At 67.7% G+C, this 56,442-nt stretch carries 47 protein-coding genes, 2 rRNA genes and 1 riboswitch (2 of these 50 only partly in view); of the genes, 13 read left to right on the top strand and 36 right to left on the bottom strand.

Annotated elements, in window-relative coordinates; translation table 11 throughout:
- The 8 genes from RZE79_RS01205 to RZE79_RS01170 all read right to left on the bottom strand — a co-directional run.
- Nucleotides 1-432 carry the 5' portion of an ABC transporter ATP-binding protein gene (locus RZE79_RS01205; RefSeq protein ID WP_070063547.1) on the bottom strand. 303 nt of this gene lie to the left of the window's left edge, so 432 of the gene's 735 nt are visible here — the first part of the coding sequence; the start codon lies at nt 430-432; its stop codon lies beyond the left edge, outside the window.
- Entirely contained in the window at nt 429-1,220 is a 792-nt protein-coding gene (locus RZE79_RS01200; protein WP_319358619.1) for an ABC transporter ATP-binding protein, read from the bottom strand. The genes RZE79_RS01205 and RZE79_RS01200 overlap by 4 nt, the downstream gene beginning before the upstream one ends.
- Complete coding sequence (locus tag RZE79_RS01195) at nt 1,217-3,145, bottom strand: ABC transporter permease (RefSeq protein WP_319358618.1); 1,929 nt, start codon at nt 3,143-3,145, stop codon at nt 1,217-1,219. Before RZE79_RS01195 ends, RZE79_RS01200 begins: the two co-directional genes overlap by 4 nt.
- 80 nt (nt 3,146-3,225) lie before the next feature.
- Complete coding sequence (locus tag RZE79_RS01190; RefSeq protein WP_153281197.1) at nt 3,226-4,431, bottom strand: ABC transporter substrate-binding protein; 1,206 nt, start codon at nt 4,429-4,431, stop codon at nt 3,226-3,228.
- A gap of 61 nt (nt 4,432-4,492) precedes the next feature.
- Nucleotides 4,493-5,080 (bottom strand): amino acid synthesis family protein, encoded by a 588-nt coding sequence (locus tag RZE79_RS01185; RefSeq protein ID WP_319358617.1) that lies wholly within the window; start codon nt 5,078-5,080, stop codon nt 4,493-4,495.
- Nucleotides 5,081-5,234: 154 nt separating this feature from the next.
- Entirely contained in the window at nt 5,235-5,876 is a 642-nt protein-coding gene (locus tag RZE79_RS01180) for an amino acid synthesis family protein (protein WP_319358616.1), read from the bottom strand.
- Nucleotides 5,877-5,897: 21 nt separating this feature from the next.
- Nucleotides 5,898-6,800 carry a UPF0280 family protein gene (locus RZE79_RS01175; protein WP_319358614.1) on the bottom strand — a complete coding sequence of 301 codons (903 nt, stop codon included), beginning with the start codon at nt 6,798-6,800 and terminating at the stop codon, nt 5,898-5,900.
- A 161-nt stretch (nt 6,801-6,961) separates the two neighbouring features.
- On the bottom strand, nt 6,962-8,581 hold the full coding sequence (locus tag RZE79_RS01170; RefSeq protein ID WP_319358613.1) for a 6-hydroxynicotinate reductase: 1,620 nt from the start codon (nt 8,579-8,581) through the stop codon (nt 6,962-6,964).
- Between the two features lie 319 nt (nt 8,582-8,900).
- On the opposite strand from RZE79_RS01170, the gene RZE79_RS01165 reads away from it, so the two are divergent.
- The 3 genes from RZE79_RS01165 to RZE79_RS01155 are packed head-to-tail and all read left to right on the top strand — an operon-like array spanning nt 8,901 to nt 11,621.
- Nucleotides 8,901-9,674, top strand: coding sequence for a ferredoxin--NADP reductase (locus RZE79_RS01165; protein WP_319358612.1), 774 nt, complete (start codon nt 8,901-8,903; stop codon nt 9,672-9,674).
- A gap of 28 nt (nt 9,675-9,702) precedes the next feature.
- Nucleotides 9,703-10,476, top strand: coding sequence for a TetR family transcriptional regulator (locus RZE79_RS01160; RefSeq protein WP_319358610.1), 774 nt, complete (start codon nt 9,703-9,705; stop codon nt 10,474-10,476).
- A complete protein-coding gene (locus tag RZE79_RS01155) occupies nt 10,422-11,621 on the top strand; it encodes an amidohydrolase family protein (protein WP_319358608.1) in 1,200 nt (399 codons plus the stop codon). Before RZE79_RS01160 ends, RZE79_RS01155 begins: the two co-directional genes overlap by 55 nt.
- A 127-nt stretch (nt 11,622-11,748) precedes the next feature.
- Here RZE79_RS01155 and RZE79_RS01150 read toward each other — a convergent pair whose 3' ends face one another.
- The 4 genes from RZE79_RS01150 to metH form a co-directional block, all read right to left on the bottom strand.
- Nucleotides 11,749-12,138 carry a GtrA family protein gene (locus tag RZE79_RS01150; protein WP_153281204.1) on the bottom strand — a complete coding sequence of 130 codons (390 nt, stop codon included), beginning with the start codon at nt 12,136-12,138 and terminating at the stop codon, nt 11,749-11,751.
- On the bottom strand, nt 12,135-13,121 hold the full coding sequence (locus RZE79_RS01145; RefSeq protein WP_319358606.1) for a glycosyltransferase family 2 protein: 987 nt from the start codon (nt 13,119-13,121) through the stop codon (nt 12,135-12,137). Before RZE79_RS01145 ends, RZE79_RS01150 begins: the two co-directional genes overlap by 4 nt.
- Complete coding sequence (locus RZE79_RS01140; RefSeq protein WP_319358601.1) at nt 13,118-14,872, bottom strand: phospholipid carrier-dependent glycosyltransferase; 1,755 nt, start codon at nt 14,870-14,872, stop codon at nt 13,118-13,120. The genes RZE79_RS01145 and RZE79_RS01140 overlap by 4 nt, the downstream gene beginning before the upstream one ends.
- Nucleotides 14,873-14,971: 99 nt before the next feature.
- Complete coding sequence (gene metH, locus RZE79_RS01135) at nt 14,972-17,686, bottom strand: methionine synthase (protein WP_319358600.1); 2,715 nt, start codon at nt 17,684-17,686, stop codon at nt 14,972-14,974.
- Between the two features lie 70 nt (nt 17,687-17,756).
- Nucleotides 17,757-17,832, bottom strand: a riboswitch (S-adenosyl-L-homocysteine riboswitch).
- Nucleotides 17,833-17,965: 133 nt separating this feature from the next.
- Between metH and RZE79_RS01130 the strand changes: the two genes are divergently transcribed.
- Together RZE79_RS01130 and RZE79_RS01125 are read left to right on the top strand one after the other, a co-directional pair.
- Nucleotides 17,966-19,021 (top strand): triacylglycerol lipase, encoded by a 1,056-nt coding sequence (locus RZE79_RS01130; RefSeq protein WP_153281208.1) that lies wholly within the window; start codon nt 17,966-17,968, stop codon nt 19,019-19,021.
- A gap of 11 nt (nt 19,022-19,032) precedes the next feature.
- Nucleotides 19,033-19,944 (top strand): lipase secretion chaperone, encoded by a 912-nt coding sequence (locus tag RZE79_RS01125; RefSeq protein WP_319358599.1) that lies wholly within the window; start codon nt 19,033-19,035, stop codon nt 19,942-19,944.
- Between the two features lie 21 nt (nt 19,945-19,965).
- Here RZE79_RS01125 and RZE79_RS01120 read toward each other — a convergent pair whose 3' ends face one another.
- A complete protein-coding gene (locus RZE79_RS01120) occupies nt 19,966-20,403 on the bottom strand; it encodes a PACE efflux transporter (protein WP_099794538.1) in 438 nt (145 codons plus the stop codon).
- 109 nt (nt 20,404-20,512) lie between these two features.
- Between RZE79_RS01120 and RZE79_RS01115 the strand changes: the two genes are divergently transcribed.
- Nucleotides 20,513-21,433, top strand: coding sequence for a LysR family transcriptional regulator (locus tag RZE79_RS01115; RefSeq protein WP_319358597.1), 921 nt, complete (start codon nt 20,513-20,515; stop codon nt 21,431-21,433).
- Between the two features lie 6 nt (nt 21,434-21,439).
- Here the strand turns inward: RZE79_RS01115 and RZE79_RS01110 are convergent, their stop codons facing one another.
- The 16 genes from RZE79_RS01110 to RZE79_RS01035 all read right to left on the bottom strand — a co-directional run bounded on the left by RZE79_RS01110 (nt 21,440) and on the right by RZE79_RS01035 (nt 37,897).
- Entirely contained in the window at nt 21,440-22,219 is a 780-nt protein-coding gene (locus RZE79_RS01110; RefSeq protein ID WP_319358596.1) for an SH3 domain-containing protein, read from the bottom strand.
- A 79-nt stretch (nt 22,220-22,298) separates the two neighbouring features.
- On the bottom strand, nt 22,299-23,345 hold the full coding sequence (locus RZE79_RS01105) for a homocysteine S-methyltransferase family protein (protein WP_319358595.1): 1,047 nt from the start codon (nt 23,343-23,345) through the stop codon (nt 22,299-22,301).
- Between the two features lie 41 nt (nt 23,346-23,386).
- Nucleotides 23,387-24,214 (bottom strand): N-formylglutamate deformylase, encoded by an 828-nt coding sequence (hutG, locus tag RZE79_RS01100; RefSeq protein ID WP_319358594.1) that lies wholly within the window; start codon nt 24,212-24,214, stop codon nt 23,387-23,389.
- A 10-nt stretch (nt 24,215-24,224) separates the two neighbouring features.
- On the bottom strand, nt 24,225-25,676 hold the full coding sequence (locus tag RZE79_RS01095; protein ID WP_319358593.1) for a formimidoylglutamate deiminase: 1,452 nt from the start codon (nt 25,674-25,676) through the stop codon (nt 24,225-24,227).
- Complete coding sequence (hutI, locus tag RZE79_RS01090) at nt 25,673-26,959, bottom strand: imidazolonepropionase (protein WP_319358592.1); 1,287 nt, start codon at nt 26,957-26,959, stop codon at nt 25,673-25,675. Before hutI ends, RZE79_RS01095 begins: the two co-directional genes overlap by 4 nt.
- Nucleotides 26,960-26,983: 24 nt before the next feature.
- A complete protein-coding gene (locus tag RZE79_RS01085; protein ID WP_319358591.1) occupies nt 26,984-27,556 on the bottom strand; it encodes a HutD family protein in 573 nt (190 codons plus the stop codon).
- A 148-nt stretch (nt 27,557-27,704) separates the two neighbouring features.
- Entirely contained in the window at nt 27,705-28,373 is a 669-nt protein-coding gene (locus tag RZE79_RS01080; protein WP_153281216.1) for an amino acid ABC transporter permease, read from the bottom strand.
- A gap of 7 nt (nt 28,374-28,380) precedes the next feature.
- The gene (locus RZE79_RS01075; protein ID WP_319358590.1) at nt 28,381-29,133 is read right to left on the bottom strand and encodes a transporter substrate-binding domain-containing protein; all 753 of its coding nucleotides are present in this window, start codon (nt 29,131-29,133) and stop codon (nt 28,381-28,383) included.
- 53 nt (nt 29,134-29,186) lie between these two features.
- Nucleotides 29,187-29,921, bottom strand: coding sequence for an IclR family transcriptional regulator (locus RZE79_RS01070; protein WP_319358589.1), 735 nt, complete (start codon nt 29,919-29,921; stop codon nt 29,187-29,189).
- 135 nt (nt 29,922-30,056) lie between these two features.
- Nucleotides 30,057-30,896 carry a phytanoyl-CoA dioxygenase family protein gene (locus tag RZE79_RS01065; RefSeq protein WP_153281218.1) on the bottom strand — a complete coding sequence of 280 codons (840 nt, stop codon included), beginning with the start codon at nt 30,894-30,896 and terminating at the stop codon, nt 30,057-30,059.
- A gap of 74 nt (nt 30,897-30,970) precedes the next feature.
- Nucleotides 30,971-32,704: a urocanate hydratase gene (hutU, locus tag RZE79_RS01060; RefSeq protein ID WP_319358587.1), complete on the bottom strand. Its 1,734-nt coding sequence runs from the start codon at nt 32,702-32,704 to the stop codon at nt 30,971-30,973.
- Nucleotides 32,705-32,746: 42 nt separating this feature from the next.
- The gene (hutH, locus tag RZE79_RS01055) at nt 32,747-34,309 is read right to left on the bottom strand and encodes a histidine ammonia-lyase (RefSeq protein ID WP_319358586.1); all 1,563 of its coding nucleotides are present in this window, start codon (nt 34,307-34,309) and stop codon (nt 32,747-32,749) included.
- A gap of 66 nt (nt 34,310-34,375) precedes the next feature.
- Nucleotides 34,376-35,113, bottom strand: coding sequence for a histidine utilization repressor (gene hutC, locus RZE79_RS01050; RefSeq protein WP_101493555.1), 738 nt, complete (start codon nt 35,111-35,113; stop codon nt 34,376-34,378).
- Nucleotides 35,114-35,293: 180 nt separating this feature from the next.
- Complete coding sequence (locus RZE79_RS01045) at nt 35,294-36,088, bottom strand: ABC transporter ATP-binding protein (RefSeq protein ID WP_319358585.1); 795 nt, start codon at nt 36,086-36,088, stop codon at nt 35,294-35,296.
- Nucleotides 36,073-36,918: an ABC transporter permease gene (locus RZE79_RS01040; RefSeq protein WP_373696524.1), complete on the bottom strand. Its 846-nt coding sequence runs from the start codon at nt 36,916-36,918 to the stop codon at nt 36,073-36,075. Before RZE79_RS01040 ends, RZE79_RS01045 begins: the two co-directional genes overlap by 16 nt.
- Before the next feature lie 13 nt (nt 36,919-36,931).
- Nucleotides 36,932-37,897, bottom strand: a complete 966-nt coding sequence (locus RZE79_RS01035) for an ABC transporter substrate-binding protein (RefSeq protein ID WP_192194403.1) — start codon at nt 37,895-37,897, stop codon at nt 36,932-36,934.
- A 306-nt stretch (nt 37,898-38,203) separates the two neighbouring features.
- Between RZE79_RS01035 and recQ the strand changes: the two genes are divergently transcribed.
- On the top strand, nt 38,204-40,114 hold the full coding sequence (gene recQ, locus RZE79_RS01030; RefSeq protein WP_319358583.1) for a DNA helicase RecQ: 1,911 nt from the start codon (nt 38,204-38,206) through the stop codon (nt 40,112-40,114).
- A 10-nt stretch (nt 40,115-40,124) separates the two neighbouring features.
- On the opposite strand, the gene RZE79_RS01025 is transcribed toward recQ, so the two are convergent.
- Nucleotides 40,125-41,027, bottom strand: coding sequence for a LysR family transcriptional regulator (locus RZE79_RS01025; protein WP_319358582.1), 903 nt, complete (start codon nt 41,025-41,027; stop codon nt 40,125-40,127).
- 120 nt (nt 41,028-41,147) lie between these two features.
- Between RZE79_RS01025 and RZE79_RS01020 the strand changes: the two genes are divergently transcribed.
- The gene (locus tag RZE79_RS01020) at nt 41,148-42,380 is read left to right on the top strand and encodes an alpha-hydroxy acid oxidase (protein ID WP_319358581.1); all 1,233 of its coding nucleotides are present in this window, start codon (nt 41,148-41,150) and stop codon (nt 42,378-42,380) included.
- A 52-nt stretch (nt 42,381-42,432) separates the two neighbouring features.
- Entirely contained in the window at nt 42,433-43,401 is a 969-nt protein-coding gene (locus RZE79_RS01015) for a tripartite tricarboxylate transporter substrate binding protein BugE (protein ID WP_373696523.1), read from the top strand.
- Between the two features lie 16 nt (nt 43,402-43,417).
- On the opposite strand, the gene xylB is transcribed toward RZE79_RS01015, so the two are convergent.
- From xylB to RZE79_RS00995, 4 genes are all read right to left on the bottom strand, one after another.
- Entirely contained in the window at nt 43,418-44,887 is a 1,470-nt protein-coding gene (gene xylB, locus RZE79_RS01010) for a xylulokinase (protein ID WP_319358580.1), read from the bottom strand.
- Nucleotides 44,888-44,957: 70 nt separating this feature from the next.
- Nucleotides 44,958-46,133 (bottom strand): nucleoside hydrolase, encoded by a 1,176-nt coding sequence (locus tag RZE79_RS01005; RefSeq protein ID WP_319358579.1) that lies wholly within the window; start codon nt 46,131-46,133, stop codon nt 44,958-44,960.
- A gap of 190 nt (nt 46,134-46,323) precedes the next feature.
- Complete coding sequence (locus tag RZE79_RS01000; RefSeq protein WP_319358578.1) at nt 46,324-47,943, bottom strand: S41 family peptidase; 1,620 nt, start codon at nt 47,941-47,943, stop codon at nt 46,324-46,326.
- 79 nt (nt 47,944-48,022) lie between these two features.
- Nucleotides 48,023-50,347: an AAA family ATPase gene (locus RZE79_RS00995; protein ID WP_319358577.1), complete on the bottom strand. Its 2,325-nt coding sequence runs from the start codon at nt 50,345-50,347 to the stop codon at nt 48,023-48,025.
- A 116-nt stretch (nt 50,348-50,463) separates the two neighbouring features.
- On the opposite strand from RZE79_RS00995, the gene RZE79_RS00990 reads away from it, so the two are divergent.
- The 4 genes from RZE79_RS00990 to RZE79_RS00975 all read left to right on the top strand — a co-directional run bounded on the left by RZE79_RS00990 (nt 50,464) and on the right by RZE79_RS00975 (nt 54,411).
- Nucleotides 50,464-51,663 carry a threonine ammonia-lyase gene (locus RZE79_RS00990; protein ID WP_307696570.1) on the top strand — a complete coding sequence of 400 codons (1,200 nt, stop codon included), beginning with the start codon at nt 50,464-50,466 and terminating at the stop codon, nt 51,661-51,663.
- Between the two features lie 121 nt (nt 51,664-51,784).
- A complete protein-coding gene (locus RZE79_RS00985; protein WP_194274037.1) occupies nt 51,785-51,937 on the top strand; it encodes a hypothetical protein in 153 nt (50 codons plus the stop codon).
- 150 nt (nt 51,938-52,087) lie between these two features.
- Nucleotides 52,088-53,959 (top strand): phosphoenolpyruvate carboxykinase (GTP), encoded by a 1,872-nt coding sequence (locus RZE79_RS00980; RefSeq protein WP_319358576.1) that lies wholly within the window; start codon nt 52,088-52,090, stop codon nt 53,957-53,959.
- A gap of 47 nt (nt 53,960-54,006) precedes the next feature.
- Nucleotides 54,007-54,411 (top strand): hypothetical protein, encoded by a 405-nt coding sequence (locus tag RZE79_RS00975; RefSeq protein WP_319358575.1) that lies wholly within the window; start codon nt 54,007-54,009, stop codon nt 54,409-54,411.
- 163 nt (nt 54,412-54,574) lie between these two features.
- Here RZE79_RS00975 and rrf read toward each other — a convergent pair.
- Both rrf and RZE79_RS00965 read right to left on the bottom strand, forming a co-directional pair.
- Nucleotides 54,575-54,687 (bottom strand): 5S ribosomal RNA (gene rrf / locus RZE79_RS00970).
- Between the two features lie 128 nt (nt 54,688-54,815).
- Nucleotides 54,816-56,442, bottom strand: a 23S ribosomal RNA gene (locus RZE79_RS00965); it runs 1,249 nt beyond the window's last position.

Genomic DNA, 56,442 nt, shown 5'->3' with positions numbered 1-56,442 from the left:
GCGACCGCCGGGGCGGTTCGGCATTTCACCGAGGTTGGGGAACAGCTGGAACAGGCGCTCGGGCGTCCACAGCGGCGCCGCGGTGCCATCGGCCCACTGGCGCGCGGGCTGCTTGCCGACCTCGAGGTTCTCCATCACCGTGAGGTCGGTGAACACGCGCCGGTCTTCGGGCACGAAGCCCAGGCCCAGGCGCGCCGCGTGGTGCGGCTCGCTCTTCGAGATGTCGTGCCCGAGAAAGCGCACCGCGCCGCGCCGCTTGCTCAGCATGCCGATGAGCGTCTTGAGCGTGGTCGACTTGCCCGCGCCGTTGCGGCCCATGAGCGCGACGACTTCGCCGCGCCGCACTTCGAGGTCGACGTCGTAAAGGATCTGCGCGGCGCCATACCAGGCGCACAAGGCCTTGGCTTCCAACAACGGTTCATGCGTGCTCATGCGGCAACTCCCAATGCAGCGGCCTTTTCGGCGATCTTCTCGAAGGTCTTGCCGCTGCCGAAGTACACCTCCTGCACCTTCGGGTGGTCGCGGATCTCGAGCGGCTTGCCCTGCGCGATGAGGCGCCCGCGCGCCAGCACGATCATGCGGTCGGCGTACGCGAACACCACGTCCATGCTGTGCTCGGTGAACAGCACGGCCATGCCGCGTTGAATGACGAGGTCCTTGGTGAGCGCCATGAGCGAGTTGCGCTCCTGGGGCGCCATGCCGGCGGTGGGCTCGTCCATGAGCAGCAGCTTGGGCGAGTTGGCCATGGCGATGGCGAGTTCGACGCGCTTCACGTCGCCGTAGGCCAGCACGCTGCAGGGCCGGTCGGCCTGCGCCTTCATTCCGACCTGGTCGAGCAGCGCCAGTGCGTCGTCGCGCTTGTGGTCCGCTGCGCGGCGCCACATCGAGAACAGCTTGTGGTCGTGCGAGAGCAAGGCCATCTGCACGTTCTCGACGACGGTGAGCGAAGCGAAGGTTTCGGCGATCTGGAAGGTGCGGCCCACGCCCTTGCGCCAGATCTCGCGCGGCTTGCGGCCCACGAGTTCGTGGCCGTCGAGCGTGATCGAGCCCTGGTCGGCCTTGAGTTGGCCGTTGACCATGTTGAAGGTGGTCGACTTGCCGGCGCCGTTGGGGCCGATGAGCGCGAGCAGTTCGCCCGCAGGCAACTCGAAGCTGATGCCGTCCACGGCCTTCACGCCGCCGAAAGACTTGCCGAGGTTTTCTACTTTGAGGAGGCTCATGCCTTCACCTCCTTGAGCTTCGCATCTGCGTCTGTTTCATGCTTCGGTGTGCGCCAGCGATCGACGAGTTGCTTGATCGACCCGGCGATGCCTTGCGGGAACAGCAGCACCAGGATCAGGATGATGGCGCCGAGCATCGCGCGCCAGTAGTCGGTGTTGCGTGCCACGGTGTCGTGCAGCCAGGTGAAGGTGACGGCGCCGACCACCGGCCCCGCCAGCGTCTGGATGCCGCCCAGCAGCACCATCACGAGGCCGTCGACCGACTTGCCGACCGACAGGCTCTCGGGCGAGATGCTGCCCTTCGAGAACGCATAGAGCGCGCCGGCCAGGCCCGCCACGGTGCCGGCGATGACGAAGGCCGCCCACTGCATGCGCTTGACGTCGATGCCGATGGCGTCGGCGCGCAGCACCGAGTCGCGGCCCGCGCGCAGCGCATAGCCGAAGGGCGAGAACAGCACGCGGCGCAGCCACCACACGCCCGCGCCCACGAGCACCAGCGTGAGCCAGTAGTACACCTGCTTGTTCGACAGCCACTCCGACGGCCACACGCCGGTGAGGCCGTTGCTGCCGCCCGTGAAGCTGTCCCACTGGTAGGTGATGGCCCAGGTGATCTGCGCAAAGGCCAGCGTGAGCATCGCGAGGTACACGCCCGACAGCCGCACCGCGAACCAGCCGTAGACAAAGGCACCGAGCGCGGCCACCAGCGGCGCGACCACGAGCGCCAGTTCCATCGGCAGGTGCAGCGCGCGCACCAGCAGCGCCGCGCCGTAGGCCCCGAGGCCGAAGTACGCGGCGTGGCCGAAGGAGTGCATGCCGGCCGGCCCCATGATGAAGTGCAAGCTGGTGGCGAACAGCGCGGCGATCAGCAGGTCGATCATCAGCACCGTGGTGTAGGGCGAACCGGCCGTCAGCAGCGGCAGCGCGGCAAGCACCACGGCAAGCCCGGCGGCGGCCACGATGTAGGCGGTGCTGGGCCGGCGCAGCGGTTCTTCCTGCATGCCGACATAGCGGCTCGGCGCCTGCGGGCGGCCGAACAGGCCCCACGGGCGCCACACCAGCACGATGGCCATCACGAGAAAGTCGACCATCAGCGTGAGCTTGGAGAACGACACGTCGATGCCGAAGATCTGCACCACGCCCAGCCAGATGCACACGGCCTTGATCTCGGCGATGAGCAGTGCGGCCACGTAGGCGCCGGGCAGCGAGCCCATGCCGCCGACCACCACGACGACGAAGGCGGCGCCGATGGTGTTCAGGTCCATCTCCAGCGTGGCGGGTTCGCGCGGCAGTTGCAGCGCGCCGCCCAGGCCCGCGAGCAATGCGCCGAGCGCGAACACGGCGGTGAACAGCCAGGCCTGGTTGACGCCGAGTGCGCTGACCATTTCGCGGTCTTGCGTGGCGGCGCGCACCAGCGTGCCGAAGCGCGTGCGCGTGAGCAGCAGCCAGACGAGGCCGAGCACGAGCGGGCCGACGACGATCAGGAACAGGTCGTAGGACGGAAACTGGCGGCCGAGGATTTCGACCGAGCCCTTGAGGCCCGGCGCGCGCGGGCCGAGCAGTTCGTCAGGGCCCCAGAGCCACAGCACCGCGTCCTTGATGACGAGCACGAGCGCGAAGGTGGCCAGCAGCTGGAACAGCTCGGGCGCCTTGTAGATGCGGCGCAGGAGCAGCACCTCGATGAGCGCACCGAGCACGCCCACCGCGAGCGCGGCGATCAGCAGCGCAGGCCAGAAGCCCACGCTCGGGCCGAGCTTCTCGACGAGCGTGTACGCGGTGTAGATGCCCACCATGAAGAACGACCCATGGGCGAAATTGACGATGCGCGTCACGCCGAAGATCAACGACAAGCCGGCCGCCACCAAGAACAGCGAAGACGCGCCGGCCAACCCGTTGAGCAACTGAACAACGAAGCCTGAAAAGCTCATGAAAGACCCTGAGGAAACTGGAGACACCGCGCCCCGCCGTCATCGACCGACGGCAGGCGCGTTGCGGGAACCGCGCGCAATCAGTCGGCGGGGCGCATCTTCTTCACTTCGTCGTCGGTAGGCTGGAACTTGGCACCGTCGAGGTACACGTAGTCGACCATCACGCCCTTGCCGCCGTCGTTCTTGGTCTTGCCGACGTACGCGCCCATGGTGGACTGGTTGTCCTGCGCGCGGTAGCTGATCTTGCCGAAGGGCGTGTCGACCTGCAGGCCCTTGAAGGCTGCGACGAGCTTCTCGGTGTCGGTGCTGCCGGCCTTCTTCACGCCCGCCGCGATCGAGTAGATGGCGCTGTAGCCCACCACCGAACCCAGGCGCGGGTAGTCCTTGAACTTGGCCTGGTAGGCGTCGTTGAAGGCCTTGTGCTCGGCGGTCTTGATGCCGTACCAGGGGTAGCCGGTGACGATCCAGCCGTTGGGCGCTTCGTCCTTCAGCGGGTCGAGGTACTCGGGCTCGCCGGTCAGCACGCTCACCACCTCACGGTCCTTGAACAGGCCGCGCGTGTTGCCTTCGCGCACGAACTTGGAGAGGTCGGCGCCGAACAGCACGTTGAAGATGGCGTCGGGCTTGGCGTCGGCCAGGGCCTGCGCCACGCTGCCCGCATCGACCTTGCCCAGCGGCGGTGCCTGCTCGGCGACGAACTCGACGTCGGGCTGCGCGGCCTTCAGCAAGGTCTTGAAGGTGGCGACCGACGACTGGCCGTATTCGTAGTTGGGGTACACGATGGCCCAGCGCTTCTTCTTGAGCTTGGCCGCCTCGGGCACCAGCATCGCGACCTGCATGTAGGTCGAGGGGCGCAGGCGGTAGGTGTACTTGTTGCCGTTGCTCCAGACGATCTTGTCGGTCAGCGGCTCGGCGGCGAGGTAGAAGAATTTCTTCTGCTTGGCGAAGTCGGTGAGCGCCAGGCCGGTGTTCGACAGGAACGCGCCGGCCAGCACGTCGACCTTCTCGCGCGAGATGAGCTCTTCGGCCACGCGCACGGCGTCGCCAGGATTCGCGTTGTCGTCGCGGCTGATGAGCTCGAGCTTCTTGCCGTTGACGCCGCCCTTGGCGTTGATCTCGTCGACCGCGAGTTCCATGCCCTTCTTGTAGGGCTCGAGGAAGGCGGGCTGCGCCTTGTAGCTGTTGATTTCACCGATCTTGATCACGCCCTGCGCATGCGCGGGGACCAGGGCCGAAGCCAGCGTGACGACGGAAGCGGCGCAGAAGACATGGCGCAATGGATTCATCGGGAAGCTCCTAGAAGTTCGAACAGAAAACACGATGCGGTAACGACGATGCAATGACGGGTCAACGAAGACCGTCTTCGCCTTTTATTTCGCTGGCCTGCAGGCCGCCGACGCGCGGCAGCGGTCGGCCGCTGTCTGTGACGGCCACGGCAACGACGATCTCGTTGGCGCGCGGCGCGTCGGCCACGCGGGCCTCGATGGCGTCGAAGTGGCTGCGCACGAAGGCGGCGTCTTTGTGGCCCAGCGGCACGTCGATGGCGGTGCCCAGCGTGCCCTGCTTCTTGGCCGAGGGCACGAGCGCGGCGCCCTTCTCGACCGCCACGCGCAGCGGCGCGCCCAGCTTGGGATGCAGGATGGCGGCGGCATGTTCCAGCTCGCCGCGCTCGCCGACGATGGCGGCCTTGCCGTAGCTCTGCACCTGGCCGGGCTCGATGCCCAGCGCCTTCACGGCCTTCTGCCCGAGCAGCGCACCGAGCTCTTCGCCGATGGCGATGAGTTCGTCGAGGCTCTCGCTGTAGCGGCCGGCATAGGGGTTCTCGATGACGGCGATGGCGACGGCGCGGCGCGTGGGCGGCGTCACGTCTTGCCCCATTTCCTTGCGGGTTTCGTCCACTTGAATGACGAGCTTGCGGATGTTGGCGGTAGTCATTGGCTCACCCCCAGGCTGCGCGCACTTCGTGTCGCTTCGCCAACCCCCTCACCGGGGGCAACACCTGCGGCCCGGCAAAGCCGGTTCCGCGGTGTTCTCGAATTGATGACGCCTGAGTTTGGTTGCGAAGTTTTGATCATGGTCATAGTCCTTGTTAGCGCAGGCCGTCCCACTTGCTGATGTCCTTCGCGAGCAGGCCGCCGACGCGCGCATGCACGCGGTAGCCGGTGCTCATCGCGAGGATGAAGACGATCTCATCGGCCAGGGGCGCACCGGGCACGCGCACCTCGATGGCGTCGAACTGGCCGCGCACGTAGCTGGCGTTGATGTTGGTGAGCGGCACGTCGAGCGTGGCGCCGGGCGGGCCGACCTTCTTGGTCGAGGGCACGATCGACAGTGCGTTGCCGGGCTGGCCGGTTTTCTCTTCGGCCTTGCCTGCGGTGTAGGCGGCGCGGCTGCCCTTCCAGCCGAGCAGTTCGCGCATCGCGTAGCCGCCGGGCACATGCCACAGCGCGCCGTGCTCGAGCTCGCCATCGGCACCGACGATGGCGCCCTTGCCGTAGGTGGCGATCTGCTCGAGCGGCACGTCCATGGCGGCGTGCAGCTGGTGCGCCATGTCGACGCCCACGGGGTCGAGCAGCGCCATCATCGGCAGGATGTCGGGCTCGTAGCGGCCCGCGAAAGGATTGGTCAGCACCGCGCCGATGGCACCGCGCACCAGCGGGGTGTCGGCACGTGGGCCGAACTCGTGGTGGATGTGCTCGACATGGGTGAAGACGCGACGGATTTCGATCATGAAAAAGAACCTTGCTTTTCGTTAAGCAAATACTGAACCAACTGCATCGGGCAGCGCGACGTCCAGCGACTTCGAGCATAAGGGTTCCACCAGCCGCCACTGCCCCTGGCAAACGAGCAGAACGGCCCACACGAGCCCCCTTTTCTGCAGCACGTGAGCGCACGCCGCGCCCGCATCGAGTGCATGGTGCACCTGCGCGGGCGCCAGCGTCGGCACGTCGACGGTGACGAGGGTGTCGCCGAGGTCGCTGTCGTCCTTGCAGTCTCTCGCGGGCTTGCGCTGGATGAGCGCGTCGTCGACATCGACGGCGTTGGCGATCACGGTGGCGGCGGCATCGGCCTGCGCCGCGGTGGCGGCCAACACCGTCACGCTGTCGGCGATGCCCAGCGAGAAACTGCGCCCGCGCCAGCCGCTGGTGGCGACACCGCGCACGGGTTGGTCGGCATGCAGCTCGAACTGGCCGTCGGTGGTGAGCACGCGGCTGTCGCGCCAATCGAAGCGCGCGAGGTCGGCGAACACGCCCACGCGCGCCGAGTGGCCGGACGCAAGGTGCAGCGCGATGTCGCCGCCGTTGTTGATCCACGCGCGCTCGATGCCGGGCCGGTCGTAGAAGGCGATGAGTTCCTGCGCCACGCTGCCGGCCACGGCCGCCATGGGCGTGAGGAACAGCGGCGAGAACGCATCACAGGCGTCCCACATGCGCCGTGCGACGACGCCGCGCGGGCGCTGGCGCGCGGCCACAGGCTGGCGCAGCTGCGGCAGCTCGCGCACGAGTTCGTCGAGCACATGGCCGAAGCGCGCCCACGCTGCATCGTGCGCAGCCGCGACGGCGTACGGGTCGCCGTGCGCTTCGGCCAAGATGTCGATCGGGCCGTGGTTGAAATGCCAGCGGCTCGCGTCGAGCGCCGTGCGTTGGGCGCTCATGGCGCAGCCTCGGGGTTCATGCATTGCTCCCTCCCCTTCCGGGGGAGGGCCGGGGTGGGGGCACGCGGCGCATCCATCGGGCGTTCTGCCCGCCCCCATCCCAGCCTTCCCCCAGCGGGGGAAGGAGCAACAGCCACGGCGCACATCGACGTGGGCATCGCTCAGCCCAGCATCGGGGCATGGCCGAGCGGCCACGGATTGGCATCGTCGATGACGAGCCATTGGCGCGCCAGCGGTGCGCCGTCTTCCTGCCACGCACCGCGCGCGAGCGCCTGTTCGAGCGGGAAGATATGTTCGACGTGCCCGCCGAGCGCTTCGTAATCAGCGCGCCGCATGCTGAACTCGATGGGCGCGACGATGGCCGGCGTGGGCACGGTGCCGAAGCTGTGGTCGGGCATGCGCATGACGTCGGCCATCACGGTGATGCCACCACCGGGCCACACATAGGCCGGCGCGCCGCCGCAGGTGACGTTGACCAGCGCGCGCTTGATGGCGCGCGTGAGCAGCACGGGGTTCTCGGTGACACCCGCGCGCAGGCTGCCGCCGGCGCCGCCGAGGAACAGCACGGTGCACAGCGAAGGCTCGCAGTTCTCGCCGATGCGATCGACGATGCGGCGCACCTCGGGCGGCATCTCCTGCTCGATGGGCTTGAGTGCGTCATCGAGCACGTACCACTGCGCGTGTTCGCCGGTGGTCGAGGTCATGAGCAGGCGCAGGCCGGGGCGGGCCACGCCCTCTTCCCAACCTTCGATGATCGCGAGCGGATCGGCGATGTCGGTGCCGCCCCAGCCGTTGCCGGGGTTCGCCACCTGAAAGTAGCGCCCCGGCGTCGACTTGCGGCCCAGCATCTGGATGCCCGAGGGCGTCATGTCGAGGCAGCGGCCGGCCTGGTGTTCGGTGAGCACGCCGGTGATGTGGTCGTCGACCACCACCACCTCGTCGGCCACGCCGGCGAACTGGCGCGCGAAGATGCCCACGGCCGCCGAGCCGCAGCCCACGCGCATGCGCTGTTCTTCGACGCCGTTGACGATGGGCGCCTTGCCGGCCTGGATGACGAGGCTGGCGCCGCCGTCGATGGTGCACTCGACCGCCTGCTTGTTGCCCAGCAGCTGCATCAGCTCGGCCGTCATGCGGCCTTCCTTCTTGCTGCCGCCCGTGAGGTGGTGCACGCCGCCCAGCGACAGCATCTGCGAACCGTATTCGGCCGTGGTGACATGGCCCACGACCTCGCCCTTGTAGCGAACATTGGCCTGCTCGGCGCCCAGGAAGCGGTCGGTGTCGATCTTCACCTTGAAGCTGCAGTAGCTGAAGATGCCTTCGGTGACGACGGTGACCATGTCGACGCCCTGCGCCTTGGAGGCCACGATGAAGGGCGCGGGCTTGTAGTCGGGGTACGTGGTGGACGAGCCCACGCCGGTGACAAAGACTTCGTCGGCGTGCAGCAGGTCGCCGTTCCAGTCGGGCGTGGCATCGGCCTCGGCCACTTCGGCACCAGGGCGATCGAAGGGCACGAGCGCCGGCTGTTCGCTGGCGAGCGTGCGACGCAACAGCACCACCGGATCGACGCGCACCAGCACGCCCTGGCGGTTGGCGTAGCGGTCGCAGGCGCCGGTGCGGCCGTCGGAGATCTGGCACAGCACCGGGCAGGCGTTGCACTCGACCTTGGCGGTGCTCATCTTCTCGTTGCGCGGCGGCGCCTTGCCGAAGGCTGTGCTGCCGGCCTCGGCGATCTGCGGCATGTCCATGCCGGGCAATCCGTCTGTCTTGGTGTGTTCAGTCATCGGGGCGATCTCGTGGTGTGGTGCTGTCGGAGCGGGTCTTCAGGCCCCGGAGGTTTGCAACAAACGTGCCGTGCAAGTGCTTGTGCGCCGGCTGTCGTTTGTGTAGCATCCCCTACACTTTCATGTTGCGTTCACTACATCAAAGGTCAATGTAGCAAACAGGCCCGATGCTTGCAATGGTGTTTTCTCGCGGTGGTCATCGGGGTTTTTCCGACCAACGACAATGGAGGGTTGCTAGCCGGCCGATGGCGGACGCCCCAAAGGCGTGCATTTCGGCTCAGCCACCCTTTCCTGTCTTCAACCAACACTTGAGTTCTGTATGAGTGCATTCAGCGAAGAACGCGTCCTGAGCGTCCACCACTGGACCGACCGCCTGTTCACCTTCACCACCACGCGCGACCCGTCGCTGCGCTTCTCGAACGGTCATTTCACGATGATCGGACTGAAGGTCAACAACAAGCCCCTGCTGCGCGCGTACAGCATCGTGAGCCCCAACTACGAGGAGCACCTCGAGTTCCTGAGCATCAAGGTCGAAGACGGCCCGCTCACCTCGAAGCTGCAGCACATCCAGGTGGGCGACACCATCATCGTGGGCCGCAAGCCCACGGGCACGCTGCTCATCGACTACACGCTGCCGGCCAAGCGCCTGTACCTGTTCGGCACGGGCACCGGCCTGGCGCCCTTCATGAGCATCATCCGCGACCCCGAAACGTATGAGAAGTTCGAGCAGGTCATCCTGGTGCACGGCGTGCGCCAAGTCGACGAGCTGGCGTACCACGACCTCGTGACCGACCACCTGCCCAAGCACGAGATCCTGGGCGAGATGATCGCCAAGCAGCTGCTGTACTACCCGACCGTCACGCGCGAGGAGTTCCGCAACCAGGGCCGCGTCACCGACCTCATCGAAAGCAACAAGCTCACCGACGACCTCGGCCTGCCTCCGCTCAACGTCGAGGAAGACCGCGTGATGCTGTGCGGCAGCCCGGGCCTGCTGGTCGACCTGAAGCACATCCTGGAAAAGCGCGGCTTCAAGGAAGGCAACACCTCGACGCCGGGCGACTTCGTGGTCGAACGCGCGTTCGCCGAAAAGTAAGACAAGACAAAGAGGCGCTGCGCGCACGATGGCCGACTCCCGCTCCGTCAGCAAGCCCAAGCCCCAGCGCCGCACCGGCGTACGCGAGGCCGCGGCCCAGGCCACGCGCGACAGCATCCTCAAGGCGGCGACCAAGGTGTTCGCCAAGTACGGCTACGACGGCGGCAGCGTGGAGAAGATCTCCAAGGCCGCCAAGTCGTACGACCGGATGATCTATTACTACTTCGGCAGCAAAGAGGGCCTGTTCATCGCGGTGCTCGAGGGCATCTACCAGCGCATGGACGATGCCGAAGCCGCCATTGCACTCGACGCGAGCCGGCCCGTGGAAGCGCTCACCGAAGTCATCCGCTTCGTGCTCGGCTACTACCGCAAGAACCCCGAGTTCGTGACGCTCTTGAACACCGAGAACCTGCACAAGGGTCGGCACATTTCCAAGTCGCTGCGGGCGCGCGAGTACTCGTCGCGGGCGGTGGCCATCATTGCGGAAATCCTGGCCAGCGGCGGCGCCCAGGGCCTGTTCCGCACCGACCTCGTGGCGCGCGACATCTACCTGCTGATTGCGTCCACCGGCTATTTCTACACCTCGAACCGGCACACGCTCACGGCCTTCCTCGGCGAACCGATGGAGTCGCCCGAGGCGATCCGGCACTGGGAAGATTTCGTGATCGAGACCCTGCTGCGCACCGTGCGCGCGGACGACATCCAGGAACAAGACAACACCACCCCACCCCACGAGGACACCACGAAATGGCAGAAATCGCAGCCGGCGCAAAGTCGGGCAAGGTCGTCATCAAGAACATAGGGCTGCTGCTCTCGGGCGACATCGACAAGCCCATCCTCGACGCCGACACCCTCGTGGTGAACGACGGCCTGATCGTCGCGATCGGCAAGGAAAAAGACTGTGACCTCGAAGGCGCGCAGACCGTCATCGACGCGCGCAAGACCTGCGTCGCACCGGGCCTCATCGACAGCCACGTGCACCCGGTGTTCGGCGACTGGACGCCACGCCAGGGCCAGATCGGCTGGATCGATTCGACCATGCACGGCGGCGTGACCACGATGATTTCGGCGGGTGAAGTGCACCTGCCCGGTCGCCCGAAAGACATCGTCGGCCTGAAGGCCTTGGCCATCACCGCGCAACGCGCGTTCGACAACTTCCGTCCCGGCGGCGTGAAGGTTCTCGCCGGCGCGCCGGTCATCGAAAAGGGCATGGTCGAAAGCGACTTCAAGGAACTCGCCGAAGCCGGCGTGGGCCTGCTTGGCGAAGTGGGCCTGGGCTCGGTGAAGGCCGGCTACGAGGCCAAGGAAATGGTGGCCTGGGCGCGCAAGTACGGCATCCAGAGCACGATCCACACGGGCGGCCCGTCGATCCCGGGCTCGGGGCTGATCGACAAGGACGTGGTGCTCGAGGCCGACGCCGACATCATCGGCCACATCAACGGCGGCCACACCTCGCTGCCCGAGGCGCATGTGTGCGAGCTGTGCGAGAAGAGCACGCGCGCCATCGAGATCGTGCACAACGGCAACGAGAAGGTCGCCATCGCGGCGGCCAAGGCGGCCCTTGAATTGAAGTGCCCGCACCGCGTGATCCTCGGCACCGACGGGCCCGCGGGCTCGGGCGTGCAGCCGCTGGGCATCCTGCGCATGGTGGCGATGCTGTCGTCGATCGCGAACATTCCGGCCGAGCTGGTGTTCTGCTTCGCGACGGGCAACACGGCGAAGATCCGCAAGCTCAACTGCGGCCTGATCGAAGTGGGCCGCGCAGCCGACTTCGTCTTCATGGACCGCGCGCAGCATTCGCCTGCGCCGGGCCTGCTCGAGAGCGTGCAGCTGGGCGACATCCCGGGCGTGGGCATGGTGATGATCGACGGCTTGGTGCGCTGCGGCCGCAGCCGCAACACGCCGCCTGCGACGGAGATTCCGGTGGTGGTGTCGGGCGGGCACTGAGCGCCTCCGCCTGTCTTTCTCCTTCCCCCTCTGGGGGAAGGTCGGGATGGGGGCAGGCAGAGCGCTCGATGGATGCGCCGCGTGCCCCCACCCCAGCCCTCCCCCAGAGGGGGAGGGAGCGAGATTTTTACTTCGCGCGGAACACCAGGTAGCGCGCCGACAGAAAGTTCACGCCCAGCCCCGCGCAGCTCCCCAGCGCCACGCCGGCCGCAGGCGCCCACTGGCCCGTCGCCCAATGCAGCACGAGCACATAGGCGCCGTAATTGACGACCGCGCCGCCCAGCATCGTCACGAGATAACCCAGGTACTCGCGCAGCACCGAACCGTCGGAGCGCCGCGCGCTGAACGTGTAGCGGCGGTTCAGCGCCCAGGTGGCCGTCGCGGCCGCCAGGAAAGACAGCACCCGGGCCCCGTACCAACCCAGCAGCGGCGCCAGCAGGTACAGCACCACCACGTCGACCACGAACCCCGCCGCGCCGACCACGGCGAACGACAGGAACTCACGACCGATCTTCATCGGCTGCGCAGGCTCTCGCGCACGCAAGGCTGCGCCAGGTAGCGCAACCGCTTGGCCTCCTGCCGGCCCAGCGTGACGGTGTGCATCACCACGCCGCAGACGAAGGACAGCAGCGCCGCCAGCATCGCGCCGGTGGCGAGCACCGCCGTGGGCAGCCGCGGCACCAGGCCGGTGTGGGCGTAGGTCATGAACAGCGGCACGGCCAGCGCGAGCGCGCCGACGGCGAGCACGGCGGCGACGATCGAGAAGAACTGCAGCGGCCGCTCGCTCACGAAGAGCTTGCCGATGGTCTTCAGGATGCGCCAGCCGTCGCGGTAGGTCGAGAGCTTGCTGTGCGAGCCTTCGGGGCGCGTGCTGTAGGCCGTGCCTTCCTCGGCATAGGGCATGCGCAGTTCGAGCGCGTGCACGGTGAGTTCGGTTTCGATCTCGAAGCCCTGCGACAGCGCGGGGAACGACTTGGCATAGCGGCGCGAGAACACGCGGTAGCCCGAGAGCATGTCGGTGAGGCCGCCGCCGAAGAGCTGCGCCACGGTGCCCGTGAGCAGCCAGTTGCCGAAGCGGTGGCCGGCGCGGTAGGTGAGCGCGTCCTGGCCGTCGTCGACGCGGCTGCCGACCACCATGTCGAGGTTGCCCTCGACCAGCCGCGCGATGAGGCGCGGTGCAGCGGTGGTGTCGTAGGTGGCGTCGCCGTCGACCATCACGTAGATGTCGGCCTCGACGTCGGCGAACATGCGCCGCACCACGTTGCCCTTGCCGCGTGCGGCCACGTGCGTGACGATCGCGCCGGCGGCACGGGCCACGGCGGCCGTGTCGTCGGTGGAGTTGTTGTCGAAGACGTGGACCTCGACGCCGGGCAGCGCCGCGCGGAAGCCCTCGATCACCTGGGTGATGGCCAGGGCTTCGTTGAAGCAGGGGATGACGGCGGCAATGCGCGGCATGGCGGGGCTGCCGGCGCTGCGAGGGGAGACATCAGAATCGGTCATGGTGCAGCGGAAAGAATACGGTAGACGCGGCAGCCGTCTTTTTCATACTGCACGGCGAAGTATTTGTCGAAGTCGGTGCGCGCGCTGAACACGGGCACCACGCTGTCCGGCAGCACGACGGCGACGAACCCCAGGCCCCCAAGCTTGCGCGCCAGGTCGCCGCCGGAGAGCTTGCCGAAATCGGTGTAGCGCCATGGCCCGAGCGTGTCGCCCCAGATCGGGTTGGGACCGTAGTAGATCGCCTCGTTGAGCGCGATCTGGTAGACCCGCCCCTTGGCGTTCGTGCGCAGGTAGTCCATCACGGCGTAGCCCGGCACGTGCTTGCGCAGGAAGGCTTCGCGGCTTTCGGGCGTGGGCGAGACCATGGCCACCTTCCTGGCGGTCTGCCCGACCGACACGGCCGCGAGCACGGCCAGCAGCAGCACCACGACCCAGTCGCCCACACCGGCGCCGCTGCGCGGGCCGGCCGGTGCGGCGGCAACCTTCGCTCCGCGCAGGCGGCGCACGCCCGCCGCGATCCAGACCCCCAGTGCCTGCCAGCCCACGGCCGCTGTCAACGCCAGCAAGGGAAACGAAGCCGTCAGGTAGCGCGGGTAGCGCGAGGTCACGACCCACACGGCCACCGAGTACAGGCAGAACCAGCCCGCCGCGCGCACGGCGGCGGAGCGCTTCCACCACACGCTGAACGGCGCGAGGAACACGGACCAGATCAGTGCATTGGGCATCTCGGCGTGGACGCGCACGTCGGCCACCTGCTGCACGTAGTCGGCCGGGGTCCACTCGGTGAAGCCGAACACGCGCGCGCCGATCGGGTTGAAGGGGTCGCCCGTCATGATGGCGTTGCGCGCGTACCAGTAGATGCACGGGATCAGGAAGCACAGCAGCGCCGGCGCCCAGGCGCGCCACACGCGACGCTCGTGGCGCACCACGAACAGCGCCACCAGCGGCAGGAAGATCAGCGCCTGGTACTTGGAGCCCGCCGCCACGCCGAGGCAGAACGCCGCCAGCGACAGCCAGCGCGTGCCGTCGCGCAAAGGCTCCGATTCGCGCCACCACCACAGCGCCACGCAGGCGGTCAGCACGAACAGCGCCACGCCCATGTCGATCAGCGCGTTGGCGTAGTCGCCCAGGCCCAGCCAGATGGCCGCGCCGATGCAGGCGGTGAGCCGGTTGGCGTGCAGGATGCCCAGGCGGAAGATCATCACCACCGACAGCGCACCCGCCAGCGCGTTGAGGAAGTGCGGCAGCACGTCGTCGCCCACCTGCAGCGCGGCGGCGTACAGCAGGTTGTAGTTGTACGGGAACCAGGGGTAACGCAGCCACTCGTGGATGCCCAGCGAGCCCTGCTGCGCCACCTGCCGCGCATAGGGCAGGTGGTACATCAGCTCGTCGAAGGCGGCCGGCGGTGCGAGCGGCGCCACCAGCGCGGGCAGCGCGACCAGCGCCAGCGCGATGGCGGCGATGCGCTCGAAGCGGGTCCACGGCGGGGTGGTCGGTGCGGCCGCGCGCAGTGCGCGGATGTCGGCGCGCCAGCCGCGCCATTGCCACGCGGCGGCCACGACGCCCGCACCGACCAGGCCCAGCGTGGCCTCGCGGCGGAACAGCCCGAAGATGGCCAGCGCCTGGAAGGCACAGATGTACAGGCCAACGCCGAGTGCGGCCGCCATGGCGGCTTCGAGCCAGGCGTCGCGGCGCGACGGGGGACGCAGGTGCGCGAGCACCGCACGGCCGGCACCCCAGCAGGCGATCACGAAGATCGCGAACTGGGCGTAGTGCGCGGCGGCAAAGATCAGCTTCTGAATATCAACTCCCGTGGCCGGTCACGCCGGTGGGCCGGCCGACCGGCAGGTTCAAAGGTTCGGCGCCAGCAGGCGCTCGAGCTCCGATTCGCTCGTGCGGCGCCGCGCAGCCTGGTCCTGCAACTGGTCGTGCCCGATCTTGCCGACGTTGAAGTACGTCGCATCGGGATGCCCGAGGTAGAAGCCGCTCACGCTGGCGGCGGGCATCATAGCGAGGCTCTCCGTCAGGGTCATGCCAATGTCCGCGCAGTTCAGAAGGTCGAACATCGGGCCCTTCACGCTGTGGTCGGGGCAGGCCGGGTAGCCGGGCGCGGGGCGGATGCCGCGGTACTTCTCGGCAATCATGTCGTCGTTGCTCAGGCCTTCGCCGGGCGCGTAGCCCCACAGGTCGGTGCGCACGCGGTGGTGCATGGCCTCGGCAAAGGCCTCGGCCAGCCGGTCGGCCAGCGCCTTGAGCATGATGGCCGAGTAGTCGTCGAGGTCGTCCATGAAGAACTTCTCTTTCTTCTCGACGCCCAGGCCGGCCGTGACGGCGAACACGCCGACGTAGTCCTTCACACCGCTGTCCTTCGGTGCGACGAAGTCGGCCAGGCAGCGGCTCGGGCGCATCACGCCGTCGATCATCTGTTTCTCGGTCTGCTGGCGCATGCCGTACCAGGTGAGCGCAACCTCGCTGCGCGTCTCGTCGGTGTACAGCTCGATGTCGTCGTCGTTCACGGTGTTGGCGGGCCAGAAGCCGACCACGCCGCTGGCGCTGAGCCAGCGCCCTTCGATGAGGCGCTTGAGCATGCGCTGGCCGTCGGCGTACACGCGCACGGCCTCGGTGCCGACGACTTCGTCTTTCAGGATGGCGGGGAACGGGCCGGCCAGGTCCCAGGTCTGGAAGAACGGGCCCCAGTCGATGTACCTGGCCAGCTCGGTGAGGTCGAAGTTCTTGAACAGGCGCCGGCCGATGAACTTGGGCACGGGCGGCGTGTAGCTCGACCAGTCGACCGGTGTCTTGTTGGCGCGCGCCTTGGCCAGCGGCCACATCGGCACCTGCTTCTTGTTGGCGTGCTGCGTGCGCACCTTGGCGTAGTCGGCGTTGATCTCGTCGATGTACGCGGTGGCCTGGTCGGAGAGCAGGCTCTGCGCCACGCTCACGCTGCGCGAGGCGTCGGGCACGTAGACCACGGGGCCTTCGTAGTGCGGCGCAATCTTGACGGCGGTGTGCACGCGGCTGGTGGTGGCGCCGCCGATGAGCAGCGGGATCTTCTTGATGCGGAAGTGGTCGTCCTTCTGCATCTCGCCGGCCACGTACTGCATCTCTTCGAGGCTCGGCGTGATGAGGCCCGACAGGCCCACGATGTCCGCGCCCTCGACCTTCGCCCTGGCCAGGATTTCGTGGCACGGGACCATCACGCCCATGTTCACGACTTCGAAGTTGTTGCACTGGAGCACGACCGTGACGATGTTCTTGCCGATGTCGTGCACGTCGCCCTTCACGGTGGCGATGATGATCTTGCCCTTGGTGCGCACGTCGCGGCCCGCGGCCTCGTCCTGGCGCTTTTCTTCCTCGATGTACGGGATGAGGTGGGCCACGGCCGACTTCATCACGCGCGCCGACTTCACCACCTGCGGCAGGAACATCTTGCCCTGGCCGAACAGGTCGCCCACGATGTTCATGCCGTCCATGAGCGGACCTTCGATCACGTGCAGCGGACGCCCGCCCTTGGCGAGGATCTGCTGGTAGGCCTCTTCGGTGTCCTGGACGATGAAGTCGGTGATGCCGTGCACCATCGCGTGCGACAGGCGCTGGTTGACGTGCACGGGGTGCTCCGGCGTGCCGCGCCATTCGAGGCGCTTGCTCTCGTCCTTGGCACCGCTCTTGGCGGTCTCGGCCACTTCGACCAGGCGCTCGCCGGCGTCGGGGCGGCGGTTGAGCACCACGTCTTCGACGCGCTCGCGCAGCGCGGGCTCCAGGTCGTCGTACACGCCGACCATGCCGGCGTTGACGATGCCCATGTCCATGCCCGCCTGGATGGCGTGGTACAGGAACACGGTGTGGATCGCTTCGCGCATCGGGTCGTTGCCGCGGAAGCTGAAGCTCACGTTGCTCACGCCGCCCGACACCTTGGCGCCCGGCAGGTTCTCTTTGATCCAGCGCACGGCGTTGATGAAGTCGACGGCGTAGTTGTCGTGCTCCTCGATGCCGGTGGCAATGGCGAAGATGTTCGGGTCGAAGATGATGTCTTCGGGCGGAAAGCCCACCTCGTCGACCAGCACGCGGTAGGCGCGCTCGCAGATCTCGATCTTGCGTGCGTAGGTGTCGGCCTGGCCCTTCTCGTCGAAGGCCATGACCACGGCGGCGGCGCCGTAGCGCTTGACCAGCTTGGCCTCGTGCTTGAACTTGTCGACGCCCTCCTTCATGGAGATGGAGTTGACGATGCCCTTGCCCTGGATGCAGCGCAGGCCGGCCTCGATGACCTCCCACTTGGAGCTGTCGACCATCACAGGCACGCGCGCGATGTCGGGCTCGCTGGCAATGAGGTTCAGGAAGCGGACCATCGCGGCCTTGCTGTCCAGCATGGCCTCGTCCATGTTGATGTCGATCACCTGCGCGCCGTTCTCGACCTGCTGGCGCGCGACGGCCAGGGCGTCCTCGAACTGGCCGTTGAGGATCATCCGCGCGAAGGCCTTGGAGCCGGTGACGTTGGTGCGCTCGCCGATGTTGACGAACAGCGTCCCTGCGCCGATGGCGACCGGCTCGAGGCCGGACAGCTTCATGGGAGGGGGAGCGACGGGAGCGGAAACGGATGCGGGAATCTGGGACATGGCCTCACCTGCGGAAGAGTCGAACAGGCGAGCGTCGTTGTCGCCCCAAGCCTGACGATTCGCCTCTGTGGCGAACCGCTGCAACGCTCCTTGGGAAGTCGCGCATTTTAGGTCGATTCGATGGCGCCCTGGGAAAACCCCAGTTTTCATTCCTGCATGTGTCAACAGAATGCGCCCACCATTTCCGAACGAACGTTCGTGTTTTTAACCAGACGTAAGGGAGAGCGCCAGATGGTCAGGAAGTCGATTGCCCGGTTGCAGCGTGCAGCCACCCCGATGCGCGCCGTGGCCCTGAGCTGCGGTCTCCTGGCCGCCGCGGCCCTCACGGTTCACACGCCACCGGCCCGTGCCGCGGCCAGCGACACCGCGACGCGCGTCGAGGCCTTCGTGACCTCCGACACCGCGAAGACCCGCTACCCGATCGTGCTGGTCCACGGCCTGCTGGGCTTCGACAACCTGCTGGGCGTCGACTACTTCTACGACATCCCCGGCCAGCTGGCCGGCGCGGGCGCCAGGGTGTACGTGGCGCAGGTGTCGGGCACCAACACCTCCGAGATCCGCGGCGAGCAGCTGCTGCAGGAGCTCAAGACCATCCGCGCGCTCGAGCAGAACCCCACGCTCAAGTTCAACCTCATCGGCCATTCGCAGGGCTCGCCCACGGTGCGCTACGTCGCGGCGGTGGCGCCCGACATGGTGGCGTCGGTCACCTCGGTGGGCGGCGCCAACGGCGGCTCGAAGGTGGCCGACCTGCTCGCCAAACTGCCCGAAGGCGGCATCGCCCAGACGCTGGTGGTGAAGGCCATCGGCCTGCTGACGGGAATGATCGGTTTTCTCTCGGGCAAGGACCCGAGCCAGCTGCCCGAAGTGCCGCTGAACGCGCTGGCCTCGCTCACCACGGCAGGCGGCGCGGCCTTCGACGCCAAGTTTCCGCAGGGGCGCCCCGCCGCGGGCTCGTCGTGCGACGTGAAGAGCGGTGCGGCCGTGGCCAACGGCGTGCGCTACTACTCGTGGTCGGGCGTGTCGACCAGCTTCAACCTGTTCGACCCGAGCGACACGGCGCTGTCGACGCTGGGCGGCCTGTTCTTCTTCGGCGAGGCCAACGACGGCCTGCTCGCGGTCTGCACCACGCGACTGGGCACGCACCTGGGCGACTACCGCCAGAACCACCTCGACGAGGTGAACCAGGCCTTCGGCAACACCTACGGCAGCCAGTTCCCGTACTACGAGAAGAAGCCGCCGGCGCTGTTCAGGGAACAGGCCGCGCGACTCAAGAGCGCGGGGCTCTGAGGACGCTGCGCATGCGCGGTGTGGCGTTGACCCTCGGCGCGGTCGCGCTGGTGGCCGTGGGGACCGGATGGCTGGCGCTCGGACCGGAGGCAGTCGATGCGCCCCGGGCCGCCGCGCCCGCAGCGGCGACCGTGACCGCCGCGCCGCCACCGGCGCCGCGCCCGCCCTCCACCGCGGCGGCCCCCGACGCGCTCCTCACCCGCGACCTCATCACCCTCTTCGACCAAGTGCTCGCCGAAGCGCAGGCCGACAGCAAGGCCACGCTCATGGCCCGCGCGCCCGCCCTGCTCGCCAAGCACCTGCGCGAAGACTGGCGCGTGCGCGCGCTGGGCCTGCTGGAGCGCTACGTCGACATGCAGGAAGCCCTGCGCACGCTGCAGCCGCCCGCGCCCGGCGACCCGGCCTTCCTGCGCCGCAGCCTGGAGGCGCGCGAGGCGGTGCGCCGCCAGTTCTTCGCGCCCGAGGAAATCGAAGGCCTGTTCGGCGACCAGATCCGGCAGGACCAGTTCATGGCCGAGAAGATGGAACTGCTGTCCAACCCCGACCTCACGCCCGAGCAGCGCGCCGCGGCGCTGGCGCAGAGCGAGCAGGCCTGGCTGTCGCCCGCGCAGCGCGAGGTGCGCAAGGACGCGGTGGCCCACCTCGACGTGATGCGCCAGACCGAGGCGCTGCAGGCGCGCGGCGCCAGCCCCCAGGAGCGCTTTGCCGCGCGCAGCGAGGCCTACGGCTACGAGGTGGCGCGCGGCCTGGCCACGCTCGACCAGGAAACCCAGGAGTGGAACGCCCGGCTCGACCGCTACGCCAACGCGCCCGAGGCCGAGCGGGCCCAGCTGCGCGAGACGCTCTTCAACGAGAACGAGCGCCTGCGCCTGAGCGGTGCCCTGGCGATGCGCTCGTCCGCTGCGCCCAAGCCGGCGAGATGAATCCGCTAAGTAAGCGCAGGCTTACGCAGGCTGTGCTTCGCCCATGGCCGAGGCCGGCAGGCCGAACACCCGGTCGAAGGCCCAGTTGAAGACGAAGGTGTAGACCAGGAAAAACACCACCAGGCCCAGGTCCATCACCAGCGCCTGCCAGAGCGACACGCCCAGGCCCCAGGCCAGCATCGGCACCAGGAAGGCGATCAGGCCGCCCTCGAAGCCGATCGCGTGCGCGATGCGGCGCTTCAGGCTGCGCCCGCGCACCGCCTGGCGCGACTCCCAGCGCTCGAACAGGGCGTTGAACGTCAGGTTCCAGATCACCGCGATGACCGAGGCGCCCACGGCCAGCAGCCCTGAGTGGCCGAGCCCCGCGTCCGACATCAGGGCCAGGCCGGCGCTGGCCGCCACGATGGCGATGCCCTCGTAGAGGGAGATGTAAACGATCCGACGCTGAATGCCCTGCATGAATTTCTCTGTGTGGTTGACTGCGATGGGTGGACTTTATTTGTGATTTGCTGATATAAAAAGTTAACTTGTTTCAGTTTTATTGATAGATCAGACAGATCGGGGCGCCATGGCTTTCTCCAGCGACAACGTCGAGGTCTTCCTGGCTGTGATCGACCACGGCTCGTTTTCGGCCGCCGCGCGGGCGCTGCGCAAGGTGCCGTCGGCCGTGAGCATGGCCATCGCCAACCTCGAGGCCGAGCTGGCGCTGCCGCTGTTCGACCGCAGCGGCCGCGAGCCGCAGCCCACCGCCGCCGCGCGCTCGCTTGAGCCTCAGGCCCGGCTGCTCGCGGCCCAGTTGCGGCAGTTGCAGGTGCAGGCGCTGGCGCTCACGCAGGGGCTGGAAGACCGGCTCACGCTGGCCATTGCGCCCGAGCTGCTGGCCGCGCCCTGGAGCGGGCCCCTGGCCGCGCTGGCCGACGACTACCCGCTGCTGCAGGTCGAGGTGCTGGCCGCGCCGCAGGCCGATGCGCTGGCGCTGCTGCACAGCGGCCGGGCGCAGCTTGCGCTGGTGTTCGAGCGGCCCAGCCTCGACGGCCGCGAAGGCTTCCAGGAAGTCGGCAGCGACACCATGGTGGCCGTGATGGCGCCCGACCATCCCGTGCTGCGCGCCGCGGCCGGCGAGCGCCTGCGCGAGGAACACCTCACCAACACGCGGCAGATCGTGGTCGCCGGGCGCGACCTGGGCACCAGCGACCCGCGCTTCGTGTTCGCGCGGCACGTCTGGCGCACCGACAACGCGCTGGCCGCGCTGAGCCTGATCACCGCCGGACTGGGCTGGGGCTGGCTGCCGCGCAACTTCGCGCGGCCGCATGTGGCGGCCGGCGCGCTGGTCGAGATTCCGTTCGAAAACCTCAGCAACGGGCTCGACCTGTGGGTGGACGTGGTGTGGTCGCGCGAACGGCCGCTGGGCCTGGGCGCGCAGCGCTTTGTGGCGCTGATCGCGCGAGACCGGCAGGCGGCGGCCGGCATCGCGACGCCGGCCGTGTAAGGCAGGTCAGTTCTTGCCGTGGCCGTGCCCGCCTCCACCGCCGTGCCCACCGCCCCCGCCACCCTTGCCACCACCTCCGTGTGGACGCCCTCCTCCGCCACCGCCGCCCCCACCGGGCCGGCCCCCGCCCGGATGCGGATGCGACACGCCCGGCGGTGGTCCGGGCCGGAAGCCCGGCTGCGGACGCGGCGGGCGGAAGCCAGGGTCGACGGACGGGCGGTAGCCCGGTCCACCGGGTGGACGCACACCGGGTCCGTGCGGCGGACGGACCCCAGGCCCGTGCGGCGGACGCACGCCCTGCCCCGGCGGCCAGGGCCGCGGCTGCCAGGCCGGGCGCACGGGCGGCGGCGGGCGCCAGCCTGCAATCGGTGGCGGCGGTGGCCGCTGGCCCCACCAGCGCCGGTCGCCGTACCAGGGGCGGTCGCGGTAGTAGTCGGCCCAGTAGCTGCCGATCACGAAAGTCACGATGGGCACGCCGATGACCGCGCCGTAGGTGGCCAGCGGCACGCGCTGCTGCTGATAGGCGTAGTCGAGGTTCCTCGACCAGACCCAGCCGCGCCCGCCGTCGGGCAGCACCACGTCGCACCAGCCGTAGCCGCTGGTGCAGCCGACCACGTCGACCGGCTGGCCCGGCCCGAGCCGTGCCACCAGCGGGTAGTCGCCCGAGGGCCCGGCGCGCATGTTGACCGCGCCGCGCGTGAAGGCCTGCTGCGCCGCCGCCGCGAGCGGCAGCAGCAAGACGAACGCGCCCAAGGCAGCGCGGCGCAAGAAGGATGTGACGTTCATGGGGTGGCTCCTGTGCGCGCCAGCGTAGGCGCGGGGCGCGGAGCCGTCAATCAGCCGAAGGCGCGCGCGGCGCCTGGCGTCATGCAGCTTCTTTGTAGAAGCCGTTCGTGTTCAGCAGGCGGCCCTTGGCAGGCGCCACCGCCGCGCCGATCGCCGCGATGTGGTCCGGCGTGGTGCCGCAGCAGCCGCCCACGATGTTCACCAGCCCCTCGGCCGCGAACTCGTGCAGCAGGCGCGAGGTGACGTCGGGCGTCTCGTCGAAGCCGGTGTCGCTCATCGGGTTGGGCAGGCCGGCGTTCGGATAGCAGCTGATGAAAGTGTCGCCCGCCACGCGCGCCAGCTCCTGGATGTAGGGGCGCATCAGCGTCGCGCCCAGCGCGCAGTTCAGGCCGATGGCCAGCGGCTGCGCATGGCGCACGCTGTGCCAGAAGGCGGTGACGGTCTGGCCGCTGAGGATGCGGCCCGAGGCGTCGGTCACCGTGCCGCTGATGATCAGCGGCAGGCGGTGCCCGCTGTTGTCGAAGTACTCGTCCACCGCGAACAGCGCGGCCTTGGCGTTGAGCGTGTCGAAGATCGTCTCGACCAGGATCACGTCGGCGCCGCCTTCGACCAGCGCTTCGGTCTGCTCGTAGTACGCGGCGCGCAGCGATTCGAAATCGACATTGCGTGCGCCCGGGTCGTTCACGTCGGGGCTGATGCTCGCCGTCTTGGGTGTCGGGCCGAGGGCGCCGGCCACGAAGCGCGGCTTGTCGGGCGTGCTGTATTTGTCGCAGGCCGCGCGCGCCAGCTTGGCCGACTCGAGGTTCATCTCGCGCGCCAGGTGGGCCATCTTGTAGTCCTCCTGCGCGATGGTGGTGGCGCCGAAGGTGTTGGTCTCGATGAGGTCGGCGCCGGCCGCGAGGTAGGCCTCGTGGATGTCGGTGATGACGTCGGGCCGCGTGAGCGACAGCAGCTCGTTGTTGCCCTTCACGTCGCGCTCGAAGTCCTTGAAGCGCTCGCCGCGGTACTGTTCTTCGGTGAGCTTGAAGCGCTGGATCATCGTGCCCATCGCGCCGTCGAGGATGGCAATGCGTTGGGCGAGGATGCCAGGCAGGGCCTGGCCGCGGGTGTAGATGACGGGCTTCATAACCGCCGATTGTAGAAACCGGGGACCGGCCCTGATGCCCGTCAGCCCTTTCGCTGACCCTCGACGAAGGCCAGCACCGCTTCGAGCATCCGGCGCACGTGCGGCTTCACGCCCGCGGCCACGTCGGGCAGGTAGTCGAAGGGCAGCGCTTCCTGCATGTAGCTCGACTGCGTCATCTCCAGCTGCACCGCGTGCACGCCGCCGGCCGGGTTGCCGTACTGGCGCGTGATGTGGCCGCCCTTGAAGCGGCCGTTGAGCACGCCGGTGTAGCCGGGCGCCGATTCGGCGATGCCGCGCAGCGTGGCGGCCAGCGCGGGGTCGCAGCTCTTGCCGTCGGCGGTGCCCAGGTTCAGGTCGGGCAGCTTGCCTTCGAAGAAGCGCGGCAGCACGGAACGGATCGAGTGCGCGTCCCACAGCGCGACGGTGCCGTGCGCGACCGTGAGGCGGTCGAGCTCGGCCTGCAGCTGCTGGTGGTAGGGGCGCCAGACGGCGTCGCGGCGTTCGGCGATCTCGGCGTCGGACGGGTGCTCGCCGGTGTTCGCGTAGACCGGCGTGTCGTCGAAGGTGTCGACCGGGCACAGGCCGGTGACGCTCTGGCCCGGGTACAGGCTGGCGCCGTCCGGCGGACGGTTCAGGTCGACCACGTAGCGCGAGTGCGTGGCCACGAGCACCGAGGCGCCGAGTGCATCGGCGAAGTCGTAGAGCTGTTCGAGGTGCCAGTCGGTGTCGGGCACGTGGCGTGCCTCGTCGGTGAAGCGGGCGGCCAGCGCGGGCGGCACGTGCGTGCCGACGTGCGGCATCGAGATCAGCAGCGGGCGCGTGCCCTGGTGAAAGCGGAACGCCGGTTCGGTGGTGGTGAAGAGAGCCATGGGTGAATTCTCAGTCTTGCAGAAGGTGGGTGCGTGCCGCCACGAAGCCCGACGCCGCGCTGTCGTGCAGCGCGTGGCGGCCGGCCGTGACGCGCGCGCGGCCCGCCACCCAGACCGCGTCGACGGCCGAGGTGCGGTGGCTCGCGAACACATGGGCCGAGAGCATGTCGGGGGCCGACAGGCCCTGCAGCGCGAGGTGCGTGGCATCGAGCACGACGAAGTCGGCCTGCTGCCCCGCGGCCAGCCCGCCGACTGTGCGGCCCGCCGCCTGCGCCCCGCCCTGCACGGCTTCGAGCGTGAGCGCGGTGGCCACGTGCGGCTGCGCCGCGCTCGCGCCGACGTTGCGCTGGCGCCGGCCCAGGCGCTGGCTGTATTCGAGCATCAGCAGTTCTTCGGCCGCGTTGACGCTGGCGTGGCTGTCGGAGCCCACGCCCCAGGCGCCGCCGTGGCTGCGCCAGCGCGCGAAGTCGAAGATGCCGTCGCCGAGGTTGGCCTCGGTGGTCGGGCACAGGCCCGCGACCGCGCCGCTGCGTGCGGCGTACTCGTACTCGGCGTCGTTCATGTGCGTGGCGTGCACGAGGCACCAGCGCGCGTCGACGCTCGCGTGGTCGAGCAGCCATTCGACCGGGCGCAGGCCGCTCCACTCGACGCAGTCGTCCACTTCCTTCGTCTGCTCGGCGATATGGATATGAACCGGCGCGGTGCGGTCGATGGCGTCGAGGCCGGCGAGTGCCTCGCGCAGCGCCTCGGGCGGCACGGCGCGCAGCGAATGCGGCGCCAGGCCCAGGCGCGCGCCCTGCGCGTCGCAGTCGGGCTTGAGCGTGTCGAGCAGACGCAGCATCGACTCGGTCGAACGGATGAAGCGGCGCTGCCCGTCGGTGGGCGGCTGGTCGCCGAAGCCGCTGGTCTGGTAGAGCACCGGCAGCAGCGTGAAGCCGATGCCCGTGTTGCGTGCGGCGCGCAGCAGCGCGCGGCTCAGCGCCGCGTCGTCGGCGTAAGGGCGGCCGTCGGTGTCGTGGTGCACGTACTGGAACTCGCACACACTGGTGTAGCCCGCCTCGAGCATCTCGGCGTAGAGCCAGGTTGCGATGGCTTCCATGTGCTGCGGGCCGAGGCGCGCGGCAAAGCGGTACATCAGCGTGCGCCAGCTCCAGAAACTGTCCTGCTGCTCGGCGCGGTGCTCGGTGAGGCCCGCGAACGCGCGCTGGAAGGCGTGCGAATGCAGGTTGGGCATGCCGGGGATCACGGGGCCGGTCGCCACTTGCACACCGGCGGGTGGTTGCGTGGCGGACTGGACCTGCGTGAGCTGGCCGGCGTCATTCCACGACAGCAGGACGTTCTTCGTCCACCCTGCGGGCAGCAGCGCATCGGCTGCGAAAAGTGTTTGTCTTGCGCCCTCTCCCTCTGGGAGAGGGTTGGGGTGAGGGCTGTCGGCCTTCGATATCACTGTCGTCGTATTCATGGCCGCTGGCCCTCACCCTGCCCTCTCCCAGAGGGAGAGGGGAAAGAAATACAAATACGGCCCTGGCGCACCGCGGTGCGCAGTGGACGTTGACCGAACCAGTAGGCCAGCTCGGCCGCTTCGCGCACATTCCAGAGCACGAAGTTGGCAGGCATGCCGGGCGCGATGGCGCCGTGCGTGGCCTGCAGGCCCAGCGCGCGCGCGGCGTGCACGGTGACGCCGGCCAGTGCCTCGGGCACGGTGAGGCGGAACAGCGTGCAGGCCATGTTGACCATCAGCAGCAGGCTCAGCGTCGGCGAGGTGCCGGGGTTGTGGTCGGTCGACACGGCCATCGGCACGCCCGCGGCGCGCAGCGCGTCGATGGGCGGCAGGTGCGTATCGCGCAGCGTGTAGTAGGCGCCGGGCAGCAGCACGGCCACGGTGCCCGACTGGCGCATGGCCGCGATGCCGTCGGCCGACAGGTGCTCGATGTGGTCGCACGACAGCGCGCCGTAGCGCGCAGCCAGCGCCGCGCCGCCCATGTCCGAGAGTTGCTCGGCATGCAGCTTCACCGGCAGGCCCAGCGCCTGAGCGGCTTTGAAGACCTGCTCGGTTTCTTCGAGCGAGAAGGCGATGCGTTCGCAGAACACGTCGACCGCATCGACCAGCCCTTCGGCCGCGAGCGCGGGCAGCATCTCTTTGCAGACGAGGTCGATGTAGTCGCCGCTGCGGCCCGCGTATTCCGGCGGCAGCGCGTGCGCGCCGAGAAAGGTGGTGCGCACGGTGACACCGTAGGCCTCGCCCAGGCGCCGCGCCACGCGCAGCTGCTTGCGTTCATGTTCCAGCGCGAGGCCGTAGCCCGACTTGATCTCGATCGCGCAGACGCCGTCGGCCAGCAGCTGTTCGAGGCGCGATGCGGCCTGTGCGAACAGCGTGTCTTCGTCGGCCTCGCGCGTGGCGCGCACCGACGAGACGATGCCGCCGCCGGCCTTCGCCACCTCTTCGTATGTGGCGCCCGCGAGCCGCATGGCGAACTCGTTGGCACGCTGGCCGCCGTAGACCAGGTGCGTGTGGCAATCGACAAGGCCAGGCGTGACGAGCGCACCGCCGCCGTCGTGCGGCGCGAGCCCCGCGAACTCGGCAGGCAGATCGGCGCGCGCACCGACCCAGCGGACCGTGCCCTGCGCGACCACGAGGGCGGCTTCGGCATCGGGCGCCAAGCTCAGGCCAGGCGCCGCACCGGGTGCGAGGCGCAGGCCGGTCCAGAGGCCGTCGGCCGAGGGGAATTCGCTGGGGGGTTTCATCGTCATCCTTTGTCCTGTTGCCGGTCAGGCCGGCACGAAGCGCACGGCCACGAGCCGCGCGTCTTCATCGACTGGTGCGGCTTGCCACGCTTGCGCGTGGCCGGTCCAGCACAGGCCTTCACCTTCACCGAGGGCTTCGTCATTCAAGCGCCAATCGCCACGCAACGCCAGCAGCACGCCGTGCGCCGCGGGCGCGATGTCGACGGCATGGTCCAGCACCTGCACGTCGGCGCGCCACTGGCCGCCGCGCGTCATCACGTTGAAGTCGTTCGAGGCGCCGCCGAGCAGCGCGCAGTCGATCGGGTCGTCGCCGGAAAAAGCGAAGGGCCGGTGCGGCACGTCGAGCCGGTGCGACACGCGGCCGTCGTGCGTGAAGAGGCGCACGCCGTCGCCTTCGAGCAGCATGATCTGGCGGTCGACACCCGGGAACACCGAGAACGGGCCGGGCGACGCGATGGTCGCGATGCTCACGCGCCAGCCGAAGCTGTCGAGCCCCGCACCTGGCGGCCAGCTGGCGATTTCCTGCGTGGTGCCGCCACCGTTTTTCCAGGGGGTGGCGCGCAGGGTGGCGCGGGAAAAGCGCTGCACGTTGCTCATGACCAGACCTCTTGCTCCTTCCCCTTCCGGGGGAAGGTTGGGATGGGGGCAGCGCCCAACGAGCGCCGCGCTTGGGTCGAGGCCGTCGTGCCCCCACCCCAACCCTCCCCCGGAAGGGGAGGGAGAAATTCGAATACCGAATGCAACGTCATCGCATCAACCCGCCTTGCCGCAGCTTCTGCTCGAAGTGCCGCAGGATCAAGGTCATCGTGCCCGTGAGCACGAAGTACACGACCGCAATCGCCAGGTACACCTCCAGCGAGCGGTACGACACGCTGATGATCTTCTGGCCTTCGTGCATCACGTCGTGGATGGTCAGCAGCGACACCAGCGCCGAGTTCTTGATGAGCGCGATGAACTCGTTGCCCAGCGGCGGAATCATGCGCACCACGGCCTGCGGCAGCACGATCTGGCGCATTGCCACGCCGGGCGTCATGCCCAGCGATTGCGCGGCCAGGGTCTGGCCCTTGTCGATCGACTGGATCGCGCCACGCACGATCTCCGACACGTAGGCGCCCGAGTACACGCCGAGCCCCAGCACGCCGCACAGAAAGGCCGGCAGCAGGATGCCGAAGTGCGGCAGGCCGAAGAACAGGATGAACAGCTGCACCAGCAGCGGCGTGCCGCGAATGGCCGCCACGTAGGCGGTGCACACGCCGTAGATCCAGCGCCGCTTCGGGTTCAGCCGGCCGATGCCGACCAGCAGGCCCAGCACGCAACCCAGGGCCAGCGCGCAGGCGGTGATTTCCACCGTGACCAGCGCGCCGCGCAGCAGGTCGGGCCAGCCCTGCCAGACGGGCGAGAAATCGAGATCCATGGCTGGCTTACTTGGTGTTCGCGCTGAACCACTTCTTGACGATCGCGGCGTAGGTGCCGTCGGCCTTGAGCTTCTCGATCGCGCCGTTCACGGCCTTGGTGAGTTCGGGCGTGTCCTTGCGGATGGCCATGCCGTATTCCTCGGTGGTGATCTGCTCGTCGAGCACCTTCAGGCCGCCGCGCGTGCGCACGTACTGGAAGGCGGCGGGCTTGCCGGTGACGGCGGCGTCGGCACGGCCGATGTCCACGAGGTTGAACATTTCCTGGTTCTTCTCGACTTCCAGCAGCTGCACCTGCGGGAATTTTTCCTTCGTGTACGACACGGACTTGGTGCCCACCTGCACGCTGACCTTCTTGCCGTTGATGTCGGCCGGCTTCTTGATGGTGGTGTTGTTGTCCTTCACCATGACCACGAGGCCGCCGGCGTAGTACGGCACGGTGAAGTCGACGACCTTCTTGCGCTCGTCGGTGATGTAGATGCCCGACACGGCCATGTCGAAGCGCTTCGAGATGAGGCCCGGCACGAGGCCCTTGAAGTCGATGTCGATCCACTCGATCTTGCGGCCCAGCGTCTTGCCGATGGCCTCGACCAGCTCGACGTCGAAGCCGGTGCGCTTGCCGTTCTCCACGAACTCCATCGGCGGGAAGGTGGCGTCGGTGGCCACGCGCAGCGGCTCGCCCTGGGCTTGTGCAGCGCCAGCGAAACCGAAGAAGGCGAGGCCGGACAGGGCGGCGGCGACGAGGGTGCGACGGGTGTTCATGAGAGGGCTTTCGTGGAGGTGAGGGAGAAGGGAGAAAAGAAAAAACGGTGCGGCTACTGCAGTGCGCGCGAGATGCGGGCCGCCGTGACGACGGTCATGTGGACCAATGCAGCTTCCATGCCTTCGACACGCGTGAGCGGCGCCATCAGCGTGATCGCCCCGCGCAGGCGCCGGCCCGCGGCCAGCACCGGCGCGCTCGCGCCCCAGACGCCGGCATCGACCTCGCCGTGCGTCACGGCATGGCCGGCGGCGCGGATGGCGTCGAGTTCGGCGGCGCGCTCGGCGCGGCGTTCGGGGGCTTCATCGAGCCCGTCGAGCAGAAGGTCGCGCGTGTCGTCGGGCGCATGGGCCAGCAGGCACTTGGCGCTGGCGCCGTCGCGCGCGGGCACGCTGCGGCCGCGGTCGAAGGAGCAGCGCAGCGACTGTTCGCTGTCGATCATCTCCAGGCACACGACGCGGTCGTTCACGAGGGTGACGAGCGCCACGCTCTCGTGGCTCTGCTGCGCCAGCACGCGCATGTCGGCGCGCGCGGCCATCACGAGGTCGGAGTTGCCGTCGAAGCCGCTGGCCAGCTGCACGCTGACGGGCCCCGGCGAGTAGCGGCCTTCGGACTCCATCACGAAGCCCCAGCGGCGCAAGGTGGCGACCTGCCGGTACAGCGTGCTCTGCGACAGGCCCGTGGCCTGCACGAGCTCGGCCGCCGTCATCGCCGCCTTGCTTTGCGCCAGCACCGACAGCACGAACAGCGCGCGGTCGTTGTGGGCAGGAGCGTCGAGGGGGGTCGTCATCGGGGGCAATCGCTGGGCGGTCGAAAGTGGATGCGGCGTGCAGTATCTTGCTCGCCGTTCTCACGTCCAAGCCCGAATTCCCACGCGATGGGAATGAGCGCGTTTTTTCTTTCTACCTTCGTCTTACCCGAGGCATCAGACAGCGAGCAACGGGAAGAGCGGATCGTCCATCGGCGCGCCGGCCGGCAGGCGCTCGGCCAGGCCCGGGAAATCGGGCGAGGTCTTCCAGCTGCGCGGCGCGTGGCGGATGTCGTCGCCCAGAAAGCGCACCGAGAACACGCGGCGCCGGTTCGGCCCCTCGACGCCGGCCGCCGCATGCAGCGTGAGCATGTGGAAGCAGACGAAGTCGCCGGGCTCGATGTCCCAGCCGACGATGGGAAAGCGCTCGCGCGCGCCCTCGATGTCGGGCAGGTCTTCGAGGCTGCCTTCGGGGAACCACTTGGCGTGGTTGTCCATGAAGGTGCGCGGCATGAGCCACGGCCCCTTGTGGGAGCCGGCCACGAACTCGAGCGTGGCGGCACGCGACACCGGGTCGACCGGAATCCACATGCTGACGTTCTGCGCACCGTCGATGTTGTAGTAGGGCTGGTCCTGGTGCCAGGGCGTGCGCTGGCGCGTGCCGGGCTCCTTCACCAGCAGGTGGTCGTGGTACAGGCGCACGGTGTCCGAGCCCATGAGCCGCTGCGCGAGGGGCGCCAGCGGCGCCTCCCTGATGAAGCGGCCGAAGGCGTCGATCTCCTGCCAGTTGCAGAAGTCCTCGAAGAAGCGGCCCGGGTCGTCGGGCCGGCTCGCGACCTTGGCACGCGGGCTGGGCGCCGCCAGGTTCGCTTCGATGCCGTCACGCAGCAGCGCGAGTTCGTCGGCCGTGAGCAGCTGGCGGATGCAGACCGCGCCGTCGCGCTGGAACTGCGCCACCAGCGCGTCGTCCACGCGTTCGCGCACACGGCGCTGCAGGTCGGAAGCATCGAGGGTCATCGTCGGGTCTCCTTCTTTGTCGGGGTGTCGGGTGACCCGCTTTTTTACTTCACCTGCTGCAGCGCCTGCCGGCGTTACTTGATCATCGGCAGCTTGAGGCCCTGCTTCTTCGCCGTGGCGACCGCAATGTCGTAGCCCGCGTCGGCATGGCGCATGACGCCGGTCGCCGGGTCGTTGAAGAGCACGCGTCCGATGCGCTTGGCGGCCGCGTCGGTGCCGTCGCACACGATCACCACGCCCGAGTGCTGCGAGTAGCCCATGCCCACGCCGCCGCCGTGGTGCAGGCTGACCCAGGTCGCGCCGCCGGCCGTGTTGAGCAACGCGTTGAGCAGCGGCCAGTCGGACACGGCGTCGGTGCCGTCCTTCATCGCTTCGGTCTCGCGGTTGGGGCTGGCGACCGAGCCGGTGTCGAGGTGGTCGCGGCCGATGACGATGGGGGCCTTGAGTTCGCCGTTCTTCACCATCTCGTTGAAGGCCAGGCCGGCGATGTGGCGCTCGCCCAGGCCGAGCCAGCAGATGCGTGCGGGCAGGCCCTGGAAGGCGATGCGCTCGCGCGCCATGTCGAGCCAGCGGTGCGTGTGGGTGTTCTCGGGGAACAGCTCCTTGATCTTGGCGTCGGTCTTGTAGATGTCTTCCGGGTCGCCCGAAAGCGCCACCCAGCGGAACGGGCCCTTGCCTTCGCAGAACAGCGGACGGATGTAGGCCGGCACGAAGCCCGGGAAGTCGAACGCGTTCTTCACGCCTTCGTCGAACGCGACCTGGCGGATGTTGTTGCCGTAGTCGACCGTGGGGATGCCCATGGCCTGGAAGTCGAGCATGGCCTGCACGTGCACGGCGCACGACTTCGCGGCCGCCTTTTTGAGCGCATCGTGCTGCGACGCGTCCTTCATCGCGGCCTGCCATTGCGGCACGGTCCAGCCCGAGGGCAGGTAGCCATTGATCAGGTCGTGCGCGGAGGTCTGGTCGGTCACGAGGTCGGGCTTCAGGCCGCCGGCCTTGGCGCGCTTCACCAGCTCGGGAAGGATGTCGGCCGCATTGCCGAGCAGCGCGATCGACACGGCTTCCTTGGCGTCGCAGTGCTGCTTGATGAGTTCGAAGGCATGGTCGATGTCGCGCGCCTGCTTGTCGACGTAGCGCGTGCGCAGGCGGAAGTCGATGCTCGACTGCTGGCACTCGATGTTGAGCGACACGGCACCCGCCAGCGTGGCGGCGAGCGGCTGTGCGCCACCCATGCCGCCGAGGCCTGCCGTCAGGATCCACTTGCCCGCGAGGCTGTTGTTGTAGTGCTGGCGGCCGGCTTCGACGAAGGTTTCGAAGGTGCCTTGCACGATGCCCTGGCTGCCGATGTAGATCCAGCTGCCGGCCGTCATCTGGCCGTACATGAAGAGGCCCTGGCGGTCGAGTTCGTTGAAGTGTTCCCAGTTGGCCCACTTCGGCACGAGGTTCGAATTGGCGAGCAGCACGCGCGGTGCGTTCTCGTGCGTCTTGAACACGCCCACGGGCTTGCCCGACTGGATGAGCAAGGTCTCGTCGTCTTCCAGTTCCTTCAGCGACGCGAGGATCTGGTCGTAGCAGGCCCAGTCGCGCGCGGCGCGGCCGATGCCGCCGTACACCACGAGGTCTTGCGGACGCTCGGCCACCTCGGCGTCGAGGTTGTTCTGCAGCATGCGGAACGGCGCTTCGGTGAGCCAGCTCTTGCAGTTCAGCTCGGTGCCGCGCGGGGCGCGGATCACGCGGGTCGGGTCATGGCGCGGGTCGGTGCCGGCGGCGGGGGTGGTGTTCAGGGCGAATTTGTCGGGTGCGTTCATGGCGTGGTTCTCCTTGTCGGGTGGGCAGACGGACGGTTCGGATTACTTGGCGTGGCTGGGCAGGATGTCGAGCAGCGCGGCCGGCAGGTCGGCCGCGAGCGCCCACTGGCGCATGGCTTCGATGTCGGGTGCGAGGTAGCGGTCGCGCTCGAGGAAGGCGACCTTCTGGCGGATGTTGCTGAACTCGGCCTCGACCAGCGGCGAGCTCTTGAGCCCGCGCTTGAGTTCGATGCCTTGCGCGGCGGCCATGGCTTCGATGCCGACGACGACCGCCGTGTTGTTGACCATGTCGCCGAGGCGGCGCGCCGCGAAGGTGGCCATCGACACGTGGTCTTCCTGGTTGGCCGAGGTCGGCAGGCTGTCGACGCTGGCGGGGTGCGCGTGCGACTTGTTTTCCGACGCGAGCGCGGCGGCCGTGACCTGCGCGATCATGAAGCCGGAGTTCAGGCCGCCGTCGCGCACGAGGAACGGCGGCAGGCCCGAGAGGCCGCTGTCGAGCAACAGCGCGAGGCGGCGCTCGGCGATGGCGCCGACTTCGCTCACGGCCAGCGCAATGATGTCGGCGGCGAAGGCAACGGGCTCGGCGTGGAAGTTGCCGCCCGAGATCACCTCGCCGGTGTCGCAGAACACCAGCGGGTTGTCCGATGCGGCATTGGCTTCGATGACCAGCACGCGCGAGGCGTGGGCCAGGTTGTCGAGGCAGGCGCCCATCACCTGGGGAATGCAGCGCACCGAGTACGGGTCTTGCACGCGGCCGCAGTCGGCGTGCGACGGCACGATTTCACTGCCGTCGAGCAGCGTGCGCACGGCGCCGGCCACGGCGATCTGGCCGGGCTGGCCGCGTGCGGCGTGGATGCGTGCATCGAAGGGCTTGATCGAACCCTGGATGGCTTCGAGCGAGAGCGCGCCCGACATCAGCGCGGCGGCAAACACGTCTTCCGCACCGAAGAGGCCGGCGAGTGCGAGCGCGGTCGACACCTGCGTGCCGTTGAGCAGCGCCAGGCCTTCCTTGGGGCCGAGCACGAAGGGTTCGAGGCCGATGCTGCGCATCGCCTCGGCGCCGCTCACCTTCCGGCCGTCGGCCAGCGTGGCTTCGCCTTCGCCGATGAGCACGCAGGCCATGTGGGCCAGCGGCGCGAGGTCGCCCGAGGCGCCGACCGAGCCCTTGCACGGGATGCTGGGCGTGACGCCCGCGTTGAACAGCGCCAGCAGCGCATCGACCAGCGCGGGCCGCACGCCCGAGTGGCCGCGCGCCAGGCTCACGGCCTTGGTCGCGTGGATCATGCGCACCACCGGCGCAGCCAGCGGCTCGCCGGTGCCCACGCTGTGCGACAGCACGAGGTTGCGCTGCAGCTCGGCCAGGTGGTCGTTGCCGATGCGCGTGCTCGCGAGCTTGCCGAAGCCGGTGTTGATGCCGTAGACCACCTCGTCGTTCTCGACGATGTGGCGCACCGCAGCCTCGGCCTTCTGCATGCCATCGAGCACCGACGGGTCGAGCGCAAGGCGCACGCCGCCGGCCTGGATGCGTCGCAGCATCGCAAGGTCGACCTTGCCGGGCGTGAGGGTCAGGGTGGCTTCGGGGGTGGCGGTGTGATTGCTTGGCATGTGAACCTGTCTATACAAGTGGTTGCGAGAGAAAACGTAGGCCTCTGAGGGTCGAAAAAAAACGGGTTAGCCGAAGGTCGGGTTGCCGTCGGCTTTGAAACGGCTGCCCAGGCTGTAGCGCGACGCGGGATGCAGGCAGCGCACCCAGGTCACGGGCGTGTTGCGGATCCAGGTGCGGCGCGTCAGCAGCAGGCAGGGGTCGGTGGGTGCCATCGCGAGCCGCTCGGCCTGTTCGGCACTGGGCAGCACGGCATCGACGACGTGTTCGATCTGGTCGAAGGGCACGTGGCGCACGAGGTATTCGCTGGGCGGCACGGCCGTGAAGTCCTGCTCGAGAAAGTCGGGCACGACCTGCGGGTTGACGTAGCGCTCTTCGAGCTGCACGGGCGTGTCGTTGTCCAGGTGCAGGCAGGCGCTGTGGAACACCGAGTCGCCCGCGCGCAGGTCGAGCCAGGCGGCCACGTCGGGCGAGGCCGCGAGGCGCTCGACCGCGAGCATTTCGCAGCGGTAGTCGTGGCCGCGCTGGCGGATTTCGCTGGCGATGTTGGCGATCTGCAGCAGCGTCGATTGCGGCTTGTTCTCGGCCACGAAGCTGCCGACGCCGGCCACGCGCACGATGCGCCCCTGCTCCATGAGCTCGCGCAGGGCGCGGTTCACGGTCATGCGCGCCATGCCGAACTGCGCGACCAGCTCGTTCTCGGAGGGCAGGCGGTGGCCGGGCGGCCACGTGCCGTCCTGGATCTTGCGGGAGATGTGATCCTTGACTTGCGCATAGAGCGCGAGGGACGGCAGGTCGCGTTTCATCGTGCGGGCCCGTTCGGGTCTTGCTCCTTCCCCCTCTGGGGGAAGGTTGGGATGGGGGCAGCCGCGGCGTACCAAACCGGCGCAGCGCATCCTTGGAGGCCGTCGTGCCCCCACCCCTGCCCTCCCCCAGAGGGGGAGGGAGAAAGAAGACGAGGAGCCCACGACGCCTGGTGATTCATCTCAATGCTCCGCAGCGGCCATCGACTCGGCGCGGATTTCTTCGGTGAGCCGCGCCTTGATGTCCATGAACTCCGGCGAGGTCTTGATGGTGTAGCTGCGCGGGTGCGGAAAGTCGACCGCGATCTCGGTCTTGATGCGGCCCGGCCGCGCGCTGAACACCGCCACGCGGTTGGCCATGAAGATCGCCTCGTCGATGTCGTGCGTGACGAACAGCACCGTCTTCTGCGCCGACTCCCAGATGCCCAGCAGCAGCTCCTGCATGAGCACGCGGGTCTGGTTGTCGAGCGCGCCGAAGGGCTCGTCGAGCAGCAGCATCTTGGGGTCGTTGGCCAGCGCGCGCGCAATGGCCGTGCGCTGCTGCATGCCGCCCGAGAGCTGCTTCGGAAAGTGATGCTCGAAGCCGCGCAGGCCGACCTTGGCGATGAAGAATTCGCTGCGCTCTTTCTGGTCGGCTTCACTCATGCCGCGCTCGCGCAGGCCGAAGCGGATGTTCTGCGCCACGGTGAGCCACGGGAACAGCGTGTAGCTCTGGAACACCACGCCGCGGTCGGCGCCCGGGCCGTCGATGCGCTCGCCGTCGAGCATCACCTGGCCGGTGGTCGGAAAGTCGAGCCCCGCAACGATGCGCAGCAGCGTCGACTTGCCGCAGCCCGAGGGGCCGAGGATGGTGACGAAATCGTTCTCCTTCACCTCGAAGTCGATCGGCAGCAGCGCCTGCGTGCTCTGGCCCCGGGTGCCGGTGAAGACGCGCGACACGCCCTGGATGGAGAGTTGGTTCTTCACAGTGCAGCCCATGCGAACAGACGGCGATTCATCGCCTTGAAAGCGAAGTCGGACAGCAGGCCGATGACGCCGATCACGATGATCCCGAAGATGATCTGCCCGGTGTTCAAGAGCGCCTGGCTGTCGGTGATCATGTGGCCGATGCCCGACGAGGAGCCGATGAGCTCCGCCACGATCACGTAGGTCCAGGCCCAGCCCAGCACGAGGCGCAGCGTTTCGGCGATGCCCGGTGCGGCGCCCGGAATGAGCACGCGCGCCACGATGCCGCGGCTGTTGGCGCCCAACGTGTAGGCGGCCTCGACGAGGTCGCGCCGCGCGCCGCCCACGGTGACGGCCACCATCAGCACGATCTGGAAGAACGAGCCGATGAAGATCACCAGCAGCTTCTGCATTTCGCCCAGGCCCGCCCACAGGATGAGCAGCGGAATGAAGGCCGAGGCCGGCAGGTAGCGGCAGAACGAGACAAAGGGTTCGAAGAAAGCCTCGACGGTCTTCCAGGTGCCCATGGCCACGCCCAGCGGCACCGCGAGCACGGCGGCCAGCAGGAAGCCGCCGAACACGCGCCACACGGTCATGCCGATGTCGCCGATGAAGCCGTACTCGGTGAAGAGCAGCCAGCCCTCCTTGACCATCGTGATCGGGCTCGCCAGGAAGGTGGGCGACACGAAGCCGCCCAGCGTGGCAATGCCCCACACCACCACGAAGAGCACGAAGAAGCCGAGCCCCAGCATCGTGCGCGCGGACGCGCTGATGGGTTCGAGCGGCGCGAACACGCGACGCCGCACGGGAGGCGCGGGCGGCGGCGTCACGGCGCGCGCCGGGGCGGCGGTCATCGGTTGCATCTGCGGCAAGGCCTTACTTGACATAGCTGGCGTCGAAGGTGGCGGCGTAGTCTTCCGGCGCCTTGCGGATCACGCCGGCCTCCAGCAGGATGGCCGCGGCTTCCTTCATGAAGCTGGTGAGCTCGCCCGCAAAGAACTTCTGGTTGGCGGCCTTGTCCTGCCAGCGCAGGTAGGCCGACGACTTGGCGAACTGCTCGCCGCTTTGCTTGACGGCCGAGCCCATGAGCTCGTTCGACTTGGCCGGGTCGGCCTTGATCATGTCGAGCGCGTCGAAGTACGACTTGGTGAGCGCGGCGGCGGCCTTGGGGTTGGCCTTGAGCCACGTGGGCGCGCAGCCGACGGTGTCCATCACCATCGGGTAGTCGAGCGTGGTGGCCAAAATTTTGCCCGCGGCCGGGTTGGCGCGCACGGTCGAGAGGTAGGGCTCGTAGGTCATGGCGGCGTCGTTCTGGCCGGCCACAAAAGCTTGCGCGGCGGGCTGCGGCTCGAGCGAGACCACTTTCACGTCCTTCAGCGTCATGCCGTTCTTGCTGAGCATCCAGGCCAGGCCGAAGTACGGCGCGGTGCCCGGGGCGCTCACGCCGATGCTCTTGCCCTTGAGGTCGGCAAAGCTCTTCACGTCGTTGCGCACGGCCAGGCCGTCGGCGCCGTAGGACTTGTCCATCTGGAAGATCTGCACGATCGGCACGCCGTTGGCGTTCCAGGCCACGTGCGTTTCCACGGTGGTGGCCGCGCATTGAATGGCGCCGGAGGCCAGCGCCAGGTGGCGGTCCTTCTGCGGAATCATCTTGAGTTCGACGTCCAGGCCGTTCTTCTTGAAGATGCCGGCCTTGTCGGCCAGCGAGAGCGGCGCAAAGCCGGTCCAGCCGGACATGCCGAGCGAAATCTTCGTGTCCTGGGCGGCGGCCGTTCCGGCCATGCCCGCTGCACATGCACCTGCTGCCAGCAGCGAAGCGACTTTCACAACTACCTTGACCATGGGGACTCCTGGTTCCATTTTTTGAGAGAGATGACTCGGCGATACATGCCCAGGGGATATGGACAGCACGCCTCGCATTGTTGCCAGGCGCCCCAACTTGTCTATACAGGATAACCCGAAAGTCCTGTTTTGGTGCATCTCCGAGAGAAATGCCCCAGTTTTGCTGTCTAGACAAGAGGGGTGCCGGGACGGTGTTCACCATTGCAAACGCCGTGCCACAGTCAGATCGGGGCCGCTGGGGGACAATCGGCGTCCGCCCCGGCTCCGGCCCTTTTCTCCCCCTCTCCCGCCCTTCGCACCCCGCCTGTGTCTTCCCTCGCTCCCCGCCCCTTCGACGCGTCCAGCGACGGCAGCAGCTCCGGCAGCGCGGCCCCCGCCGACATCCTTCACGACGTGTTCGGCTACGCCCGGTTCCGCGGGGCCCAGCAGGACATCGTGGAGCACGTGGTGGGCGGCGGCGACGCGCTGGTGCTCATGCCCACGGGCGGCGGCAAGTCGCTGTGCTATCAGATCCCGGCCATCGCGCGGCAGCGCGCGGGGCGCGGCGTGTCGGTGGTGGTGTCGCCGCTCATCGCGCTGATGCACGACCAGGTGGGCGCGCTGCACGAAGCGGGCGTGAACGCGGCCTTCCTGAATTCGACGCTCGACTGGGAACAGACGCAGGACGTGGAGCGCCGCATGCTGCGCGGCGAGATCACGCTGCTGTACGCGGCGCCCGAGCGCGTGAACACGCCGCGCTTCTTGTCGCAGCTCGATTCGCTGGACGAGCGCGGCAAGCTCTCGCTGTTCGCCATCGACGAGGCGCATTGCGTGAGCCAGTGGGGCCACGACTTCCGCCCCGAGTACCGCGCGCTCACCGTGCTGCACGAGCGCTACCCGGGCGTGCCGCGCATCGCGCTCACGGCCACGGCCGACGACCTCACGCGCGCCGACATCGTCGAGCGGCTGCAGCTCGAGCAGGCGCGCCAGTTCGTCTCCAGCTTCGACCGGCCGAACATCCGCTACACCATCGTCGAGAAGAAAGACGCCACCACGCAGCTGCTGCGTTTCATCGAGCGCGAGCACGAGGGCGATGCGGGCGTGGTCTATTGCCAGTCGCGCAAGCGCGTGGAAGACCTCGCGACGACGCTGCAGGGCGCGGGCATCAACGCCCTGCCGTACCACGCGGGCCTCGATGCGGCGGTGCGCCAGAAGCACCAGGACCGTTTCCTGCGCGAAGAAGGCATCGTGATGGTCGCGACCATCGCCTTCGGCATGGGCATCGACAAGCCCGACGTGCGCTTCGTCGGCCACGTCGACATGCCCAAGAACATCGAGGGCTACTACCAGGAAACCGGCCGCGCGGGCCGCGACGGCGCACCCGCCGACGCCTGGATGGCCTACGGTCTGAACGATGTGGTGAACCAGCGCCGCATGATCGACGAGAGCCCGGCCGGCGAAGAGTTCAAGCAGGTGATGCGCGGCAAGCTCGACGCCCTGCTCTCACTGGCCGAAGCCAGCGACTGCCGCCGCGTGCGCCTGCTGGGCTACTTCGGCGAGCAGAGCACGCCCTGCGGCAACTGCGACAACTGCCTGAACCCGCCGCAGGTGTGGGACGGCACCGATGCCGCGCGCAAGCTGCTGAGCACCATCTACCGCGTGCAGCAGCAGAGCGGCATCAGCTTCGGCGCGGGCCACATCATGGACATCCTGCGCGGCAAGGCGACCGAGAAGGTCAAGCAGTTCGGGCACGAGCGCATCAGCACCTTCGGCATCGGCGCGGAGTTCAGCGAGGTGGCGCTGCGCGGCGTGCTGCGCCAGCTGATCGCCACGGGCGCGCTGGCGGTGGACGCCGAGGCGTTCAACACGCTGAAGCTCACCGAAGGCTCGCGCGCAGTGCTCAAGGGCGAGGCCACGGTGTCGCTGCGCGAGTCGGTGTCGTCACCGGCCGAGCGCAAGCCCCGGCGCGAGAAGGTCGCCAAGGGCGCACCGTCGCCGGCGGCGGCCTCGCTCGACGACACCGGCAAGAAGCGCTTCGAGGCGCTCAAGGCCTGGCGCGCCGAGGTGGCGAAGGAACACAACCTGCCGGCCTACGTGATCTTTCACGACGCCACGCTGGCCGCCATTGCCGAGCGCGCACCCGCGACGCTCGAAGACCTGCAGGGCATCAGCGGCATCGGCACGAAGAAGCTCGAGGCTTACGGCGCCGAAGTGCTTCGCGTCTGCGAAGCCTTCTAGCAACCTCCCGCTAGAGCAGCCGCGCGGCCTTCGAGAAATCGATGGACGCGAGCACCGCAGCGCGCATGGCCGTCAGCAGATGGCGCTCGTCGTTGCTGCGCTTCTGGAAGGTGTAGGTCAGCGCGGGCAAGGCCTGGCGGGTCTTCAGGATGCGCAGGTCGCCGCGGCGCGACAGCAGGCGCGCCCAGCCTTCCGGCAAAAACCCGACACCGATCCCCTCGATCAGCAGGCCCGCGACCGCGCCCCAGCTGTTGCAGCTGAGACGGTGCGGCGCCTCGAGGTTCTCGGCCATGAGCCATTCGTCGAGCAGGCGGCTGGTGCCGGCGCCGGGGGGCTGCGTCACGATGGGATGTTGCGCGAGCAGCGACGCGCCGAGGGTCGTGCTTTTGCCCACGAGCGCGGGCGCGGCCACCCACACGAAATGCGCCTGGCCGACGGTGTGCGACGAGATCAGCCCGTGGTGCGGTGAGCGCCCGGCGATCACCGCGCAGTCGAGCTCGCCGTTGCGAAGGCGTTCGTCCAGCGCCGAGCCGAAGTTGACGTGCGGCTCCAGGCGCAGGTCGGGCAGATGCCGACCCACGTGCGCGACGAGCTGGGGCAGCCAGGTCAGCGCGCTCAGCTCGCCAATGCCGAAGGTGCAACGGCCACCGAGGCTGGCGGATGCGCCGATCGACCGCTTCGTTTCGTCGGCCGCCAGCAGCAAAGCGGCGGCGCGCGGCAGGAAGCGCTCGCCCGCGTCCGTGAGCGTGGCCCGCTGCCCGGCGCGATCGAACAGCGGCGCGCCGAGCGACACCTCCAGCTCGGCCAGGCGCTTGGACAGCGAGGAGGTCGACAGATGCAGCCGCTGCGCCGCAAGCGCAAAGCTGGCGCAGGTCGCGGCCCAGTAGAAGGCCTCCAGTTGCTTCAGCGTCATGCGCTGTCCCCTCTGTCATTTCGAAAAAAGCGAAATGACAAATTACCATAAGTTCGCTTTTTCAAAACCTTCTGCACGCCTACAGTCCGCGCGGACCGAACGACTGACTGGATGGCGGACATGACTGTTTTCTCGCGTGCCTTCGATGCCCCGCGCCCCGCGCCGGCACAAGCCCCGGCGGCTGCTGCCGTGACGCCGCGGCGCCTGGCCGGCATCCTGTCGCTGCAGGACTTCGAGCACGCAGCCAGGCGCCGGCTGCCGCGCCCGCTGTTCGGCTACATCGCCGGTGCGGCGGAGGACAACCGCTCGCTGGACGCCAACCGCGCCGCGTTCGACGCGCACGACTTCCTGCCCCGGGTGCTGGTCGATGTCTCCCGGCGCTCGCAGGAGGTCACGCTGTTCGGCCAGCGCTACGCGTCGCCCTTCGGGATCGCGCCGGTCGGCATCAGCGCGCTGTCGGCCTACCGCGGCGACCTGGTGCTCGCGCAGGCGGCGCAGGCGGCCGGCATTCCCGCAATCATGAGCGGCACCTCGCTCATTCCGATGGAAGAAGTGGCCCAGGCCGCGCCCGGCACGTGGTTCCAGGCCTACCTGCCGGGCGATGCGGCGCGCGTCGACGGCCTGGTGGCGCGCATCGCCGGCGCGGGCTTTCGCCACCTGGTCGTCACGGTCGACATCCCCGTCTGGGCGAACCGCGAAAACAACGTGCGTGCCGGCTTCACGACGCCGCTGCGACCCAGCCTGCGGCTGGCATGGGACGGCCTCGTGCGGCCCCGCTGGCTGCTCGGCACGCTCGCGCGGACCTTCGTGACGCAGGGCATGCCGCACTTCGAGAACTCGTTCGCCACGCGGGGCGCGCCTCTTTTCTCGAGCACCGCGATCCGCGACACGACCGGCCGCGACCACATCCACTGGGACCACATCGTCCGCATCCGCCAGCAGTGGCGCGGGCCGCTGATCCTGAAGGGCATTCTTCATCCGGCCGATGCACGGCGCGCGCGCCAGCTCGGCGCCGATGGGCTCATCGTCTCCAACCACGGCGGCCGGCAGCTCGACGGCGCCGCACCGGCGCTGCGCGCGCTGCCGCAGGTGCTGGACGCCGCGGGCGAGCTGCCCGTGATGGTCGACGGCGGCGTGCGCCGCGGCAGCGACGTGCTGAAGGCGCTGGCGCTGGGCGCCAAGGCCGTGTTCGCGGGCCGCCCGTTCATGTACGCCGCCGCCGTGGGCGGCCACGCGGGCGTCACGCACGCGATCCGGCTGCTGCGGGACGAGGTCGACCGGAACATGGCGATGCTCGGCGTCAACGACCCGGGCGAGCTCGACGCGAGCTGCCTGATGCCGCGGCGGCCCTGAGCTGCGCCCCCTCATCTCACCCATTCCATCAATCAAAGAGGAGGAAGACACCTTGCCGAAAAACCCCACCCTGTTCGCCCTCGCCTGCCTGCTGGCGGCGACCGTGCCCGCCCACGCGCAGGGCTACCCCTACAAGCCCGTCAAGCTGCAGGTGCCGTTCGCGCCGGGCGGCACGACGGACCTCATTGCGCGCGTCATTTCCGAGCCCCTGGGCAGGCATTTGGGGCAGAGCGTCATCGTCGAGAACAAGTCGGGCGCGGGCGGCGCGATCGGTGCCGCCGAGACCGCGCGCGCCACGCCCGACGGCTATGCGCTGGGCATCGGCACCGTGTCCACGACGGCGGCCAACCCGGCCATCAACCCCAAGGTGCCCTACAACCCCAAGACCGACTTCACGCCCATCATCAATCTGGCGGCCACGCCGAATGTCATTGCGGTCCATCCCAGCTTTCCGGCCCGGGACTACAAGGGCTTCATCGAGGTGCTGAAGAAGAACCCCGGCAAGTACGCCTATGCCACCGCAGGCACGGGCAGCATCGGCCATCTGCAGATGGAGCTGTACAAGGGCATGGCCGGCGCGTCGGTCACGCACATTCCCTACCGGGGGTCGGGCCCGGCGCTCAACGACACCGTCGCGGGCCAGGTCGCGATGATCTTCGACAACCTGCCGTCGGCGCTGCCGTTCATCAAGGACCGCCGGCTGATCCCGATCGTCGTGGCGGCGTCCGAGCGCCTGAAGGACCTGCCCGACGTGCCGACCTTCAAGGAGGTCGGGCTCGCACCGGTGAACCGCATGGCGTACTACGGCATCGTGGGCCCCAAGGGCCTGTCCAAGGATGTGGTGGACAAGGTGCACGCGGCGGCGCGCAAGTCGCTCGAAGATCCCGCGGTGCGCAAGCGCATCCAGGACACCGGCTCCTTCGTCGTCGGCAACACGCCGCAGGAATTCACGCAGCAGATCGCCGCCGAGTTCGACGTGTACAAGAAGGTGGTGGACACCGCCGGGCTCACGCCGGACTGAACCGGCGAATGCCTCTTCAGGCCACCGACGCCCAGACCGGCGCCATCGCGCGGTAGAGCGTGCGGAAGGCTTCGAGCCGCGGCTGGTAGGCCGCGTGCAAGGCGGCGTCAGGCGCGAGCACCTGGCGCACGGCGGGCGCGACGACGACACCCACCGGGTCTTCGCCCGTGACCGCCAGCCGCGCGAGCCGCGCCGCGCCGAAGGCCGGGCCGCGGTCGGCGGACTCGTACAGCACCAGCGGCACATCGAGCACCGAGGCAATCAGCTGCGCCAGGAAGGCGGAGCGCGCGCCGCCGCCGATCAGCGCCAGGCGCTCGGGCCGCGCCGTCTGGGCGCCCAGCGCTTCCAGCCCATCGGCGAGCGAGAAGGCGATGCCTTCGCAGACCGCCTGCATCAAATCGGCACGCGTGGTGGCGCCCGACAGCCCGACGATCGCGCCGCGCGCGAACGGGTTGTTGTGCGGCGTGCGTTCGCCGAACAGGTAAGGCAGCGCGAGCAGGCGCGACGGCCCGGTGTACGCGGCCTCGACCTCGGCCAGCAACTCGCCGACCGATGCACCGCCGGTGCACGACGCCAACGCCGCGAGCGGGCTCGCGCCATTGAGCAGCGCGGCCATGCGGTACCAGCGCTGCGGCAGCGCGTGGCAGAAGGCATGCACCAGCCGCTCGGGGTCAGGGCGGTGCGCGGTGTCGGCCACGAGGATCTGCGCCGAGGTGCCGAGCGACACGAAGCCGTCGCCCGGCCCGACCACGCCGATGCCGACGCCACCCGCCGCGGCATCGCCCGCACCGCCGGCAATCGGCACGCCGCGCGGCAAGCCCCAGCGCGCGGCCCATGCATCGCGCACGGTGGCGCAGGGTTCGCACGACTCGACCACGCGCGGCAGCCAGGCGGGATCGACCCCGCAGGCGGCGAGCGCTTGCGGCGACCAGCGGCGCTGCGCCTGGTCGAACAGCCAGGTGCCGGCCGCGTCGGTGACGTCGGTCACCTTCTCGCCCGACAGCTGCAGGCGCACGTAGTCCTTGGTCAGCAGCAGCGAGCGGGCGCGCGCCACGGCCTCCGGCTCGTGGGTGCGCAGCCAGCGCAGCTTGGGGCCGGTGAAGCCGGCCATCGGCTGCACGCCGACGGCGCGGCGCAGGGCGAGGTCGGTCTGCATGAGATCGGCGGCCTCGGCGGCGGCGCGGCCGTCGTTCCACAAGATCGCGGGGCGCACGGGGCGGTCGGCCTCGTCGAGCAGCACCAGCGAGTGCATCTGGCCCGAGAGGCCGATGCCTTGCACGCCGGCCATCGCGGTCGGGTGCGTGCGCGCCAGCTCGTCGAGGCCGTCCGACACGGCGGCCCACCACTGGTCGGGATCGTGCTCGCACCACAGCGGCTGCGGGTACTGCGAGCTGAGCGGTCGATCGACCGTGGCCGCGACATGCAGCTGCATGTCGGTCAGGACGATCTTGACTGCGGAGGTTCCGATATCGATGCCGAGCAGCATGCGTGTGTTCCCTGTTCGAGGGCCGGAGTATCGGCGCTCCGGCCAGGCGCACAGGCTGACGGCAGGTTGCTTACGGCGTGGTTGCGGGCAGCGTGATCGGCACCGGGCGCGTGTGCAGGTCGACGTAGAGCTCGAAGAAGCGCGCGTTGTCGAACTTCTTCACCACCGTCATCTTCTGCAGCGGCACGCCGGCGGGTGGCGCGGTGTAGCCGATGGAGCGGCCGTTGTCGGCGGCGCCGGGCTTGGCGACCACGTCGACATAACGCTCGACGGTCTGCGTGGCGTAGCGCGGATCGATGAGGTAGGCCAGCACCAGCGTGTCCCAGATGTTCTGCGTGTAGTTCGGGTTGTTCTCGAAGCCGTTGGTGCCGCTGAAGCCGTAGCCGTTGAGCTTGCGGAACACCTCGGTCACGGCCGTCGGCCTGGCCGGGTGCGCGATGCGGTCGTAGACGGGCTTGGTGAGAAGCACGGTGTCGGTCACGTCCAGCGGGACCACCACCTGCGGGATCGGCAGGCGCACCACGAACTGCGCGGCCTCGGGGTCGAACCACCAGTTGAACTCGGCGAAATGGGTGGTGTTGCCGGGCACGTCGACGGCGCCGCCCATGTAGATGATTTTCTTGATCAGCGGCACGATCTCGGGGCTCTTCTTCGCGGCCAGCGCGATGTTGGTGAGCGGGCCGATGGCCAGGATCGTGATCTCGTTCGGATTGGCCTTGACGGTGTCGATGATGAAATCGACCGCGCTCTTGCGCTGCACCACGGTGCGCGTGGCAAAGCCGTCGGGCGAGGGCTTGAGGTCGGCGTCGGTCTTGGGCTCGGGGCCGCTCCAGGCGCCCAGGTAGCCGTCGCCGCCCGCGCCGGCGGCCATTTCGGCCTCGACGTCGGCGAAGCTGTGGTTGAGCGCGTAGTTCTCGCCCACGTAGACGCCGATGCGCTGGTCCACGCCCAGGCGCTCGACCGACATCAGCGCGTCGGCCACGCCCTGCTTGAGCCACTGGTTGCCCGAGACGACGCTGATGCCCATCACCTGCACCTTGCCCTCGGCCTGCAGCTGCGCGGCCATGACGCCGAGCTGGCCGTCGTCGCTCATGGTGTTGTAGTCGCTGTCGATGATGACTTTCTGCGCCACCGGCGCCGCCGCGTAGCCGGGCGCCAGGCCGATGCCGCCGTTGCCGCCCCCGCCACATGCCGTGAGCACGGCCATGGCGACGAGCCAGAAGGTCGTCACTGTCCATTTGCGCATCTGTTTCTCCTAGGTGTTTGGTTTTCAGTCCGGTTTTCAGAGGAGCGCCGGAGATTGAAAACGTTTGCGCAAAGGTTTGCGCAAACGTTTGCCAAACTCTAAATGGCAGGCCACGGGCGTGGCAATGGGGTGCGGCTAGGGGTTTTCCGCGAGGCCGGGGCCGGCCTCGCGCGGCGACGTCAGCCCGCCATCAGACGGGGGCTGGCACGCGGTCGATCAGGCGGTTCTCGCGCAGCGGCGAGCGGGGAAGCAGGGCGGGCTCGTCGTCCACCGGCGTGTCGCCCTTCTCCAGGCCCGGGGTGTCCGCAGCCTTGGCGGACGCGGTCGGCGCCGCGCACGACCCGGTGTCGCGCAGCCGCAGCGCCGCGGCCAGCCGGCGTTCGGCGGGGTCGCCCAACGGGTGGCTGAAGTCGTCGGACACGACGCAGCCGGCATGGGGCGCGAAACCGTCGCCGTAGTCGCCGAAGCCGGCCTGGTTCACGCCCTTGAAGTTGACCGCGAAGTAGGTCGTGCCGCAGTTGTCCTGCGGCACAAAGCCGTAGGGCTTGCCGCAGGTGGTGGTGCCCACGAGGTTGACCGTGACGCCCACGCCGCGCAGGCTGTTGATGACCGACTCGCTGGCGGAGCACGTGCCGCCGCTGGTCAACAGCGTGACGCGCGACAGGTTCAACGTGGGCAGCGGCTGCCCGGTGCGGGTGGTCGTGAAGAAGGGCGTGAGGTTGTCCGCGAGCGTGGTGCGGTACGGGTTCTTGTCGTTGAAGGTCAGCAGCTCGAAGGTCTTGCCGTTCGTCGGGCCCGGTCCGGCCACCATGTAGGCCAGCCGGCTGGCGATGCGCAGCTGGCCGCCGCCGTTGTAGCGCATGTCGATCACGAGGTCCTGGATGCCGCCGTCCTGCTTGAGCGTGTTGACGGCCTCGACGAGCTGCGCCTCGGCGGTCGTGATGTGGTCGTTGAACAGCAGGTAGCCCACGCGGTTGCCGGCCGGCCCGATGGTGCGCGTGAACTGCACCGGCGTGCTCGTGATGCGCTGGGCCGTGAGCTCGATGGGACTGCCGCGCGTGCCGTCCACCTCGAAGGTGAAGGTGTGCTTTTCGCCGAGCGCCCGCGGCGAGAGCGTGCGGAAGATGAAATCTCTGTCGCTGTCGGGGGCGGACACCACGTCGATGCCGTCGACGACGACCAGCTTGGCCCCACGCGCCAGGCCGGCCGCCGCGGCCGGCGAGCCCGGCTCGACGAAGGCGATGCGGATGTTGCGCGGCACCGAACTGCGCACGGTCGCCATCTCCATGCCGTAGCCGGCCGACACGCCGCCTTCGGACTGCAGGCGGAACGCCTCGGTGTTGTTGGTGAAGTGAAAGCGGTCCTTGGCCCGGCCCGACGGCGTGGTGGCCGGTGTCTTGAGCACGTCGAACCAGGTCTGCGGCGTGGCGTAGTCGGACGCCTTGAGCGTGGTGGGCACCTCGTTGTACCAAAGGTAGGTTTCGTCGATCCAGCCGCGCACCCAGCTCTTTTCGTTGTCGACGGTGCCGACGACGTCGGGGTAGGCGCGGCCTGTCTCGGGATTGATGCCCGGGCGCGGCGCGGCGCACTGGCCGGCGACGGTCGAGGACGCGACGATGGCGTCGCTGTCACCGCCGCCCCCGGGGGTGGGCGGCGGCACCACGCCGATCGGGAACCCACCGCCGCCACCGCCACCCCCGCCTCCTCCGCCGCACCCAGCCAGCAGGCCAACGAGCGCAAGCGCCATCGCACCGGCGACGGCGGCCACGGCTCGCGAGCGCCGCGACGCATCTGCATTGCGAAAGACCATCGGTTCCTCCTCGCGTCCGTGGTGGCGGACAGTCCTGATTTTTGTCTTGCTCGGGGTGCGGGTGCCGGACGCCGGCCCGCTACTGGATGAAGCCCATGCCGCGCGATTCGCGCACCTCGGGCTTGATCCGATGCTCGGCTTCGAGCTGCTCGAGAAACTCCGCGGCCGAGAACTCGGCCGCGAGGATGTCGGTCTGCCGCTTCACGGCCGCGAAGTCGCCGGGGCACAGCTGCGACAGCTGCGCCAGGCGCGCGCGCACCTCGCCGGTGAGCAGGGCCGCGTCGCCCGCGAGCGCCTCGGTGACGAACATGCGCTCGCGCTGCGCCGCGGTGAGCGGCATGAACTTGATCTTGAAGGTGAAGCGCCGCAGCGCCGCCTGGTCGAGCCGGTCAAGCAGGTTGGTGGTGCAGACAAACACGCCGCGAAAGCGCTCCATGCCCTGCAGCATCTCGTTGACCTCGGTGACCTCGTAGGTGCGCTGCGCGCCGCGCCGATCCTGCAGGAACGAGTCGGCCTCGTCGAGCAGCAGCACGGCCTTCTCGGATTCGGCCTCCTTGAACATGGCGGCCATGTTCTGCTCGGTCTCGCCGACGTACTTGCTCATGAGGTCGCTGGCCTGCTTGACGATGAGCGGGCGGCCCACGGCCTTGGCGATGTGCTCGGCCAGCGCGGTCTTGCCGGTGCCCGGCGCGCCGTAGAAGCACAGCGTGCCATGGCCGCGCGCCTTCAGCGCCTCGACGATGCGCGGGATTTCGAAGCGGGTTTCGACATGGAGCATGTCCAGGTCGTAGGTGGTGACGCTGCGGCGCTCGGCCGGGCTCTTGTCGAGCGTGCCGAGTGCGAGGTCGGCGTTGCGCAGCTGGCGCTCGATGAGGGCCTCGACCGACGCTTCGTCGGTCTTCGCGAGGCCGGCAAAGCGCACGGCGGTGCGGATCTGCGCGGGCGTGAGGCCCTTGCGCTCGGCCAGCTTGGCCGTGAAGGCCTCGGACACGACCACGCCTTCGAGCGTCTTCTTCACGAGCTGCTCGCGCGCACCGGGCGGCGGCGACTTGAGCTCCAGGTGGTAGGCGAAACGGCGGCGGAAGGCCGGATCGATCTGTTCGATGCGGTTGGTGACCCACAGCGTGGGCACGGGGTTGGCCTCGAGGATCTGGTTGACCCAGGCCTTGCCGCTCACGCTGCCGCTGGCGGGCGCGGGAATCTGCTCGGCGCGCGCCATGAACTGTGCGGCCTCGGTGCTGATGGGCGGAAACACGTCCTCGACCTCGTCGAACAACAGCGCCGCCTGCGCACTGCCCTTGAGGAACACCTGCGCGATCTGCAGCGAGCGGTAGCGGTCGCGGCCGCTCAGCGAATTGCCGTCGCGGTCGGCGTACTCGACCTCGAAGAGTTCGAGGCCCGCGGCCTGCGCGACCACCTTGGCCAGCTCGGTCTTGCCGGTGCCAGGCGGGCCATAGAGCAGCACGTTGACGCCGGGCTCCTTGCGCGCAACTGCCGCACGCAGCAGCGTGACGAGCATTTGCGCGTCTTCCTCGACGAACGAAAAATCGTGCGGCGTGAGCGCGCTCTTGGCCGAAGGCCGCGTGAACACGGCCATCAGTTCGTTGTGGTCGCGGTATTCGCGCATGAGCACGGGTGGCAGCTTCTCACTGACCTTCATGAGGTCGGCGAGGTCGGTGATGTTGTGCTCGGAGATGAGGTTCTCGACGAGGCCGATGCGCTCGAGGCGCGAGCCCGCGCGCAATGCCTCGCCCACCTCGCTCGCGTTGACGCCCGCGATGTCGGCGATGGCGGCATAGGCCTCGGGCGCGTTGTTGACCTTGAACTCGACCAGCAGCGAGCGCAGGTCGCGCTGGTAGCGCGCGAGCGTGCCGTACAGCAGCAGCGCGCGTTCGGCCTTGTTGAGTTGCAGCAGGCCTGCGAGCGCGTCGATGTTCTTCTCAACCAGCGTCGACTGCTTGCGCAGCGCGTGCGTGAGCCAGTCGCGCGTGACGGCGAGCACCGAGAGCAGGTCTTTGGGCTGGTCTTTGGCGTACTCGTCGAGGTAGAAGAACAGCGTGCCCTCTTCATACGGACCGCGCCAGACGCCGTGACGTTCGAGCAGCGTGCGACCGTCGAAATCTTCGACGCCTTTCCACGCTTCGTTGCCCGCGCAGCGACGGCCGAGGAACTCGCGCAATCGTTGCAGTACCGCAGCGGGCCACACGAGGTGGCGCCCGGTGAGCGAGAGCAATCCGTTGATATCGCGCCGCACATTGAAGCGCGGGCCCTGCTTGGCCGCGAGCGTGAGCACGAAGTGCGAGCACATGAGCTCGAGCACCGGCGCTTCCTTGAGGCCGGGCGAAGGCAAGGCCTGCCCGCGCACCGCAGCAGCCACCACATCGACACCCGTACGCTTGACCATCAGGCAACCTCCTGGGAGGAAATACTTGGAGCGACCATAACGCAGACTTTTGGCTTCGGGAAGACGCCGAAAGAGTAAAAACCCTGATCCGCTGGATTCCCGCCACAATGCGCGCCATGGTCGGAATCGAAGCTATCCGTCGCGCCGCGGCGCGCCTGCAGGGCCAGGTGCTCAATACGCCCTGCGTGGAGTCGCGCACGCTCTCTGAAATCGTGGGCGCGCAGGTGTTCCTGAAGTTCGAGAACCTGCAGTTCACGTCCTCGTTCAAGGAACGCGGCGCGTGCAACAAGCTCGTCGATCTGTCGGAAGGCGGCACGCGCGGCGTGATCGCCATGTCGGCCGGCAACCATGCGCAGGGTGTGGCCTATCACGCACAGCGGCTGGGCCTGCGCGCACTCATCGTGATGCCGCGCTTCACGCCCGGCGTGAAGATCGAACGCACACGCGGCTTCGGCGCCGAGGTGGTGCTGCACGGCGACACGCTGGACGCGGCGCGCGCGCATGCACTGGCGCTGGCCGAGCGCGAAGGCCTGACCTTCGTGCATCCCTACGACGACGAAGCCATCATTGCCGGCCAAGGCACGATCGCGCTCGAGATGCTCGATGCGGTGCCCGACCTCGACACGCTCGTGGTGGCGGTCGGCGGCGGTGGTCTCATCGCCGGCATGGCCGTCGCGGCACGCGAGATCAAACCCGGCATCGAGATCGTCGGCGTGCAGACGCAGCGCTTTCCGGCGATGGTGAATGCCGTCAAGGGCACGCACCACGCACAGGGCACGAGCACGATCGCCGAAGGCATCGCCGTCGGCACACCCGGTGTGCTGACGCAAGAAATCATCGCCGCCAAGGTGGACGACCTGCTGCTGGTGGACGAAGGCGACATCGAGCAAGGCGTGCTGATGCTGCTGGAGATCGAAAAGACCCTCGTCGAAGGAGCCGGTGCGGCGGGCCTCGCGGCGCTGATCCGCCATCCCGAGCGCTTTCGCGGCAAGCGCGTGGGCCTGGTGCTGTCGGGCGGCAACATCGATCCGCTGCTGCTCGCGGCCATCATCGAACGCGGCATGGTGCGCGCTGGACGGCTGGCCCGGGTGCGCGTCAGTGCGCGCGATGTGCCAGGCTCGCTGGCCCAGATCACGGCCACTGTGGCCGAAGCGGGCGCTAACGTCGACGAAGTGCACCATCAGCGTGCCTTCACCATGCTGGCGGCGCAGAATGTCGATGTCGAGCTGGTGCTGCAGACGCGCGGCCGGGCCCATCTGGCGAGCGTGTTGAGCGCCCTGAAGGACGCCGGTTTCGAAGCGGTGGAGCAGCATTGAGGGCTCCTCGCAACCCCCTAGACCCGCGGGCGGCGCCTCGCCGGTAAAATGGCGGGAGTTTGGTCATTTGCTGTTGACAGCATTTGACGGTTTGTCATTTGCGTATTCGAGGTATTTCCCGATGTCCCAACCCACTCCCGTCGAGCCCGGCCACGCCGCCGCCGCTGAACATGACGCCGTCGAATCGGTCGTTCACCTGATGCCGCTCGTGCTGCCGCTGGCCGGCGGCGTGCTGATGCTGCTGCTGGCGTCCATCGCCGTCTATCTGGCCTGACTGACAGGTCTTCGCGCTTTTGTCCGCGGGCTGTGCGGCCCGCGTTGACGCAATCTCCCAAAGCGAAACGTTTTCTCAAACGGACCTCCGTGCCTGGTCAGGCGCGGCGCCCCGTTCGGAAAGACGATTTTTCAACTTAGGAGATTTCCGATGAACGCACCCACGATGAAGGGCCTCACCATTCAGGCGCCCTCATACGTCAAGAACGCCAAGCTGATCGCCTGGGTGGCCGACATGGCCGCGCTGTGCAAACCCGAGGCCATCCACTGGTGCGATGGCAGCAAGGAAGAATACGACCGCCTCTGCCAGCAACTGGTCGACGCCGGTACCTTCAAGAAGCTGAACCCCGCCAAGCGCCCGGGCTCGTTCCTCGCGATGTCCGATCCGAGCGACGTGGCACGCGTCGAAGACCGCACCTTCATCTGCTCCGCGCAGAAGGAAAACGCCGGCCCCACCAACAACTGGATGGCCCCGGCCGAAATGCGCGCCACGTTGCAGCCCCTGTTCGACGGCTGCATGAAGGGCCGCACCATGTACGTGGTGCCCTTCAGCATGGGCCCGCTGGGCTCACCCATTGCACACATCGGCATCGAGCTGTCCGACAGCCCCTACGTGGCCGTCAACATGCGCATCATGACCCGCATGGGCCAGGCCGTGTACGAGGTGCTGGGCGTCGACGGTGAGTTCGTGCCGTGCGTTCACACCGTGGGCGCGCCCCTCGAGGCCGGCCAGAAGGACGTGTCCTGGCCCTGCAACACCACCAAGTACATCGTTCATTACCCTGAAACGCGCGAGATCTGGAGCTATGGCTCGGGCTACGGCGGTAACGCGCTGCTGGGCAAGAAGTGTTTTGCCCTGCGCATCGCCTCGAACATGGGCCGCGACGAAGGCTGGTTGGCCGAGCACATGCTGATCCTGGGTGTGACCAATCCCGAAGGCAAGAAGTACCACGTGGCGGCGGCATTCCCCAGCGCCTGCGGGAAGACGAATTTCTCGATGTTGGTGCCGCCGGCGGGCTTTGATGGCTGGAAGGTCACGACCATCGGCGACGACATCGCCTGGATCAAGCCGCAGGCCGACGGCACGCTCCGCGCCATCAACCCCGAGGCCGGCTACTTCGGCGTGGCGCCGGGCACCAACATGCTGACCAACCCGAACTGCATGCGCAGCCTGGACGACGGCGTGATCTTCACCAACGTCGCGCTGACCGACGACGGCGACGTGTGGTGGGAAGGCATGGAGCAGGACACGCCAGGCAAGGCGCTGCCGGCGCACCTGATCGACTGGCAAGGCAAGGACTGGACGCCGCAGATCGCCAAGGAAACCGGCGCCAAGGCCGCCCACCCGAACGCACGCTTCACCGTGGCCGCCATCAACAACCCTGCGCTCGACGATGCCTGGGACGACCCGAAGGGCGTGAAGATCGACGCCTTCATCTTCGGCGGCCGCCGCTCGACGACCGTGCCGCTGGTCACCGAAGCCCGCAACTGGGTCGAAGGCGTCTACATGGCCGCGACGATGGGCTCCGAAACCACCGCTGCGGCCGCCGGCCAGCAGGGCGTGGTGCGCCGCGACCCGTTCGCAATGCTGCCCTTCATGGGCTACAACATGAGCGACTACTTCCAGCACTGGCTCGACCTGGGCAAGAAACTGGAAGCCTCGGGCGCCCAGCTGCCGAAGATCTACACCACCAACTGGTTCCGCAAGGGTGCCGACGGCAAGTTCGTCTGGCCTGGCTACGGCGAGAACATGCGCGTGCTGAAGTGGATGATCGATCGCGTGGAAGGCAAGGCAACGGAAGGTGTGGAACACATCACCGGAGTGAGCCCGCGCTATGAAGACCTGAACTGGACCGGCCTGGAGTTCAGCGCCGAGCAGTTCGCAACGGTCACGAGCATCGACAAGGCGGCCTGGCAGGCCGAGCTGAAGCTGCACACGGAGTTGTTCCAGCAGCTGGCGCATCATCTGCCGAAGGAATTGCCGGAGACGAAGGCTGCGATTGAGCAGCGGTTGGCTGCCTGAGTACGCTCTTCTCGCAGGCAGCTCACGCAGCCTGCGAAGCAGGTGCCTTGGGAGTCCATGGAAAGCCCGGTGAGTTCATCTCATCGGGCTTTTTCGTCTGGGGCGGCGATCAATTGACGCCTTTGCATGTGATTCCGGGCCATGGAGGAGTCTTTGGCGACGTCGACCGAGCTTTGCAAACTGCGCGCCGGCGTTTAGCTGGCTTGCAGCGAGACCCGGTGAAGCACGCGCGTCATGCGATGAAGGTGTTGATGAAGTTCAAGTTGCTGGAGCTGCATGCGGTGTCGCGAGCGGATTGGGCTGATTGGGTTGGTGGGACGCTGTTTTTCGAGCGGCTTCGGGCTCGATTCTTTGCTGGTGAGACGCTGGCAGCCCTGACTGAGGATCTGTTGGCAGAGCTGATTGCGGCTGGCGCAGCACAATCCGATGCTCTTGGGGTCCGCAACGCCTGATTGGCGGTTGTTTGCTGCAATAAAAAAGCGCCATCTCTTTCGAGTGGGCGCTTTTTCTTTGTCCGACTATTCGCTTGCTCGTGCTTTGCGTGTTCTTTGTCTTTGCGTCGCGCAAAGCAAAAAACCCCAGTCATTGCTGACTGGGGTTTTCTGGGCTGTAAGAGCCTGACGATGACCTACTTTCACACGGGAACCCGCACTATCATTGGCGCTGAGTCGTTTCACTGTCCTGTTCGGGATGGGAAGGAGTGGTACCAACTCGCTATGGTCATCAGGCATAAAGGGTTGTCCGATTGATCACACGATCAATCAGACGAATTCATAGAGTTTGGAATCAGCTTTTGGCGAATTATTTTGAATGCGTCAACTTGGCATAACACCTTGATCAGATTGATCAAAGTTATAGGGTCAAGCCGCACGAGCAATTAGTATCAGTTAGCTTAACGCATTACTGCGCTTCCACACCTGACCTATCAACGTCCTGGTCTTGAACGACTCTTTAGGGGGCTCAAGGCCCCGGCAGATCTCATCTTGAAACGAGTTTCCCGCTTAGATGCTTTCAGCGGTTATCTCTTCCACACTTAGCTACTCGGCAATGCCACTGGCGTGACAACCGATACACCAGAGGTGTGTCCACTCCGGTCCTCTCGTACTAGGAGCAGGCTTCCTCAAATCTGCAGCGCCCACGGAAGATAGGGACCAAACTGTCTCACGACGTTTTAAACCCAGCTCACGTACCTCTTTAAATGGCGAACAGCCATACCCTTGGGACCGGCTACAGCCCCAGGATGAGATGAGCCGACATCGAGGTGCCAAACACCGCCGTCGATATGAACTCTTGGGCGGTATCAGCCTGTTATCCCCAGAGTACCTTTTATCCGTTGAGCGATGGCCCTTCCATACAGAACCACCGGATCACTATGTCCTGCTTTCGCATCTGCTCGACTTGTCAGTCTCGCAGTTAAGCACGCTTATGCCATTGCACTATCGTCACGATGTCCGACCGTAACTAGCGTACCTTCGAACTCCTCCGTTACGCTTTGGGAGGAGACCGCCCCAGTCAAACTGCCTACCATGCACTGTCCCCGATCCAGATAATGGACCTAGGTTAGAACCTCAAACACACCAGGGTGGTATTTCAACGTTGGCTCCACAAGATCTAGCGACCCTGCTTCAAAGCCTCCCACCTATCCTACACAGATCTGTTCAAAGTCCAATACAAAGCTACAGTAAAGGTTCATGGGGTCTTTCCGTCTTTCCGCGGGGAGATTGCATCATCACAAACATTTCAACTTCGCTGAGTCTCAGGAGGAGACAGTGTGGCCATCGTTACGCCATTCGTGCAGGTCGGAACTTACCCGACAAGGAATTTCGCTACCTTAGGACCGTTATAGTTACGGCCGCCGTTTACTGGGACTTCAATCAAGAGCTTGCACCCCATCATTTAATCTTCCAGCACCGGGCAGGCGTCACACCCTATACGTCCACTTTCGTGTTTGCAGAGTGCTGTGTTTTTAATAAACAGTCGCAGCCACCGATTTTTTGCAACCCATTCATGCTTCGTTGTTCACTACACACTAATAGGGCACACCTTCTTCCGAAGTTACGGTGTCAATTTGCCGAGTTCCTTCTCCTGAGTTCTCTCAAGCGCCTTAGAATACTCATCTCGCGCACCAGTGTCGGTTTGCGGTACGGTCGTTGTTAGCTGAAGCTTAGTGGCTTTTCCTGGAACCTCGTTCAGTCACTTCACGGACAAGTCCGCTCGATCGTTGGCCTCGGTATATGTGCACCGGATTTGCCTAATGCACGCCTACATCCAACTAAACCAGAATAATCCAATAACTGGATGACCTATTAAGATCCGTCCCCACATCGCACTAACAATCGGTACAGGAATATTGACCTGTTTCCCATCAGCTACGCATCTCTGCCTCGCCTTAGGGGCCGACTCACTCTACGCCGATGAACGTTGCGTAGAAAACCTTGCGCTTACGGCGAGGGGGCTTTTCACCCCCTTTAACGCTACTCATG

Source organism: Variovorax sp. EBFNA2 (assembly GCF_033802765.1).
Taxonomy (GTDB): Bacteria; Pseudomonadota; Gammaproteobacteria; order Burkholderiales; family Burkholderiaceae_C; genus Variovorax; species Variovorax paradoxus_H.
The sequence above is the reverse complement of the archived record's forward strand: the minus strand, read 5'-3'. Positions and strand labels throughout refer to the sequence as shown.

What these genes read in the sequence shown, in the direction of transcription:
- RZE79_RS01125 (WP_319358599.1), top strand. Translation starts at nt 19,033, where the DNA reads ATGCGCGGTGTGGCGTTGACCCTCGGCGCGGTCGCGCTGGTGGCCGTG.
- RZE79_RS01170 (WP_319358613.1), bottom strand. Translation starts at nt 8,581, where the DNA reads ATGACTGAACACACCAAGACAGACGGATTGCCCGGCATGGACATGCCG.
- hutG (WP_319358594.1), bottom strand. Translation starts at nt 24,214, where the DNA reads ATGGCTCTCTTCACCACCACCGAACCGGCGTTCCGCTTTCACCAGGGC.
- RZE79_RS01115 (WP_319358597.1), top strand. Translation starts at nt 20,513, where the DNA reads ATGGCTTTCTCCAGCGACAACGTCGAGGTCTTCCTGGCTGTGATCGAC.
- RZE79_RS01070 (WP_319358589.1), bottom strand. Translation starts at nt 29,921, where the DNA reads ATGACGACCCCCCTCGACGCTCCTGCCCACAACGACCGCGCGCTGTTC.
- RZE79_RS00980 (WP_319358576.1), top strand. Translation starts at nt 52,088, where the DNA reads ATGAACGCACCCACGATGAAGGGCCTCACCATTCAGGCGCCCTCATAC.
- RZE79_RS01120 (WP_099794538.1), bottom strand. Translation starts at nt 20,403, where the DNA reads ATGCAGGGCATTCAGCGTCGGATCGTTTACATCTCCCTCTACGAGGGC.
- RZE79_RS01000 (WP_319358578.1), bottom strand. Translation starts at nt 47,943, where the DNA reads ATGGTCTTTCGCAATGCAGATGCGTCGCGGCGCTCGCGAGCCGTGGCC.
- RZE79_RS01160 (WP_319358610.1), top strand. Translation starts at nt 9,703, where the DNA reads ATGGCCGACTCCCGCTCCGTCAGCAAGCCCAAGCCCCAGCGCCGCACC.
- hutU (WP_319358587.1), bottom strand. Translation starts at nt 32,704, where the DNA reads ATGAACGCACCCGACAAATTCGCCCTGAACACCACCCCCGCCGCCGGC.
- RZE79_RS01155 (WP_319358608.1), top strand. Translation starts at nt 10,422, where the DNA reads ATGGCAGAAATCGCAGCCGGCGCAAAGTCGGGCAAGGTCGTCATCAAG.
- RZE79_RS01110 (WP_319358596.1), bottom strand. Translation starts at nt 22,219, where the DNA reads ATGAACGTCACATCCTTCTTGCGCCGCGCTGCCTTGGGCGCGTTCGTC.
- RZE79_RS01035 (WP_192194403.1), bottom strand. Translation starts at nt 37,897, where the DNA reads ATGGTCAAGGTAGTTGTGAAAGTCGCTTCGCTGCTGGCAGCAGGTGCA.
- hutI (WP_319358592.1), bottom strand. Translation starts at nt 26,959, where the DNA reads ATGAAACCCCCCAGCGAATTCCCCTCGGCCGACGGCCTCTGGACCGGC.
- RZE79_RS01085 (WP_319358591.1), bottom strand. Translation starts at nt 27,556, where the DNA reads ATGAGCAACGTGCAGCGCTTTTCCCGCGCCACCCTGCGCGCCACCCCC.
- RZE79_RS01005 (WP_319358579.1), bottom strand. Translation starts at nt 46,133, where the DNA reads ATGCGCAAATGGACAGTGACGACCTTCTGGCTCGTCGCCATGGCCGTG.
- RZE79_RS01150 (WP_153281204.1), bottom strand. Translation starts at nt 12,138, where the DNA reads ATGAAGATCGGTCGTGAGTTCCTGTCGTTCGCCGTGGTCGGCGCGGCG.
- RZE79_RS01095 (WP_319358593.1), bottom strand. Translation starts at nt 25,676, where the DNA reads ATGAATACGACGACAGTGATATCGAAGGCCGACAGCCCTCACCCCAAC.
- RZE79_RS01180 (WP_319358616.1), bottom strand. Translation starts at nt 5,876, where the DNA reads ATGATCGAAATCCGTCGCGTCTTCACCCATGTCGAGCACATCCACCAC.
- hutH (WP_319358586.1), bottom strand. Translation starts at nt 34,309, where the DNA reads ATGCCAAGCAATCACACCGCCACCCCCGAAGCCACCCTGACCCTCACG.
- RZE79_RS01195 (WP_319358618.1), bottom strand. Translation starts at nt 3,145, where the DNA reads ATGAGCTTTTCAGGCTTCGTTGTTCAGTTGCTCAACGGGTTGGCCGGC.
- RZE79_RS01130 (WP_153281208.1), top strand. Translation starts at nt 17,966, where the DNA reads ATGGTCAGGAAGTCGATTGCCCGGTTGCAGCGTGCAGCCACCCCGATG.
- RZE79_RS01020 (WP_319358581.1), top strand. Translation starts at nt 41,148, where the DNA reads ATGACTGTTTTCTCGCGTGCCTTCGATGCCCCGCGCCCCGCGCCGGCA.
- RZE79_RS01075 (WP_319358590.1), bottom strand. Translation starts at nt 29,133, where the DNA reads ATGAACACCCGTCGCACCCTCGTCGCCGCCGCCCTGTCCGGCCTCGCC.
- RZE79_RS01045 (WP_319358585.1), bottom strand. Translation starts at nt 36,088, where the DNA reads ATGGGCTGCACTGTGAAGAACCAACTCTCCATCCAGGGCGTGTCGCGC.
- hutC (WP_101493555.1), bottom strand. Translation starts at nt 35,113, where the DNA reads ATGAAACGCGACCTGCCGTCCCTCGCGCTCTATGCGCAAGTCAAGGAT.
- RZE79_RS01105 (WP_319358595.1), bottom strand. Translation starts at nt 23,345, where the DNA reads ATGAAGCCCGTCATCTACACCCGCGGCCAGGCCCTGCCTGGCATCCTC.
- RZE79_RS00990 (WP_307696570.1), top strand. Translation starts at nt 50,464, where the DNA reads ATGGTCGGAATCGAAGCTATCCGTCGCGCCGCGGCGCGCCTGCAGGGC.
- RZE79_RS01065 (WP_153281218.1), bottom strand. Translation starts at nt 30,896, where the DNA reads ATGACCCTCGATGCTTCCGACCTGCAGCGCCGTGTGCGCGAACGCGTG.
- RZE79_RS00985 (WP_194274037.1), top strand. Translation starts at nt 51,785, where the DNA reads ATGTCCCAACCCACTCCCGTCGAGCCCGGCCACGCCGCCGCCGCTGAA.
- RZE79_RS00995 (WP_319358577.1), bottom strand. Translation starts at nt 50,347, where the DNA reads ATGGTCAAGCGTACGGGTGTCGATGTGGTGGCTGCTGCGGTGCGCGGG.
- metH (WP_319358600.1), bottom strand. Translation starts at nt 17,686, where the DNA reads ATGAAGCTGTCCGGCCTCGAGCCGGTCGCCATCGGCGCAGGGACGCTG.
- RZE79_RS01145 (WP_319358606.1), bottom strand. Translation starts at nt 13,121, where the DNA reads ATGACCGATTCTGATGTCTCCCCTCGCAGCGCCGGCAGCCCCGCCATG.
- RZE79_RS01175 (WP_319358614.1), bottom strand. Translation starts at nt 6,800, where the DNA reads ATGAGCGCCCAACGCACGGCGCTCGACGCGAGCCGCTGGCATTTCAAC.
- RZE79_RS01200 (WP_319358619.1), bottom strand. Translation starts at nt 1,220, where the DNA reads ATGAGCCTCCTCAAAGTAGAAAACCTCGGCAAGTCTTTCGGCGGCGTG.
- RZE79_RS01165 (WP_319358612.1), top strand. Translation starts at nt 8,901, where the DNA reads ATGAGTGCATTCAGCGAAGAACGCGTCCTGAGCGTCCACCACTGGACC.
- RZE79_RS01080 (WP_153281216.1), bottom strand. Translation starts at nt 28,373, where the DNA reads ATGGATCTCGATTTCTCGCCCGTCTGGCAGGGCTGGCCCGACCTGCTG.
- xylB (WP_319358580.1), bottom strand. Translation starts at nt 44,887, where the DNA reads ATGCTGCTCGGCATCGATATCGGAACCTCCGCAGTCAAGATCGTCCTG.
- RZE79_RS01190 (WP_153281197.1), bottom strand. Translation starts at nt 4,431, where the DNA reads ATGAATCCATTGCGCCATGTCTTCTGCGCCGCTTCCGTCGTCACGCTG.
- RZE79_RS01040 (WP_373696524.1), bottom strand. Translation starts at nt 36,918, where the DNA reads ATGCAACCGATGACCGCCGCCCCGGCGCGCGCCGTGACGCCGCCGCCC.
- RZE79_RS01185 (WP_319358617.1), bottom strand. Translation starts at nt 5,080, where the DNA reads ATGACTACCGCCAACATCCGCAAGCTCGTCATTCAAGTGGACGAAACC.
- RZE79_RS01025 (WP_319358582.1), bottom strand. Translation starts at nt 41,027, where the DNA reads ATGACGCTGAAGCAACTGGAGGCCTTCTACTGGGCCGCGACCTGCGCC.